Source organism: Pseudomonas sp. NFACC39-1 (genome assembly GCF_900110355.1).
In the GTDB taxonomy this organism is placed as follows: domain Bacteria; phylum Pseudomonadota; class Gammaproteobacteria; order Pseudomonadales; family Pseudomonadaceae; genus Aquipseudomonas; species Aquipseudomonas tehranensis.
Map to the genome: position 1 here is coordinate 1 of NZ_FODL01000009.1, position 57,671 is coordinate 57,671.

Below are 57,671 nucleotides of genomic sequence, written 5' to 3' on the forward strand. Positions count from 1 at the left end.
GATGTTGGATGTGCCTGCGTCATCGCGAGCAGGCTCGCTCCCACAGGTTTTGTGTCGTTTGCAGATGCTGTGAATGTTCGCAACCCCATGTGGGAGCGAGCCTGCTCGCGATAGCGGTGGTTCAGGCACACCTACCCCAAGCGCTTTTCCCCTTCAATCGCACTGGCCAGAAAACTCTCGATCAGCGAATCAAGTAACCCATCATCAAAAATCATGCTGCGATGGCGTAACGGGGAATACACCGAACATTGCAGCTCGCCGGTCAGGCTGTAGTCCTTGATCAAGGCTTCACAGAAGGCCAATTCCTCCGGGGTTTTTTCCGCCTGCGTCCACCAGCAGCTCGGGCGGACTCGTACCGGCTTGAAGGTGAATCCGTCAAACGCTTCCAGCAAACGATCATGCACCGAGAACGCCTGAGCGTTCATGACTTCATCCTTGATGCTCTGCACGGTCGCCAGCAAGTCGCCTCGCCCCGGCTCGATCTGGCTGGCGGCCCATTCATGGAATGCCTTGACCGTGCTCTCGGGGTGTTCACGCCGATAAGCCGCCGTGCGTTCCGTGAGGGTCGGAAACAGCAGATCGAAGTATTCGATGGCTTCAATCAGGTCTTGGGAGGCCGGGTCGGCTTTTTCCAGGCCTGGCAGATGCCGATGACGCGGCAACGCTGCGGGATACAGATGCTCTGGAACCGTGCTGTCCACCAGGCCGAGAAAACTCACGGTGTGGCCCTGGCTTTCCAGCGTCGCCGCGATGTCCAGCGCAATGGCGCCGCCCAACGACCAGCCCATCAGGTAATAGGGACCTTGCGGCTGGGCCTTGACGATTTCCTGGCTGTAATCGGCGATCATCTCGCGCCAGGCTTCAGGCCCGGCATGTGGCTCGCTGAAGCCGCGGTGCATGACACCAACGGTGCGCGCCCGCTGTTGGAGTTTGCGTGCCAGCGGCTGGTAACAGAACACGATGCCGCCGCTGGGGTGCAGGCAAAATAGCTGCGGTGCGCTGGCCGGTGCGTTGTTCAGTTCGACCAGGCATTGGGTCTGTTCCCGATGTTTTTGCGAAATGAACAGGGCCAGCTCGGCGACGCTCGGGTTGGCCAGCAACTCTTGCAGCCGCACGCTGATATTCAGGCGTGCCTTGAGGTTGGCAATCAGTTCGATCGCCAGGATCGAATGCCCGCCCAGTTCAAAGAAGCTGTCGTTGATACCCACGCGTTCAACCTTGAGGGACTGTTGCCAGAGCTGTGCCAGGGCTTCTTCCAGCTGAGTGCGAGGCGCCAGGTAATGGGAATGCCAAAGACCGGCGTCGGGTTCCGGCAAGGCCTTGCGGTCGAGCTTGCCATTGGCATTGAGCGGGAAGTGATCGATGAACAGCAGGTGGCTGGGCACCATGTAGTCCGGCAACTGCGCTTTGAGTGCGCTCAACATGCCTTCGCGTAACTCGGCCGTGGCCGGTTGCGCGGCAATCACGTAGGCGACCAGTTGCAGGCCGCCTGGGCCTTCATGCGTCAACACGACTCCATCTTGCACCGCCGGCAGCGTTTGCAGGCGCGCCTGGATTTCCCCCAGCTCGATGCGAAACCCGCGAATCTTGACCTGATGATCCAGGCGTCCGATGTACTCGATGCTGCCGTCGGTGCGGTAGCGGGCCAGGTCCCCGGTGCGATAGAGGCGGCCACCCGGCAGCGGGTCGAACGGGTCGGGGATGAAGCGGGTGGCGGTCAGGTCGGCACGTCGGTGATAGCCGCGGGCCAGGCCGGCACGGCCGACGTATAGCTCGCCGATGCAACCCTTGGGCACCGGGTTCAGATGAGCGTCGAGCAAATACCAGGACAGGTCGACGATGGGTTCGCCGATGGGGCTTGCGGCCTCGCTGTGCAAGTCACTCATCGACAACGGCCGCCAGGTGACATGCACGGTCGTTTCCGTGATGCCATACATATTGATCAGTTGCGGCGTCTGGTCGCCGAAGCGTTCGAACCAGGGGCGAAGACTCTGTACATCGATCGCTTCGCCGCCAAAAATCACTTGTCGTAGCCGGTGGGCAAGAGGCTGCCCAGGCTCGCAGGCGACCTGCAGCAACGCCTTGAACGCCGAAGGTGTCTGGTTGAGCACCGTGACGTTTTCCTGGCAAAGCAGGGCATGGAAATCCTGCGGCGAACGGCTCACGGCGTGGGGCACGATGACCAATCGGCCGCCGTGCAGCAGAGCGCCGAAGATCTCCCACACGGAAAAGTCAAAGGCATAGGAGTGAAACAGGCACCACACATCCTGATGATCGAAGCTGAACCAGTGGTCCGTGGCCTGGAACAATCGGCTGACGTTGTGGTGCGCCAGCAACGCGCCTTTGGGCCGGCCGGTCGAGCCTGAGGTGTAAATCACGTAGGCCAGGTTGTCCGGGTCCATCGGCACATTCGGATTGTGCTCGGGGTAGGCGCCATCGGCATCGACCGAATCCAGCAACAGACAGCTTATGCCAGCGGGCAGCGCCAGCGATTCTCGCAGATGAGCCTGGGTCAGGATCTGCGTGACGCCGCTGTCCGCAATCATGTAGGCCAGGCGGTCGGTCGGGTAGGCCGGGTCCAGCGGCACGTAGGCGCCCCCGGCCTTGAGAATCGCCAGCAGGCCGATGATCATCTGTGGCGTACGCTCGACGGCGATGCCGACCAGCACATCGGGCCCGACGCCTTGCTCGATCAGCCGATGGGCCAGTTGGTTGGCCTGTCGGTTGAGTTCGGCATAGCTCATGTGCTGCCCTTCAAAGGTCAGGGCGATGGCCTCACCCGTGGCGGCGGCATGGCTTTCGATCACCGGGTGCAGGCACTGTCCTCGGTGCAGCCGGGTTGGCTGGCGGTTCCAGTCGTTCAGGGTTTTCTGGTGTTCATCAGCGTTGAGCAATTGCAGTTCGCCGAGGGCGCGTTCAGGCGTCTCGATCAGGCTCTGCAACAGGTGTTGCCAGTGTTCGGCCATGCGCTCGATGGTTTGCGCGCGATAGAGATCACGGCTGTATTCGAAGGTCGCCCGTATCTGCTGCTGTGAATAATCGACATCCAGCGACAAGTCGAACTTGGCCTGGTTGTCACCGGTACTGAGAAACTCCAGCGTCAGTTGACCCAGGCTTGGCGCCGACGGTGAGGACGAGCCGGTGCGCCAGTTGAACAAGACCTGGAACAGCGCACTGGCGCCCTGTGCACCCGGACGTTGCAACTGATCAAGGATCAGTTCCAGGGGGTAGTCGGCATGTTCCAGCGCGGCGAGGGACTGCGCGCGCAGGTCCCGGAGGAAATCCAGCGCGCTGCGGGTCGAGTCGATCCGCGTCCGATACACCTGGCTGCTGACGAAAAATCCCACCAGCTCCTGGCTGTCATGGCTGTTGCGGTTGGCGTTCGGAACGCCGACGGTGAAGTCGTTCTGGTTGCTGTAGCGGCCCAGCAACAGTTGCCAGGCACCCAGCGCGACCACGAAAGGCGTAAGCCCCTGGCGTTGGCAGAACGCATCCAGGGCTTGGGCCAGCGCAGGTGCAAGCGCCACCTGCACGCGTCCGGCCACAGGTTGCTGGCCTGCGACGCGGGGCAAGTCTTGAGGAAGTTCCAGCGTGGGCAGGTCGTGGCCCAGGTACTGACGCCAGTATTCGCCACTGCGCTGGCAGGCCGTGCTTTGCACATACTCGTCTCGCTGGTGGGTCGCGTAATCGGCGTATTGCATGGGCAGCGGCGGCAGTGGCGACGAATCGCCGAGCACGGCCCGGGCATAGGCCTGGGTCATGTCGTGCATGAGGATTGTGTTGGACCAGGCGTCGGAGACGATGTGATGCATATTGAGCAACAGCACCTGTTCATCGCTGCCCAGCCTGAGAAGTGTTGCTCGCATCAGCGGCGCGCGGGTGAGGTCGAACGGATGTCGGGCGTGCTGCTCGATGCGTTGCGCGAGCGCCACGGCACGGGCCTGTTGGTCGAGCGCGCCGAGGTCCTCGCGGTGCAGGCTCAGGCAGGCGTTGCGCTCCACCACCTGGACCGCTGCACCGTCGAGGTCATTGAACGCGGTGCGCAGAATGTCGTGTCGGTCGATGACGCGATTGAGTGCCTGCTCCAGGGCGTCGGCATCAAGGTCGCCCGTCAGGCGCAGGGCGCGCGGCAGGTTATAGGCCGAGCGGCTCGGGTCGCGCTGTTGCTCCAGCCACAAGCGCTGCTGGGCGAAGGACAAAGGTGCGCGGTCCGGCCGGCTGCGGCTGGAGCGGGCTTGCATGTCGTCGGCGTCCTCCTCCAGCAGCAAAGTCAGCAGGTCATCATCTAGCAATGGGTTCATGGTGTTCTCGCGGCAAATAGCAGGGCGTCAGGCAGGTTCAGGCAAAGGCTGCGGGGGCTTTTTCACTTATGACCTGACCGGCCTGCATCCGGACCAGTTGATCGGCGATGTCGAAATAGCGGTCGTCGTGGGAAATGACGATGATGGTTTTGCCCAACGCCTTGAGCTCCGGCAGCAGTTCGGTATAGAAAACCCGTCGGAACACCGGGTCCTGGTCGGCGGCCCATTCATCGAACACCAGCACTGGGCGCTCCTCAAGCCAGGCGTTGAGCAACGCCAAGCGTTTGCGTTGGCCGGTGGACAGATCGGTGGTGCTGAAGACCCCGTCGTGAATGCTGACCTTATGGGCGATTTCCAAGCGTTGCAGGTAGCGGTTGGCGTCTTCAGGCACTTGTTGATCGCCTTGGACCAGTTCATCGAACAGGTAGTAGTCGGCGAAAATCGTCGTAAACAATTGGCGATAATCGTCGCGGCCTGCAGCCACTACCGGCTTGCCATCCAGGAGGATTTCGCCGCCTTGGGGCGAGTAAAGGCCCAGCAGCAGTTTGATCAGCGTGGTCTTGCCGCCACCGTTCTCGCCGACAATGAACACAATCTCGCCCTGGGCGATGGACAGGTTGACCGGTCCGAGGGCGAACGGTTGGCCGCCAGCGACCGCCGGGAAGGCGTAGTGCACGTCACGCAGTTCAAGCTGTTGGATCGTCGGCTTGGGGACGCTCTTGTCGTTGAGCAACAGGTGCGGCTCCGGCGAAGAAAATTGCTCGGCCAGTTCGGCGATGCGCTTGAAGGCGATGTTTGCCCGGCTGATCACCGGCAAGGTCATCACCAGATATTCCAGCGGCCCCTTCATGTACAACAACACCAGCACAAAACCGCTGAGCACCGCTTTGTCAGTGCCCAGCCACAGCGATTGCAGGGCCAGGACCAGGCCGATGACCACGAAAAACAGCATCGAGCCGAAGGTCTTGGCAATCACGAACGTGTTGACCGAGCGGATGTTGGTGTCGCAGATCTGGTCGGCGGTGGCTTCGATACGCTGGCTGAACATGCGCTGGCGGCGTGGGCGATGGATGCGCAATTCCTTGGCGCCGGCGGCGATTGCGCTGTAGTGCTTTTGCAAGGCGTCTTCGGCCTCGCGGGCCGCTTCGAAACCGCGGATACCGCGGGCCCGTGCCACGTATTGGATGACAGTGCCGATCACCAGCGCCACCAGCAACAGCGCAAACATCGGCAATGACAGGTAGGCCAAATAGCCCAGGCAACCGAGGGTGACGGTGAAGGCGATGGCCAGCGGTGCGAAGGAAAACGCAAAGTTGCTGACCATGTTGACGTCGTGGGTCAGTATCGGGATGAGCCGATGACTGCGAAAACGTTCGATCTGCTCGATGGGCGCCAGCAGGACTTTCTGGCCGAGGGATTTGCGCAGACTGGCGATGATGTTCTGGCCGACGTGGTTGGTGCCGATGTCCGACAGAATCGACGTCAGCAGCGCCGCCGCGCAAAGCCCGGCGAAGGTTGCGAGTACTTGGGGTGTGGGCCCGGCATCGGCGTTCAGTGCGTCGTTGATGGTTGCCAGCAGGGCAGTGATGCTCAGGCCGCCAAGCATGCCCAAGAGAATGGAGCCCACGACAATCAGCCGGAAGGGTTTGAGCAGGATGAACAGTTCATTGATCACCCCGCGTGTTGGTTGGCTCATGGAGGTTTCCCTGCTTGATGAAAAGGGCGAAGGCCATCGCGGGTGGTCGCCGGGAGGGCTTTAGGGCGCAGGCGCGCCTGTCTGTAAGACGGTTGATGTGGGAGGGGATTTAACGGCGAATGGCCTGAGGAACACCGTTTGTGGCGAGGGGATTTATCCCCGCTGGGCTGCGAAGCAGCCCCAATGAATATTGCCTGGGTATTCCTGACTGATCTGTGTTGCCTGTTTGGGGGCTGCTTCGCAGCCCAGCGGGGATAAATCCCCTCGCCACAAGGTATTTGGGTGGGCCTGCCGATTTACATATCCCGCGCCACCCGAAAGCCGATCCAGTCTCCACGCACACGGGGCACCAGCGCGTTGCGGTTGCCGGAGCGGGAGAAAACCGGGGCTTCACCCCAATCGTTGCCGCGGATGCGCTGGTACTCGCACTTGCCGGTCAGCCAGGCGCTGCCGTCACTGGGTGCGCCGGCGTAGTTTTCGTTGTAGCAATCGGCCGTCCACTCGTAGACGTTGCCGTGCATGTCGTACACCCCGAATGCATTGGGCGGATAAGTGCCGGCCGGTGCCGTGAAGTTGTAACCATCGGCCGCGCCGTAGGTGTTGGCGTGTTGGGCGATGCTGTATTGCTTGCCTTCATCGAACGGGAAGGGGAACGGCCCCGTGGTGCCGCCGCGTGCCGCGTATTCGCGCAGGGATTCACTGACCAGCCGGTATTGTTTGCCGGTTTTTTTCGACAGCCACGCCACGTAGGCGTTGGCCTCTTCGAAGTTCATGCACACCGCTGGATGCCGGTCGGTGTATTGCTTGCGCGGGTCGCTGCCTTGGTAATCAGGAATCCCGGCCTTGCACGCGCGACCAGGACGTTTATCGCCGTCGGGCATCTGATAGTCGGTGTCACGCAGGTAGGCGAACCATTCGCCCTTGAGCACCTGAAATCGACTGATCGCCAGCGGTTTGGCGAAGGTCACCGGGTGCATCGGGCCTTCGTCGGGCTCGCGTCCCACTTCATCTTCCGGGGTGCCCATCTGAAAGGTGCCGGTGGGCAGCACGACCATTTCCGGGCAGTCCTTGCAGTCGCGAAAGACCTGGCCCGGTTGCGACGCCTGGGCACCGGAGGGCAGCAGGGCGGCGAGGGCCAGTGCCGGGAATAGCTTCAAGGAAAAACTGTTCATCCATCTCTCTCGATAGTCAGGTTCAGAGTGTCTTGCCCAGCAAGCCCATGAAGTGATCGATCTCGGCTTCGGTGTTGAGCAGGCCCAGCGCGGTTCGAATGACAGGCCCGGCGTCGCGATGCACGGCGTCGGCAATCACCCGGTTCTGCATCAGGTAACTGGCGATCTCGTCGCTCTCGCGCCCCTTGACCCGGAAGAAGGTGAAACCGGCCGACACGTCCGGGCTCATGGGCGTGACCAGCTCGATCTGCGGCAACGCCAGCAGCTGTTTTTTCAAGTAGGTATTGAGCGCGTGAATGCGCGCCTGTACCTCGGCCTTGCCCAATTGCAAGTGCAGCTTGAACGCCTCGTCCGCCGCCCAGCGATGCTCGAAGGCGTGGTAGCCGCCGGGTGTCATGGTGGTGGAAAACGTCGTGGCTTCGGAAAAGGTCGGGATGATCGGCGTGACGTACTTGAGCTCTTCGCTGCGGCTGCACACCAGGCCGGTGCCCCGTGGGCCGAACATCCATTTGTGGGTGCCGGCGATGAAGAAGTCGCAATTCATCGCTGGGAAGCTCAGGTCTTCAACACCGAAGCCGTGCACGCCGTCCACCACGTAGATGATGCGTTGCGCATCGCTGCGGCCCCGATTGTGCTTGTCCACCAGCGCGCCGATCTTGTCGATCGGCAGCTTCACGCCGCTGCCCGAATGCACCCAGGTCATGCCCAGTACGCGGGTTTGCGGGCGGATGTTGCGGTCGATGGCGCTCAGGATTTCATCGTGGCTGGCGTTGTGGGCGTTCTCGAACAGTTTGATCTTGCGCACCCGGGTGCCATCCCGTTGGTTGCGCAAATCAAGGATGGTGTGGGTGGCGTAATGTTCGTGGGCGGTGCTGAGGATTTCCTGGTCGGCTGCCACATGAACGCCGCCGTAGATCATCGCCAGGCCCTCGGTGGTGCTGCCGGTGAGGGCTATCTGCGCAGGGTTTGCTTGCAGATAACGGCCGGCCCATGTCCGTACGTTTTCTTCGCGCTCCTCGGTGACACCCAGGTCCCAGTCCATCAGCAATCCCGGGTTTTTATCCAGGGCGGCGCGGTGTTTTTCGATGGCCTCGCGTACCGGGCGCGGGTGGGTGGTGACCAGGAAATTGGAGAAGTGCAGGTAGTCCGGGTCTTGGTTGAACAACGAGCGCAACTGCGCCCATTTGTCTCGGGGCAGCGGCGGCAGCGGATCGGCGATAGCGGTGCCAGGCAGGCTGGTGGCCAGCGGCAAGCCGGCGGCGAGGATCCCGGCCTGCTTCAGGAAGGTACGGCGTTCGTTCATGGTTGGCCGGCCTTCTGGTTCGAAGCTACGGCGGGACGAGCGGCTTGCTGGACCTGATCCCAGACCCGCAGAAAGTTGCCGCCCCACAGTTTGGCGATGTCCGCTTCGGAATAACCTCGGGTCAGCAGTTCGGCGGTGACGTTGCGAATATCGCCCACGTCCTCCCAGCCTTTGACGCCGCCGCCTTCGTTGAAGTCCGAACTGATGCCGACATGGTCGATGCCGATCTTGCGCACGGTGTAATCGATGGCGTCGCCCAGGTCCTTGAGGCTGGCCTTGGGTTCCTCCTCCAGAATACCGTAGAGCTGGCCGGCGTATTCACCGAATTTCTGTTCCGGCCACGCGGCGATGATCGGATCGCCCGGCATCAGCGCCATGGCGAGGTTGGGCAGCGGTGGCAGGTCGAAACGTTGGCGCAGGTCGTTGAGTTTGTCCTGGGTTTTTTGCGTCAGCGGGCGCAGGTATTGGGAGAAACCGACGACTTGCACCACGCCGCCGCTGGCCTTGATCAGCTGCATTTCCTTGTCGCTGAGGTTGCGCGGGATATCCACCATGGCCCGGGGTGCGGAATGGGAGGCTACCAAGGGCGTGCGGCTCAGTTGCGCAACTTGCTCCAGGGCCTGGGTCGACATCTGCGATACGTCGATGATCACGCCCAGGTCGTTCAGGCGCGTCACCGCTTGCTTGCCAATCTCCGACAGGCCGCCGAGGGCGTCAGGTGAATCGTTGAAGAACGGCAGTGGGCGCGAGGAGTCGGCCCAGTCGTTGTTGCCGATGTAGCTGAAGCCGAACATGCGCATGCCCCGCGCCGTCCACAGGTCCAGCAGGCTCAGGTCGTGGCCCAGGGGATAGGCGTTGAGCATGCTGATGAAAATCGCGAACTTGCCTTCGCCATGCAGGCGCCGAAAATCATCCGGGGTGTAGGCGATGGCGACCTGGTTGGGAAAGTCGCGGACCATGCCGGTGATGATCTTGTAGCGCACTTCCTGCTGATTGCGCGCTTCCTCGACGAAACCGGCGGTGGGCTTGTGCGGCGCATTGGGGCCGTTCCACAGCTCCGGCCAGCCGAAGATCGTCAGCGCCGCGCCGGACAGATGCCCGCGATTGGCTTTGACCAGGTCGAACTGGCCGCTGCCGTCCTTGTCGACTTCATTGCCGGCGGTGCCGAAATCCAGCGGTAGGCTGATGTGGCTGTCAAAGGAGAGCAGGCGCTCGTGCAGCTCGCGAGCTTCTTTCATCACCTTGACCGGGTAGCCGGGGTTGTCTCGCCACCAGTGGTCCCAGGCCGCGAGGCCGCCACCGACCATCAGTGCAAGGGCCAGGGGCACGCCGATGAAGAGAGCTTTTTTCGAACGTGGTGTTGTCATTGCCGATCTCAGTCAGGTTCGCTGCGGGGGGCTTTGCTATCTCGGAAGAACGAGTGATCGGGCAGGAAATTTAGGTGAGCCTGATGGCCCCATCGCGAGCAAGCTTTGCTCCCACAGTGGAATTCAGCGCGTTCCAGTGTGGGAGCGGGCTTGCTCGCGAAGGCGGCCTTGAACTCATTAAATTTTCATCGAATGTACGCACCTCTATTGTGGGAGCGAGCCTGCTCGCGATGACGCCCTCACAGCCTCTATAAATTTGTTGGCCCGCCCATCGTTCTAGCTTGGATAACGCCCGCCCCAGGGCCGAACACAGGTAAGGCAATGACGATTTCTCGACGATGGTTCATGGCGGGCCTGGCGCTGACCGGTGCCGCCGTGCCTGCGGTGTATTACGGGCATCGCGAACTGACCCGGCCGGACCCCACCATCACCCCCGGCGAGGCCTCATTCGATGTGGCCGACGTGGCAGGCCAGCGCCGGGCCGATACGCTGCGGGGGATCTGGACGATCCGTTTTTCAGGAAGCGACGCGGGCCTGGACGGTTTGCCCGGTGACGGTCTGCAAGTGTTCCTCGACATCGCCCACAAGGGCCGTGGCTTGGTGGGCTGCCTCGACACCGCTGAACGCCTGCGCGCCGGTGATGAACCGCGTTATCGAGTGCTGGGCGATTTGGCCGGAACCGATCCGAAACAACTGAGCTGGCGCCTGAGCGGTGCCCAGCATGGGGCACCGGACTACGAATTCATCATGACCCTGGACGAGGTCTGGGCCGGCTTCGGCAATGCCGGCACCGCCACCCTCAGCGGTCGCGTGTTGCGCCTGGATCGCCCGCTGACGCTGCCGGAACTCGACAATCAGTTCATCGCCCGCAAGCTGCCGTTCCCCGAAGCCCGGGAACGCACGCCGCTGAGCCCGCCGTTGCTGGCCTGGCTGGTGTCGCCGGAGCATCGGTTGTTCCATCAGCTTTGGCACGCCTCACGGGACAAATGGCACAGCCTGGACGAAGACAAGCGCAACGCCCTGCGCGGCATTGGCTGGCAGCCCGGTCCACGGGACCATGAACGTGACGCTCGCGGCAAGCGCAAGGATCGCAACGGCTCGGGCGTGGATTTCTTTTTCATGCACCGGCACATGCTCGGCACGGCCCGTTCGTTCCAGCCACTGCCGTCGTGGCCGCGCTTCCCGTTGCCGCAACCGGAGCTGGAGCGTGATCGGCTGGGCTTTGCCCGGTATTTCGATAACCACGATGGCACAGCTTTGCCGCCCACTTGGCTGGCCAGCGGCGACGAGCAGTACGCCCAATGGGTGAGTGATATCAAGACTGCCGAGACCTATCACAGCAATTTCCAGGTCTGGGAATCGCGCTACCGCGACCCGCGCTACCTGTCGAAACTGACCCTGGGTCAGTTCGGCTCGGAAGTGGAGCTGGGCCTGCACGACTGGCTGCACATGCGCTGGGCCTCGGTGCCCCGCGATCCTTCCAACGGCCACCCGGTGCCCTTCGCCCGCGACCCGGCCGACTTCGCCCAGCGCTGGTATGCGCCGGAAAACGACTTTCTGGGCGACCCGTTTTCCTCCCATGTGAACCCGGTGTTCTGGGCCTTCCATGGCTGGATCGACGACCGCCTCGAAGACTGGTTTCGGGCCCACGAACGTTTCCATCCGGGGGAAGTGAGCCGGCTTGAGGTCAACGGCGTGCCTTGGTTCGCCCCGGGCCGTTGGGTAGAAATCGCCGACCCCTGGCTGGGCCCGGACACCCACGGCTGCAGCACCACGCCGGGGTTGCAGCCCGGACGTTCGGTGGAGATGGACCCGGAAACCATGAAGCTGGCCCTGCGCATCACCTTCGGCAGCGACGACAAAAAACTCTCTGAACTGTTTCGTCGCGTGCCGCAACGGCCTTGGTATGCGCGTAATCTCAAGAGCAAGCCGGTGTAAAGCTTCGCTTCCCAAAGAAAACCAAAGCGAACGCAGTTGTGGCGAGGGAGCTTGCTCCCGCTGGGCTGCGAAGCAGTCCCAAAACCAGCCTCCTCAAAAACACCTGACCCACCGCGGTGCCGGCCATTGGGGCTGCTGCGCAGCCCAGCGGGAGCAAGCTCCCTCGCCACGGGTGTCACCCGGCTTGAGGATGTGCGTTTAACGCGGTGCGGCGATGTCCAGGGCGCGGTTTGCCAGCAGTTCTGCCAACTCGATCATTTGCTGGATGCCCAGCGCAAAATGGCGCCGCGAGCCTTCCAATTCAAAGGCTTGCTCGCTTGCCATGACGTTGACCGAAGCCAGGGTTTCGCTGAGGTTGGCCAGCAGGCATTCCATATCTGCTTCCTCCACTACGGTGAATAACTGACCGGGTGATGAGGTGGGTTTTGTGGGTTTCGGATCGAGATAGAAGGCGAGGGCGCGGTCGGCGGCTTCGTTGAGTTTTTTGGAATCGTTTTCGGGGGGATTGGGGGTGATCTTGAACATGGTGCAGCTCCTGATTATTCAAAGGGCGCTGCCAGACATCACTTGCAGATGATGGGTGGCAGCTATGCGCGGGTCTGCAAGACCGGGAAACCAGGAACCCGGCAGACCCGAAGGTCTCCCGCACACAGCCGCCATGAGTCGAACACAGATGTGTCGATTGGCTTGGGCTATGCGCCTGGTATTCGGCGGGCTTGCAGACCCGATCACTGATGAGCAGTGACGGGGAACAAGTTATCGGCAGGGGACCAAGCGCACAAGCCGACGGATTCTGGCGTAGTTGTAGGCAATGGCGCAAGGCGATGTAGCCTCGCTCGGACGTCCTACATTGCAGCCTCAACAGCACTGAAGCGAACGCAGTTGTGGCGAGGGAGCTTGCTCCCGCTGGGCTCTGTAGGAGCTGTCGAGTGCAACGAGGCTGCGATCTTTCCACTGCCAATTGAGTCCGAAGCCAAAGATCAAAAGATCGCAGCCTCGCTGCCGCTCGACAGCTCCTACAATTTAGCCTTACATCACCCGCCAACCCCCACCCAGCGCCTTGTACAACGCCACGCTCGCCTGCACCCGCGCCAATCGCAATTGCACGTTCATGTCCTGGGCGGCGTACAGCGTGCGTTGAGTTTCCAGCACGGTGAGCAGGTCTTCGGCACCGGCCTGATAACGGCGCTGGGCGATGTCGAATGCGCGCTGGGCCTGATGCAGTTCTTCGCTCTGCCACTGCCGCTGCTGGTCGAGCCCATGGATGCCGTTCAGGGCTTTTTCGACGTCGGCGAAGCCGTTGATGATGGCGGCGCGGTAGGTTTCCAGCAGCTCCTCCTGGCGGGCGGTGGCTTTGTCCCGTTCGGCCTTGAGGCGACCGTTGTTGAAGATCGGCGCGGTCAAACCTGCGGTGAGGTTGTAGACGTTGTTGCGCAGCAACTGCTCGGCGATGTCGGCGCCGGTCGCCAGACTCAGGCCCAGGGTCACGGAAGGCAGCATGGCCGCGCGGGCCACGCTGATGTCAGCCTGGGCGGCGGCGAGGCGCGCTTCGGCGGCGGCGATGTCCGGGCGGCGACTGAGCAGGTCGCTGGGCACCCCGGCGTCGATAGCGGGCCAGTGCAAACGGTCGAAATGTTCATCGTCGAGTGTGACCGACTGCACCGGTTGCCCCAGCAGCGCCGCCAGGGTGATCAAGGCTTCCCGGGCCTGCTGCTGCACTTGAGGCAACCTGCGTTGTTGCGCCGCCACCAGGCTTTTTTGCTGGGACAACTCCAGGGCCGTGGTACTGCCGGCGTCGTAGCGGGTCTGCACCAGGTCGAGTACACGTTGGGCGTTGTCCAGGTTCTGTTCGGCGATGCGCTGTTGCTCGCGCAGGGACAACGCCTGGGTGTAGCTGTTGGCGACGCCGCTGAGTAGGGTCAATTCCACGGTCGCCCGGTCGAACTGGCTGGCCGACAGGTTGCTCAGTGCGCTGTCCCGGGCCGCCCGTTTGCCGCCCCAGAAATCCAGTTCATAGGTGGCGCTGAGGTTGGCGTCGTAGTAGTCGATGGTGCGGTTGTTCCGGTCGACGTCCAGTTGGCTGTAGCCCTTGCCCCGCAACAATTCCTGGCGATTGCCATTGAGCCCGGCCTTGATTTCCGGCAGCAGCGGCGCGCCGGCGATCACCGCGCTGGCCTGGGCCTGACGAACCCGGGCCACGGCGGCTGCCAGATCGTGACTGTCCAGGCGCGCCTGTTCGATCAGTCGGTTCAACTGTGGGCTGCCGAACTGCGTCCACCATTGTTGGTTATCGGCGTGCGTGCTTGGCGTATTGAGGTTCTGCCAGGCCGGTGGCGGCTGGATGCCGCTGTCCGGCGCCGGCAGAGGGGTGCCGCAGGCCGCCAGTAACAGGCCGGCGGCGAAGAGGGTCAGGTGCGCTTTCATAGAGTGGCGTTCATTCACTGGTGAGGGCCGCGACCGGGTCGAGACGAGCCGCCTTGCGGGCCGGCATGAAACCGAAGACAACGCCGGTGACCAGGGCGCAGCCGAAGGCGCCGAACACCGCCAGCCATTCGAAGGCCACGGCGATCTGGCCCAGCAGCAACGCACCGCCCACCAATAAGGCCAGGCCGATGCCCGCCAGCCCGCCCACCACCGAGAGCATCACCGCTTCGGTGAGGAACTGGCGCAGGATGTCCCGCTGGCGGGCGCCGGTGGCCATGCGAATGCCGATCTCGCGGGTTCGCTCGCGCACGGTCATGAGCATGATGTTCATCACCCCAATGCCGCCCACCAGCAGCGAAATCGCCGCAATGGCCCCGAGCATCAGCGACAGCGTGCCTTGGGTACGCGCCTCGGCCTGGATCATCGCTGCGTTGTTGGTCAACTCGAAATCCTGCTTGCCGTCATGCAGGCGCAACAGGGTGCGGGAGATGGCTTGTTCGGCCTCCGTGACCTTGCCAGCGTCCCGGGCGGCGATCACCACGTACTCGGGATGCCGGCTGCCGAACAAGCGCACACTGGCGGCAGAGTAGGGCACGGCGATGCGGTTGTCGGCGTCCGAATCCCCGGAGCTGGCGCCTTTTTCCGCCAGCACGCCGACCACCTGAAACGGCACGTTCTCAATCAGGATGTAGCGGCCAATGGGGTCGTCGACCTCCTTGAGTAGCTTGTGCCGGACCTTGTGACCGATCACCGCCACTGCCGCGGCGCTGCGTTCATCGGCATCGGTGAAGTAGCTGCCCTGGGCCACCGGCCAATTGAAGATGGTCGGGAAATTCGTATCGTTGCCGCCCACGTAGCTGGTGTGGTCGAGGTTGCCGAAACGCACGCTGGCGTCGGCGCCGTTGACCGGCATGATCCGCTGCACCTCGGGCAGGGCGGCGAGGGCGGCCAGGTCATATTCACTGATGATGCCCTTGGCGGCGCGCGGGGTGGGCGCGGTGCCGTTGAGGTAGATGATGTTGGAGCCGAAGGCGCCCATTTGGGCCATGACCTGACGCTTGCTGCCTTCGCCCACCGCCAGCATCACCACCACCGAGGCCACGCCGATGATAATCCCCAGCAAGGTCAGGGCGGTGCGAAAACGGTTGATCCACATCACCCGCCACGCCGCTTGCACGGCGTCGAGCAGTTCGCCTTTCCAGGCGCCGTTGTGTTCGCTGCCGGCGCTCAGGCGCTGGCGCAGGTCCACCGCTTGCAACGCGTTCGGGTTGGCGTGGAGCGGCGTCGGATCGCCGCCGGCGCTGTCGCTGATGATCAGCCCGTCGCGAATCTCAATGATGCGCTTGGCCCGCGCCGCCACCTCGCGGTCGTGGGTGATCAGGATCACCACATGACCCTGGCTTGCCAGTTCGTCGAGCAACGCCATGACCTCGATGCCGCTCTGGCTGTCGAGGGCGCCGGTGGGTTCGTCGGCGAGGATGATGTGGCCGCCGTTCATCAAGGCCCGGGCAATCGACACCCGTTGCTGCTGGCCGCCGGACAGTTGATGAGGGCGGTTGCCGGTACGGCTGGCCAGACCCAGGCGTTCGAGCAGGGCGCTGGCCCGGGCGTGGCGCTCGGCGGCCGAGGTGCCGGCGTAGATCGCCGGCATCTCGACGTTTTCCTGGGCAGTGCCGGACGGGATCAGGTGATAGCCCTGGAACACGAAGCCGAAGGCTTCGCGCCGCAGCCAGGCCAGTTCGTCGCTGCCCAGGCCGGCGACGTCTTCGCCGGCAAACCGGTATTCGCCGCTGGTGGGGCGGTCGAGGCAACCGAGGATGTTCATCAGCGTTGATTTACCGGAGCCGGACGCCCCGACAATCGCCAGGAATTCCCCAGCGTGAATGGACAAATCGATGCCGCGCAGCACCTCCACCCGAGGGCTGTCACCACCGCCGTAGGCCTTGCGAATGTCCCGCAGTTCGATCAGGGGCGTGTCCATTCAGCCTCCGCTGCCGGCGGCCGGACCGATCAGCACCTGGTCGCCTTCGCTCAGGCCGTCGAGAATTTCGGTACGCAGCCGATCGCTGACGCCGGTACGCACGGTGCGCAGTTGGACATCGCCATTGTCGGCCACCACCTGCACTTGCCCGGCGTTGGCCTGCAACGCGGCGCTGGGAACGGTCAGTACATCGCGTGCCTGGGCGGCAACAAAAAACACCTGGGCGGTCATTTCCGTCATCAGGGCACGGTCGGCGTTATCCACATCCAGCAACACGGTATAGAGCACCACCCGTTCGCTGCCACTGCGCCCGCCCGTGAGGCTGCCGCCCTGGCTCGCCTCCAGCGGGCGCGGCGGCACCGGCAGAATCTGACGCACGGTGCTGCTCCAGTGACGGGCGCCGCCGGCCAGGGTGGTGAAGTAGGCGGTCATGCCTGGTTTGACGTGACCGATGTCCGCTTCCGAGACTTCGGCCCAGACGGTCATCGGCGACAGGCGGGCGATGCGCAGAATCAACGGAGTTTGCTGTTGGGCGTTGAGGGTCTGGCCTTCCCGGGCACCGACGGCGACCACGGTGCCGCTCATGGGCGCGAAAATGCGCGTGTAACCCAGCTCGGCCTCGTCACTGCGCAGGTTGGCCTGGGCCTGGCGGATCTGGGCCTGGAACATGTCGATGCGCGCCTGGGTCGCCCGCACTTCGGCCTGGGCGGTCTGCACGTCTTCCTCGCGGGTGGCGCCGCCGGCCTTGAGTTGTTGCTGACGACGGAATTTCTGCTGGGCCAGATCGTGCTGGGCTCGTTGTTCCTGGAGCTGGGCCTTGAGGTTTTCAATGGAGAAGCGTCCGGCGTCCAGCTTGGCCTTTTGTGTGGAGGGATCGATCTCAACCAGCAATTGGCCTTCGCGAACGTCGTCGCCGGCTTCTACATGAATCTTGCGGATCTGCCCGGACGCCTGAGCGCCGACGTCCACGTAACGCCGCGGTTGCAGGGTGCCCAGGGCGGTGACGCTGTTTTCGATATCGCCACGGGTGACGGGTGCGGTCATCAGCGATTCACGGCTCGGGGCCACCGCTTGCCAAGCGGCAAAGGCCACGGCTGGGAGCAGAGTGAAGGTTAGAAGCCAGGCGCGTCGGGTAGGGTGGGGACGTTTCATGCAGGGTTCCGGCCGGTGGTGTCGGGCCCGTCGCAGGCAGGGCAGGGACGGGAGGCTGTCTTGGTAAACGAGCGCTTGGGGCGGGAATTTACTGTGTGAAACACTTGGTAGCAGGTTGGAAAAATCAGTTGAAGCGCCACTGCTCCCCTGTGGCGAGGGCGCTTGCTCCCGTCGGGCTCTGTAGGAGCTGTCGAGCGAAGCGAGGCTGCGATCTTTCCACTGCCAATTGAGTTTGAAGCGAAAGATCAAAAGATCGCAGCCTCGTTGCACTCGACAGCTCCTACAGAATCCAGTGGGATCAAGCTCGCTCGCCACAAAAGCGGTGCTTGGCGGCTACTTATCTGAACGAATCAGCCTCAATGCAAACCAAAGCTTTAAATCTATATGAGAATTACTATAAATTACGCGATTGAATTTGCCACTATCGTGCCATTGCCTATCCAGGCACGCCGATTTGGCACAGAGATAGCTGGCGCAGCCATTGCGCACGGGAGTCATGTTGGAAAACTACTATCGCGAGCTGGTGTGTTTCCTGAACGCCAGGCTAGGCAACCGCCAGGCGGCCGAGGATGTGGTGCATGACGCCTATGTGCGGGTACTTGAGCGCGCCAGTGACACACCCATCGAGCAGCCTCGGGCGTTCCTGTACCGCACCGCGCTGAACCTGGTGATCGACGGACATCGGCGCAACACCCTGCGCCAGGTCGAATCCCTGGACGTGCTGGACAGCGAAGAGCGTTTTTTCACGCCATCTCCCCATACCAGCCTTGACCACGGTCAGCGCCTGGACCTGCTCCAGCGCGCGCTGGCCGAATTGCCGCCGCTGTGCCGCGAGAGTTTCCTGCTGCGCAAGCTCGAAGGCTTGTCCCACCCGCAAATCGCCGAACGCCTGGGCATTTCCCGAGCACTGGTGGAAAAACACATCGTCAACGCCATGAAACATTGCCGCATTCGCGTGCGGCAGTGGGACGCGCATTAATCCCTCCACGCCGGTCGCATCACGGTAAATTTTTTTTCACTGTCCTCGTTCCTCTCAACAGACGACTTGCCGGCTTGCCAAAGATCGGTCGGGTCACCCCAGGCTTTTCGCGCCCTGTTGAGGGGCTTCTCCAGAGGACACTGGACATGACACAGGCAATTGCTTCGCCCAACGTTCACGACTTGATCGGTATCGGCTTCGGCCCCTCGAACCTGGCGCTGGCTATCGCGCTGCAGGAGCGGGGCCCGGTCCAGGGCGAACTGGATGTGCTGTTCCTCGACAAGCAGGCCGACTACCGCTGGCATGGCAATACCCTGGTGACCCAGAGCGAGTTGCAGATTTCTTTCCTCAAGGACCTGGTGACCCTGCGTAACCCCACCAGCCCCTATTCGTTCGTCAATTACCTCAAGCATCACGGCCGGCTGGTGGACTTCATCAACCTCGGCACGTTCTACCCGTGTCGCATGGAGTACAACGACTACCTGCGCTGGGTGGCCGGGCAGTTCGCCGGGCAGAGTCGCTATGGCGAAGAAGTGCTGCGCATTGAACCGGTGCTGCACAACCAGCAGGTCGAAGCGTTGCAGGTGATTTCCCGCGACAGCCAGGGCGAAGAGCGGGTGCGCACTGCTCGCTCGGTGGTGGTCAGTGCCGGTGGTACACCGCGCATCCCCGAAGCGTTCAGCGTTTTCAAGGAGGACGCTCGGGTGTTCCACCATTCCCAGTACCTGGAACGCATGGCGACGCAGCCGTGCGTGAACGGCCAGCCGATGAACATCGCGATCATCGGCGGCGGACAGAGCGCCGCGGAAGCCTTCATCGACCTCAACGACAGCTTCCCTTCGGTGCAGGTCGACATGATCCTGCGCGGCTCGGCCCTCAAGCCGGCCGATGACAGCCCGTTCGTCAACGAGGTGTTCTCCCCGGAATTCACCGATCTGGTATTCCAGCAGCCCCACAGCGAACGCGAGCGGCTGGTCAACGAGTACCACAACACCAACTATTCAGTGGTGGACATCGACCTGATCGAACGGATCTACGGGATTTTCTATCGCCAGAAAGTCTCAGGCATCGCCCGTCATGCCTTCCGTACCCTCACCACGGTGGAGAAAGCCACGGCCACCGGTGCCGGCGTGGAGCTGGCGGTGCGCAACAACGCCACCGGAGAGCTGACCGTGCGCCGTTATGACGCGGTGGTGCTGGCCACCGGTTACGAACGGCAGATGCACCGCACATTGCTGGCGCCACTTGAGCAATACCTGGGGAATTTCGAGGTAGACCGCAACTACAAGTTGATCACCGACGAGCGCTGCAAAGCGGCGATCTACATGCAGGGCTTCTGCCAGGCCAGCCATGGCCTGAGCGATACCTTGTTGTCGATCCTGCCGGTGCGCGCCGATGAAATCGCCGGCTCGCTGTACGAGCACAGCATGCATCGCGGACAGAACCGTTCGGTGCGCGACCTGAAGCTGGCCACGGCATAACCCTGCCTACAACAATCGGCCTGCGGGCAATTTCTCAGAAACTTCCTACACTCACCTCACGTGTCCTGTCTTTCAGGCAGGGCGCGTTGACGGTTCGCTGTTCCCTCGCTTTGGCAGTCTGAACCCATCAGCCGGTCTCCCTGACTTGACGTGAAGTCGGTGGTGTTCCGGGCCGACTACGCCAAACGAAACAACCTGATCCAAATGACGCTGTTCTTACGCACAGGCCTGGTGGCGCTGTTGCTAGGCTTATCAAGTGTGACGCCGCAGGTTGGCGCGGCGCCTGAGTCGCTGCAAGTGCTCGGGCGTTCCAGTGTGAGCGACTATTCGGTGTCCCTGGGGGAGGCCGACAAGAACTGGCTACGCCGCAAGGGGACGTTGCTGTTAGGGGCCTCGGCGCCGGATTACGCACCTTTCGGTATCACCAGCAATGGCCGCGACTATGAGGGCCTTACGGCTGACTATGCCCAGTTGCTGGGGCAGATGTTGCACGTCGATGTGCGGGTGCAGCGCTACGCGTCACGGGAGGCATCGCTCCAGGCTTTGCGCAGTGGTGAGATCGACATGCTCGGAACGGCCAACGGCTTCGAAGCCAGCGACCCCGAGCTGGCGATGTCCCAGCCCTATGCCGATGACCTGCCCACCTTGGTGGCCCGGGTCGAGGATAGCCAGGATTTGCCCACGGACCTGGCGGGCATGCGCGTGGCGATGCTGTATCACTATCTGCCTACCGATACGGTCAAGGCGTTTTATCCGGATGCGGCCTTGCAGTTGTACCCCTCGACCTTGAGCGCGATCGGCGCCGTGGCGTTCGGGCAGGCCGACGTTTACCTGGGGGATTCGATCAGCTCCAATTACCTGATCAGCAAGAACTACCTGAACAACGTCCAACTGGCTGATTTCTCACGCATGGAAGTGCAGCCGTTCGCCTTTGCGGTCAGCCGCGAGAACGCACGCCTGCTGCGCATTATCAACGCCGCGCTACAAGCCATCCCCGCCAGTGAGCGCATGAGCATCCTGCGCCGCTGGAGCGCTGGCGGCGCGAGCATCCCCGGTCAGCAACCTCTGCATTTCAGTGTCAAGGAGCAGCGTTGGCTGGATGCACATCCGCGGATCACGGTGGCCGTCAACCAGAACTTCCCGCCACTCACGTTTATCGATGAAGGGCATTTGCGGGGTATCAGCGCTGATGTGCTGGCCAGGATCAGCCTGCGCACCGGCCTGAAGTTCGATATCCAGTGGGGTACCTCGCTTCATGATGTGATCGGGCGCGTCAGCAGCGGTCGGGCCGACGTACTGGCCGCCGCGCCACCCAGCACCGAGCTTGAGGGGACGTTGCGTTTTACCCGGCCTTATCTGAGCAATCCGTTCGTGCTGGTGGCGTCCGTCGGGGGCAATGTCCCGTTGACGTTGGACCAGATGGAGGGCAAACGCCTGGCGCTGATTCGTGGCAATGCGCTGCGTGAATATCTGCTGGAACAATTTCCCCGGGTGCACCTGGTGCCGGCTGAAAACTCAGCGGACGCGATGTCCATGGTCGCCGCCGGTACGGTGGACGGCGCGATCAATTCGCTGATCAGCGCCCGCTATATGATTTCTCGCCAATACCGCGGCAAACTGCACATCACCAGTACCGTGGGGACATTGCCGGCGCGCGTGGCCCTGGCAACTCATCGTGACGCGCCGGAGCTGCATTCGATCCTGGACAAGGCGCTGCTGAGTATTTCTCCCGAAGAAATGGACGAGCTGACCAATCGTTGGCGCAGTGAAGTGGTGATCGACGACAGCTACTGGTTGCGCAACCGCACCACCATCGTCCAGGGTTTCGCCATCGCCGCGCTGCTGTTGCTGCTGGCACTGGGGTGGGCCTTTTACCTGCGGCGTCTGCTGGAACAGCTGCGCGTGGCCAAGCAAAGCGCCGATGATGCCAATCGGGCCAAGACCACTTTTCTGGCGACCATGAGCCATGAAATCCGTACACCGATGAACGCGGTGATCGGCATGCTGGAACTGGCCCTGAAAAAAGCCGACCAGGGTGTCATGGACCGGCTCGCCATCGAGGTCGCGTCAGGCGCCGCCCGCGGCATGCTCGACTTGATCGGTGACATCCTCGACATCGCCCGCATCGAGTCAGGCAGGCTGTCGCTGACCCCGCAGCGGGCCAATCTGCGGGAGCTGATCGAATCGGTGGCGCGGATCTTTGAAGGCCTTGCCTGGCAGAAACAACTGCATTTGCAGCTTGAGCTCGACGCCGCGATCAACCGCGACGTGTTGATCGATCCGTTGCGTTTCAAACAAATCGTGTCGAATCTGCTGAGCAACGCCATCAAGTTCACCGAGCAGGGGCAGGTGCGCTTGAGTGTGCGAGCCGAACCGGGCGGCGACGCGCAGTGCCTGCCAATCCGCCTGCGTGTTGAAGACACCGGCTGTGGTATTTCGGCCGAGGATCAGCGCCGCTTGTTCAGCCCTTTTACCCAGGCCAGCAACAACACCCAGTCGGCCCGCAGCGGCTCCGGGTTGGGGCTGGTGATCAGCCGCACGCTCTGCGAAATGATGGGCGGCACCCTGACGTTGAGCAGCGTGCCGGGGGAGGGCACGCAGATTGAAGTTCTGCTGAGCTTGCCGGCGCTCGAGGCCTTGGCTCAGGCGCCGTCGGCGCAAGTCGAGGCGTTGGCACCGGTGCGGGCGCTGAACATTCTGGTGGTGGACGACTACCCGGCCAACCGTTTGCTGCTGTCCCAGCAACTGAGCTATCTGGGTCATCGTGTCCGGGAAGCCGACGAGGGTGTCCAGGGGTTGCGCGCCTGGCGGGCTGAACGCTTCGATGTCGTCATTACCGACTGCAACATGCCGTTGATGAGCGGCTACGAACTGGCCCGCGCCATTCGCGAGGCGGAGCGGGCCGAGGGTTTGTCGCCTGGGGTGATCCTGGGTTTCACGGCCAATGCCCAGCCCGAGGAAAAGGCCCGTTGTGTCGAAGCCGGCATGGACGATTGCCTGTTCAAACCCATCAGCCTCAAGGAGCTGAACAGCTGCCTGGCTTCGGTCACGCAGGATTGCGCCGCAGTGCCCGATGAACTGGCGCTTGCGTCGACCACCGGCGACATCGACTTGAGCAGCCTTGAACAATTGAGCGCAGGTGACACTGGTTCAATCAAAAAACTGCTAAAGGAACTGGTCAACAGCACTGCCCAGGACCAGGCGCAATTGATGCGTCTGCTCGCTCGCCAGGACCTGCCAGGGTTGGCTGACCTGGCGCACCGGGTCAAGGGCGGCGCGCTGATGATCAGGGCCCAGCGCCTGATTGCCGCCTGCGAAGCCCTGGAAAGTGCCTGCCGCGGAGGTGACCGGCCGTTGCTCGGCGCCGCCGTGGATGACGTGCGCCAAGCCATGGATGACCTGACTGAACGACTGGAGGCCTATGTGGCGGGGGAGCTTGCTTGCGCTGGGCCGCGAAGCGGTCCCCGCGGGTCTTCTCATGGCTAAGCGAGCCGCGTAGTCATCCCGAAGCTACATGCGAAGTACCTTTTTCCTCCCTTTTTTGGGATTCGTCCTACAGCGCCTATCAAAAGCTTCCTCTAGCCTGACGCCCCTTAACGATTGGGACGCCTGTCATGCCGAACAAAGCATTACGCATCATGATTGCCGACACGCAACATGCTCATCGAATGAGGCTTGAGCACCTGTTCAATCAACAGGGCTATTTTCGGATCGCCCCCGTGAGTGGCCTGCAGGAGCTGTTGACGCTGGTGGAATACGGCAGCGAGCCGTTCGACCTGGTCGTGGTCAATGCCGGCCTGGCGAAGGGCGCGCTGGACTTGCACGATTTCATCCTCGATAACCCACAGCTTCGTCACGCGCTGATTTACAACACCCCCCAGATCGGTCTGTCCTCGGCGGTTGTCGCGCGTCGGCCGAGCATGCACTTGAGCCCGGCCCAACTGCCTGACCTTGCATCATTGGCGAGTCTGATGCAACGGGTTGATCCCCAGGCCTGCGAGTTGACGCGACCCTGGCTTCGCCCCCTCAGGCAAGGTCACGCAGGGTGAAGCTGCACCGTTGGTCGGCACTGTCAGACCTGACAGGTGGCTTGGCCCGGCGCCTGTGCAACAGTCCGAAGCAGTCATGGCATCGGCGCCGTTTGCATTTACGTGGGGAGTTGCCTTGAAAGACGTATTGATCGTGGATGACCACCCTGTCATACGAGGGGCATTGCGGCTCATTTGCCAGAACGAGGGGTTTACCGGAGTCAGGGACGCGGGCGGTGTCGCCGACGCCAGGGCGTTGATCAAGGAAAAGGCGCCAGACCTGGTAATTCTGGACCTGGTGATGAACGGATTCGATGGCATGGATCTGTTGGTCTGGATCATGGCCCAGTTCCCTGGGTGCGGGGTGCTGGTGTTCACTTCCCAGGACGCGCAGCACTTTTGCAACCGCTGCATTTCCGCCGGAGCCAGGGGCTTCGTGACCAAGAGAAGCGACCTGAAAGAGCTGATCAAGGCCATTCATGCGCTGAAATCCGGCTACTCCTATTTCCCTCAAATGCCGGTCAGGCTGGATTTTCAACAACGCACTGAACAGCAGACCCTGGAAACGCTCTCCACCCGTGAGTTGTCCATTCTGCGAATGCTGGCCATGGGAATGCGCGGCAAGGACATCGCCGAGGCGTTGTTCCTGAGTCCGAAAACCGTCAGCACCTACAAGACCCGTCTGCTGGAAAAACTCGGACTCAAGACGCTGGTGGGCCTCTCGGATTTCGCCAAGCGCAATCACCTTTGAATAACACCAGAACTTGTGGGAGCGGGCTTGCTCGCGAATGCGGAGTGTCAGTGAAGTAAATGTTTGCTGACACACCGCATTCGCGAGCAAGCCCGCTCCCACAGGGGGACTGTGGTGACTTGCAGTTTTTCTAGGTCCTTCATTGTTCTCCAAATAGAACGCTAAGGCCGGTTTTTGCTGTCTAGTGCTTCAAGGGGGGCGGTTTTAAGCTATGTCCATCAAATCGCAGTCCCTGATTTTGGAGACACAGCATGAAAAACATCATCGGCGTCTACACCAGCCCCCGAGCCCATTGGGTCGGTGACGGCTTCCCGGTTCGTACGCTGTTTTCCTACGACAACCTGGGCAAGCACATCAGCCCGTTCCTGCTGCTGGACCACGCCGCCCCCACGCAATTCGAACCCACCGCCGAGCGTCGCGGTGTTGGCCAGCACCCTCATCGCGGTTTCGAAACCGTGACCATCGTCTACCAGGGCGAACTGGAACACCGGGACTCCACTGGCAGCGGCGGCAAGATCGGCCCTGGCGACGTGCAATGGATGACAGCCGCTTCCGGGATCATTCATGAAGAGTTCCACTCCGAAGACTTCGCCCGGCAAGGCGGGTTCATGGAGATGGTCCAGCTGTGGGTCAACCTGCCCGCCAAAGACAAAATGGCCCCGGCCGGCTACCAGACGCTCCTCAAGGGCGACATTCCGAGCATCGACCTGAAGGACAACGCTGGCAGCCTGCGCCTGATTGCCGGCCGCTTCGAGGGGCACCAAGGCCCGGCGAAAACCTTTACGCCCATCGATGTCTGGGACATGCGCTTGAATGCCGAAAAAAACCTGACCCTCGACGTACACGATGGCCGCAACACCGCACTGGTGGTGTTGCGTGGCACGGTTCAGGTCAACGGTCGCGAGCGGGTTGAGGCCGGGCAACTGGCGCTGTTCGACCGGGCCGGCGAGCAGTTGCACCTGCACGCCAATCAAGACGCGGTGGTGCTGCTGCTCAGCGGTGAGCCCATCGACGAACCCATCGTTGGCCATGGTCCGTTCGTGATGAACAGCGAGCAGGAGATTCACCAGGCTTTCAACGATTTCCACTCCGGTCGTTTTGGCGCGATGGACGACTGAGGCGAAACAACAGCCACCTCAAAGCAATGTGGGAGCGGGCTTGCTCGCGAACGCGGTGTATCAGGCACATAGACGTTGACTGACACGCTGCATTCGCGAGCAAGCCCGCTCCCACACTGGTTTGGGGTGATCTCTACAGCGTGTTCAATTTGTGCCAATCTTCGCCCCATGACTTTCCTGGAGCTGTCGCGATGCTGTCTTTGATCTCCGCTCACCCACTGCTGAGTGCCTTGGTGCTGCTGGTGCTCGACATTCTGTTGTGGCGGCTGGTCAGTGCTGATCGGACCTATTGGAAGATCGGCGGGCGGCTGCTGATTTTTTCGTTGTTCAGCGCGCTGCTGTTCAACGAAGGCCTCAACCCCCTGCAGCCGGCACAGTGGGTTGACGACGTGCCACGCCACTTGGCGTCCACCGGTTTACAAATTGCCTGGTGGCTGTTCGCTGCGCGGACCCTGACGGTGATGATCGGCGTGGTGATGATGCAGCGGGTGGGGCATACCGGGCGGCTCTTGCAGGATTTGATCGGCGCGGTGATCTTCCTGATCGCCGTCATCGCGGCCCTGGCGTATGTGCTGGACTTGCCGGTCAAGGGCGTCCTGGCAACGTCCGGGGCGATGGCGATCATCGTCGGCCTGGCGTTGCAGAGTACCCTCAGTGACGTGTTCTCCGGGATCGTGCTCAACACCACCAAGCCCTATCAAGTCGATGACTGGATTTCCATCGATGGCACCGAAGGCCGGGTCACCGATATCGACTGGCGCGCCACACGCTTGCAGACCGCCCAGGGCAGCATGGCGGTGATTCCCAACTCCTTGGCGGCCAAGGCCAAGATCGTCAACTTCAGCCGTCCCAGCGACGTCCACGGGTTATCCATCAGCATCCCGGTCAGCCCGCATGCACGGCCACAAACCGTGATCGATGCGCTGGAGCGGGCGATGATTGGCTGTCGTTCCCTGCTTGCCAGCCCGGCACCCTGCGTGACCCTCAAGAGCACCGGCAGCACCGGGGCGGAATATGAAATCAGCGGGTTCGTCGCGTCCATGGGCCAGAAGCGCGAGGTGCGCAATCAGTTGTTCGACCTGGCGTTCCGGCATTTGCAGGCTTCGGGCGTAAGCCTGTTGTCCACCAGCGAAAGCGCGTCCGCCAATGGCGTGTCGCGGCCCCGTGCGTTGCTGGAAAGCTCGAGCATTTTCTCCACCTTGCGCCAGGATGAGAAAGATACCTTCAGCCAGAACATGACCCTGCAGACCTTCCGCGCCGGCGACATGATCCTGCCGGCCGGGGAGGTCAGCGATCATTTGTTCATCATCGAGTCGGGGGTGGTCAGCGTCACCCTGTTTCGTAACGGCCAGCCGTTCGAGGCCGGACGCATGGGGCCGGGAGAGGTTATTGGCGAAGCCGGGATCGTTTCCGACCAGGCCGCGCTGGCGAACTTTTCCGCCAAGACCTTCTGCACCCTTTATCGCATCGAGAAGAGCTACCTCAAACCCTGCCTGGACGCTCGCCGCGACATCAACGATGCGATGAAGAACCTGCTGGACGTGCGCATGCACCTGGCCCAGAACCTGACCCGCGACGCCCCCAAACCGGTCGTCAAGAAGCGCTTCCTGCAATGGTTGCGCCGCCGGGCCCAGTAGGAACCGTGTAGGAGCTGTGTAGGAGCTGACGAGTGCAACGAGGCTGCGATCTTTCCCCAGCCACTTGAATCTCAAGCGAAAGATCAAAAAATCAAAAGATCGCAGGCTTCGCCAGCTCCTACAGGATAAATCCCCCCATTGGCCACCCGAACTTCCCAACAATTGGCTATTTGTACCGCGCCAGCGCAACGCTAACGTAGCGCCACACCCAATCGTTCTGGAGTTCACCATGCAACCGCGTATCGATTTCTACACCGCCTCCCCGGACGCTTTCAAAGCCATGCTGGCGTTCGAAACTGCTGCTTCGAAACTGGGCCTGGAAAAATCCCTGCTGGAACTGGTCAAGCTGCGTTCCTCGCAAATCAACGGCTGCGCCTTCTGCATCGACATGCACACCGCCGATGCCCGCAAGGACGGTGAGACGGAGCGTCGCCTGTATGCCGTGACCGCCTGGCGCGAAGCCCCGTTTTTCACCCCTCGTGAACGCGCCGCGCTGGCCTGGACCGAAGCGCTGACCCGCTTGAGCGACACCCATGCGCCAGACGCCGACTACGAACAGCTGAACCAGCATTTCACGCCCAAGGAAATGGTCGACCTGACCGTGGCAATCAACGCCATCAATGGCTGGAACCGCCTGGCGGTGGGCTTTCGCAAGATGCCTGAGGCGTGAGTTCACCGGCAATCAATCCAGATAGGTCCTCGGTGTACGACCGGTCATGTGCTTGAAGAAGGCGATGAAAGCGCTGTCACTGGCAAAGCCCAGTTCAAAGGCGCTGTAGCTCAGGCTGCGACCGGTGGCGAGCAGTTCAATGGCGCGCATCAGGCGCCATTGCTGGCGCCACTGTTGATAACCCATGCCGGTTTCCCGTTGAAAGATCCGTCCGATGGTCCTGCCGCTGGCACCGATCTGCTGCTCCAGCACCGCCAATGTTGGCGGCAGGTGATCCAGGGTTGTGAGCAAAGGCGCGAGGCGTTTGTCCTGAGGCAGCGGTAGTAGCATCGGCTGTTCTGCCGCCTCACGGATTTCGTTCAGGCACAACCCCAGCAAGTGCAGGTTGCGACTTTGGGTCCAGTCGCTGTCGAACGCCGCGTCTGTGATCGGCTCGAGTACGACGTGCAGCAGCGGCGAGACCTCAATGATGCAAACGCGTGAAGGCAGGTCCGCGCACAGCGTCGCCGTCAGGTAGATCGATCGGTAATCCACGCTCTGCTGCATCACCGCCCGATGGGGCGTCAGCGGTGGAATCCAGGCAGCTCGCGACGGGGGCAGCAGGCACAGCTGTTGCGCCAGCGTGATGCGTGCACAGCCCTGTCGCGTAAATAGCAGTTGCCCGCGTTGATGCTGGTGCAGGCCGGAGTCGTGGTGTCCCAGCGTCGCTGCGATGCCGATAACCGGCGCACTATGACTGTCGGGGTCAAATGGGGCGTGAGCGTCCAGCCAAGCCATAAGTTGTCCGATTTCAAGGATCAATTGTCAGACTTTGGATAATACGACAGTCCTGGCTTCGTAGACTGCTCGTCGTTTCCCTAACGAGCGTGCCCATGACTTCCCGTCCGTTCCTTGGCCTGGCGATTGCCTTGGTGATGTTTCCGCAAATTGCCCAGACCCTCTATAGCCCTGCATTGGCAGACATCAGTCTGACCTTTGCCGTCAGCGCCGAAATGGCGGCACAGATGTTGTCCGTATTTTTCCTGGGATTCGCCTTGGGCGTGGTGGTGTGGGGGCGCGTCTGTGACCGCATCGGCCGTAGGCCCGCCATGCTGGGTGGGTTGGCGTTGTATGCGCTAGGGACGGTCCTGGGCCTGAACGTCGACACCTTCGACGCATTGCTGGCCGTCCAGGCGCTGGCTGCGTTTGGCGCAGCGGTCGGTTCGGTGGTCACCCAGACGATTCTGCGTGATCGCTACCAGGGCGCGGAGCTGGGCAAGGTTTTTTCGGTGATTGGCATCGCCCTCGCGGCCAGCCCGGCGATCGGTTTGTCCAGCGGTGCCAGCCTGGTTCGCCTCTTTGGCTATCAAGGCGCACTCGGTGGCCTATTGATGCTGTCGCTGATGCTGCTGTTGTGGAGTGCGCGATCCTTGCCCGAGACGCTTGCGGTCCGTGTCCCGTCGCAACCCTTGTTGGCGACTCTGTGGCGCATGCTGAAGGACCCGGTTATCTGGCGCTCGTCGTTTTTGGTGGCGGCATTCAACGTCGCCCTGTTCAGCTACTACAACCTCGCTCCGTTCCAGTTCGAACGGCTCGGGTTGAGTCCTGAGCTGTTCGGCTACAGCGGGGTAATTCTGGCATTGGGTTCGGGTCTGGGGGCGTGGCTGAACAAGCTTCTGCTCGCGCGGGGTTTCGACGGCTGTCAGTTATCGGCTGTTGCAGCGATCGTGTTGCTGATGGGTGGGATAAGCGTTCAGGGCTTGCTCGACAGCGCTGGTTTTGTTGTGGCGATGCTGTTGATTGTCCTGGCGTTTGGCATGGCGATACCCAACGTGCTCGGTGCTGCGCTGGTTCGTTATGGCGACTGCCTGGGCACCGCCGGCGCGCTGTTTGGCCTGTTCTATTACTTGCTGATAGGAGGCGCGTTGATGCTCGCCGCGTGGTTCCAGGCGCTGGGTTGGACCTTGATACTGTGTGGCTCACTGGCGGTGTGCCTGACGGTTCACCTCGTGTGGGAGCGAGCTTGCTCGCGATGACGGTGTATCAGTCAACATCAATGTTTGAGGGTCAGTCCGCAATCGCGAGCAGGCTCGCTCCCACTGGGATTATCTTAAGTTTGAAAGCTTCGGACGACAGGCACTGCAATACGTTTGCTTCAGCTTAATAGGAAGCATTACTATTCACGCCCCGTCCCCACAGCGCAGTGCGATGACCCCCAAGCCGCCCCGCAGACCAGGCTTTTTCGAACATTACGAAGAGTTGATCGGCACCTGGACCCGTCGTCTGCGCAATCGCCAGGAGGCCGAGGACCTGGCCCACGATACTTTCGTGCGGGTGCTCGAGTCCGATTCGGCCGATGTCCAGCAGCCGCGGGCCTATTTGCACCAGACGGCACGCAACATTGCGGTGGATGGCTATCGGCGCGAAGATCGGCGGGGCGCCATGGAGGAGGCGGCGCTCGATCACAGCCAGTCGCTTTCGGGCGACCCGGAGCACTACATGCACGCGATCCAGTTGGCAGACTCCATCGAAAGGGCACTGGCCGAGCTGCCAGCCAATTGCCGTACGGTGTTTGTCTGGCAGAAGATCGAAGGCTTGACCCAGGCGGAAATCGCCGAGCGCCTGGGCTTGTCAAAAAACATGGTGGAAAAGTATATGATCCGCACCCTGCGGCATCTGCGCGATCGTCTGGACGGGCCTGGCCAATGACCCGTCGTTATCTTCCACCTGAGCCACAGGACCTTCCATGATGGATAACCGTGAATGCCCGTGCGGGCAGAACCGGGTGCGCGACGAGGCGGCGCAATGGTTCGTACGCTTGCAAGCCCCCGTCATGAGTGTCGATGAGCGCCAGCGTTACGAGGCCTGGCTGGACGAACATCCTAATCACCGTGATGAGATTCAACTGCTGCAGGGCATTTGGAGCGCCACGGATCTGTTGCCCAAGGAACGTCTGCAAGCGTTGTGCGAACCACCCGCCAAACGTCCCAAGCGTCGACCGCTGTTGCGCTTCGCCGTGGCCGCCGGGCTGTTGGCGATGGCGGTTGGGCTGGGGTTGTTCAGCGGCTTGGGGGCTTCCCGTGATTACAGCGCTGAATTTGCCACGGCCCTGGGCGAGCGCCGGCATATCGCGCTGCCGGACGGTTCGGTGATCGACCTCAACAGCCGCAGCCGCGTGCGTGTTCAGTTTGCCCACCATCAACGGCGCGTGGAGCTGGCCGAAGGCGAGGCGTTGTTTCGCGTCGAGCATGACGCCGGCCGGCCGTTTACGGTAGAGGCGGGTAACGGTCGGGTGACGGTGACCGGCACGCGTTTCGATGTGCGCCGCGATGCCGACTCAACCCGGGTGGCGGTGGAGCAGGGCAGTGTCAAGGTTCAGGGGCGCGACGCGTCGCAGGCCGAGTTCGTCAGCCTCACGGCCGGCCTTGGCACGCGTATCGATGCACAGGGCAAGGTCGCCCCACCTTATGGCATCAACGCCGATGAACTCACCGCCTGGCGCCACGGCAAACTGGTGTTCAACAACGCTCCCTTGAGCGAAGTCGCCCAGGAGGTGTCCCGTTATCGCGCTAAACCCCTGCGTATCGGCAGCGCGGCGGTGGGCAACCTGCGTCTGACCAGCGTGTTTCGCGCCGATAACCCCGAGGCGCTGCTCAAGGCTTTGCCGAACATTCTGCCGGTGGCCGTGCGCACCCTGGATGATGGCAGCCAGGAAATAATTGCGCGATAGATTCAGGTTTTTTTCGAGTTCTTCGTCTTCTTGTCCAACTGCAACTGGTTTGCATTAACAGACGCGTATTCTTGCGATTCAACAGGACAAGGTTCGACGTGAAAACCTCCCTCAAAAATAACAACCGCACCCCCGCCCGCTGGCTGCCACTGGCCCTGACCCTGGCCGTCAGTGCTGCGCTGCCCCAGGCCTTCGCCGATCAGGCCGCCACGGCCATTCACATCCAAGCGCAACCGCTGGCTCAGGCTTTGAGCCAGCTCGGCCAGCAGACCTCTTTGCAGGTGTTCTTCAGCCCGGAGCTGGTGGCCGGCAAGCAAGCCCCTGCGGTGGACGGCAACTTGTCCCCGGAAGCGGCCCTCGGCCGACTGCTGCAAGGCAGCGGCCTGCAATACCAGATCGATGAGGGTTCGGTGACCGTGCTGCCAGCACCTTCGGCGTCCACTGGTGGCCCGCTGGAACTGGGGGCCACCGCCATCCAGGTGGTCGGTGACTGGCTCGGCGATGCCAATGCCGAAGTGGTGCAGAACCATGCCGGCGCGCGTACGGTAATTCGCCGCGAAGCGATGGTGGAGCAGGGTGCGATGAACGTCGGCGATGTACTGCGGCGGGTGCCGGGTGTGCAGGTGCAAGATGCCAATGGCACCGGCGGCAGTGACATCTCGCTGAACGTCGGCGTGCGCGGTCTCACCTCGCGTCTGTCGCCCCGTTCCACGGTGCTGATCGATGGCGTGCCGGCAGCGTTCGCGCCTTACGGTCAGCCGCAACTGTCCATGGCGCCGATTTCTGCGGGCAACCTGGACAGCATCGATGTGGTGCGCGGCGCCGGGTCCGTGCGTTACGGACCGCAGAACGTCGGCGGGGTGATCAACTTCGTGACCCGCGCCATTCCGGAAAAAGCCACCGGTGAAATCGGCACCACCCTGGAAACCTCCCAGCGCGGCGGCTGGAAGCACATCGATAGCGCTTTTCTCGGCGGCACGGCCGATAACGGCATGGGCGTTGCGCTCCTGTATTCGGGGGTCAACGGCAATGGCTATCGCCGGAGCAACAACGACAATGACATCGACGACGTCATCCTCAAGACCCATTGGGCGCCCACCGAGGTGGACGACTTCTCGCTGAATTTCCATTACTACGACGCCAAGGCTGACATGCCCGGCGGCCTGACCCAGGCGCAATACGACGCGGACCCGTATCAGTCCGACCGTGACTGGGACAACTTCGCCGGCCGGCGCAAGGACGTGTCGTTCAAGTGGATCCGCGAGATCAGCGACCGTACCCAGGCCGAAGTGCTGACCTATTATTCCGACAGCTACCGGGGCAGCACCATCGCCAACCGGGACCAGCGCAACCTGGTGTCCTACCCGCGTACTTACTACACCTTCGGCATCGAGCCGCGGGTGTCCCACGTGTTTGACCTGGGCTCGACCACTCAGGAAGCTAGCGTCGGTTATCGCTACCTCAAGGAAGGCATGCACGAAGAGGCCAGCCGCCTGGCGCTGCGCGATAATCAGCCGGTGGTGCGGCCGGGGTCCGACGGCCATGTCTATCAGGACCGCACCGGCGGCACTGAAGCCCACGCGGTCTACATCGATGACAAGATCGACGTCGGCAAATGGACCATCACCCCGGGGATCCGTTTCGAACGCATCAGCACTGAGTGGCACGACCGCCCGGTACTCGACACCGCCGGCCGTCCGGTTGAGGAGAAACGCCGCAGCATCGACAGCAACGAACCGCTGCCGGCCCTGAGCGTGATGTATCACCTGTCCGATGCCTGGAAACTGTTCGCCAACTACGAAACCTCGTTTGGCAGCCTGCAGTATTTCCAGCTCGGCCAGGGCGGTAACGGCAACGACACCGCCAACGGCCTGAGCCCGGAAAAAGCCAAGACCTACGAGATCGGTACGCGCTACAACGATGACGTGTGGGGCGGGGAAGTGACGCTGTTCTACATCGACTTCGACGACGAGTTGCAGTACATCAGCAACGACGTGGGTTGGACCAACATGGGCGCGACCAAGCACCAGGGCCTGGAAGCCTCGGTGCACTACGACATGGCTGCGCTGGATCCACGCCTGGAAGGCCTGAGCGCCAATGCCGGTTTCACCTACACCCGTGCAACTTATGAAGGTGATATTCCAAGCTTCAAGGGCCGTGACCTGCCGTTCTACTCGCGTCAGGTGGCGAACATGGGGTTGCGTTATGAGATCAATCGCTGGACGTACAACCTCGATGCCTTTGCTCAGTCCAAACAACGTTCCCCCGGCAACAGCGTGAACCCCGACGGCAGCTTCAGCGACGACTACATCACCGACGGCAGCGCCGATGGACGCTACGGTGACATGCCCGGTTACGTGCTCTGGAACGTGCGCGCCGGCTACGATTTCGGTTCGCAGCTATCGAACCTGAAGGTCGGCGCTGGGGTGAAGAACCTGTTCGACCATCAGTACTACACCCGCTCCAGCGACAACAACTCGGGCATTTATGTTGGCGCACCACGGACGTTTTTCGTGCAGGCGAGTGTAGGTTTCTGATGAACAACCAGGGTTGACGCGTACTCCTGTGGCGAGGGGATTTATCCCCGCTGGGCTGCGCAGCAGACCCGAAGCGGCAGGCTCAATCTGCCTGACACACCGAGTGGGTGATTTTAGGGCTGCTTTGCAGCCCAGCGGGGATAAATCCCCTCGCCACAGATAAATCTCCTTTCCACAGAAAGCGTGGTGTAACGCTTCAAACCTTCAACACTTTCCCACTCAGCGCCACGGCCACCAACGACAGCGCAATCAACCCAAACGCAAAGCTCAGGCTGCTGCCATGGGCGACGAATCCGATCAGTGCCGGGCCGGCGAGGATGCCGGCGTAGCCGATGGTGGTGATGGCCGGTACGGCGATCGCTTCAGGCATCAGGGTCTGCTTGCCGACCGCGGTGTACAGCACTGGCACGATATTCGAACAACCTACCCCCACCAGCGCATACCCCAACAGCGCCGCCTGCCACATCGGCGCCAGGGTCGCTAACAGGAACCCGGTAGCGGCGATCGCGCCGCCATAGATAATCACGCGTTTGGCGCCCAGGCGATGCACCACCGAATCCCCCGTCAACCGGCCGACGGTCATGGTCAGCGCGAACGCGGCATAACCGAGCCCGGCATAGGCCGTATCCATATCACGCTCGGCGACCAGGAATACTGCGCTCCAGTCCAGCACCGCGCCTTCGGCCAGGAAAACGACGAAACACAGGATGCCGATAAACAGCACCACGCCGTGGGGAATGGCAAACGCCGGGCCCGAGCTTTCACTGCCATAGGGCAGCAGATGCGGCGCCGCCTTGAACAGCGCCACCAGCAACACTGCGTTAACCACCAGCGTCGCCCCCAGCGGCGACAGGCCCAGGCCGAGCAGTGCGCTCACACCGGCCGCGCCAATGATCCCGCCGAGGCTGAACATGCCGTGAAAACCCGACATCATGGTCTTGCCGCTGGCCCGCTCGACGATCACCGCCTGCAGGTTGACGGTCGAGTCCACGGTGCCGAGGCCGGCGCCAAACAAAAACAAGGCTGCCACCAGCCAGGGCAAAGACGTCATCGTTGCCAGCGCCGGCAAGGCCAGGCAGATCAGAACCGTCCCGCCACTGAGCACCCGACGGCAGCCAAACCGCGCCGCCAGTGCGCCGGCAATCGGCATCGCCAGAATCGACCCCACCCCAAGGCATAACAACAGCAACCCGAGAGTGCCTTCGTCCAGGTTCGCCCGCACCTTGGCGTACGGCACCAGCGGCGCCCAGGCCGCGATCCCGACGCCGGCGATGAGATAGGCAATGCGGGTGGACATCTGTTCCAGGCGTCCGGGGATGAAGGTGGGCGGTGGCGTAATGGCAGTCATGAAACGTCCTTGGTTTTGCGAGGCGATGGTGCGGGCGGGCCCTATGCTTGCACATCCACTGACCGCGCTGCGACCTCAAGGTGCCGAAGAGGTGCGTGGGTGGCAAGCACGCTTTGCCTGCACAGCCTTGGCCGGAATAAAGTACCGGCTTTCGCTGGCTGAATCCGGGTCTGGTCCATGACGCAGTTTTATGATGCACGGGGCAATATTTATGGGGTGGTCTCACCGCAGCAGGTCCGTGCCCAGGGCATTGACCTGCCGCCGACAGCCGCCCAGGCTGCACAGGCACGCCAAGCCTGGAGCCAAGCGGCAGTGCAGGCCTTCTGTAGTTGGGCGCCGGGCCAGGCGCCGCCGGATGCCAAGGCCCATCGCAGCGATGGTCTGCTGATTGGCCCGTTCCAGAGCGAGCCACCGTTTGACCTGTTGATCGTCAACACCGACGGCACCCTGGCCGAGCGCAGTGGCAATGGCCTGACGATTTTCTCCCAGGCCCTCAAAGCGCAAGGCCTGCTGCCGAGCGAGGGCGAGTGTGTGCTACAGGTTCATCACGACAAACGTGAAGGCGGGTCACCCCTGCAAACGGCGGTTCGCGTGGCGGAGTTCGAAGGTCTCTCAGGTTTCTGGCTGGACTTGGGAAAACCACTTTTCGGGCCCGGCGCTGTAGTTGCTCACGGTGTGCAAAGCGAGATCGTCAACCAGCGCGAGGTCAGCCGTGTGGCTGCGCTTCATGCTTTGAATCCGGCCTGGGGCAGCAGTCAGTTCGTGAACATTGGCAACCCGCACTGCGTGACCCTGGTGGACAGCGCCGAGACGTTGCCAAGTAACCCGCAGATGCGTGCCCCGGCGTTGGCGCAAAGCCTGACGCGCATTGCCTATGCGCCGCCCGCTGGGGCCGGTGTGCCCTGCCTGGCGGGGGTGAATCTGCAATGGGCCTGGCTCGAAGCCGAAGGGCGCGTGGTTGCCCGGGTGTTCGAGCGGGGTGAAGGCCCCACCGCCTCCTCGGGCACCAGCGCCAGTGCCGTGGCCAGCGCCGCGTGGCGGGTGGGTTGGGTGAAGGCGGGGGCGGTGAGTGTGGTGATGCCGGGTGGCACGGCGCCGATTCTGCTGGAAGAACAGGCGGGTGAGTTGATGCGGGTGAGGTTGTTTGGTGTAGCACGGGCTGTGTCATAGACGATCTGCGCCGCAGTCAATGACGCCATCGCGAGCAGGCTCGCTCCCACATTTGATCTTCAGCGGGCACAAAAATGTATGTGCGACAACGCCACTGTGGGAGCGAGCCTGCTCGCGATGACGCAGGCACATTCGCCATCAAAACAACTGAACCACCACTATCGCGATGACCTCAGCCTGGCTGAACCGCAAACTCCACCACCGGCATCTGCCGCTTCATCAGCACTTGGCCATTGCGAATGGAGTAGAGCGGTAGGCCCTGGCTGCGGATCACTTCGTAGTCACTGTCGGCCGAGAGGATCAGCAGGTTCGCCGGGCGCCCGGGTTCCAGGCCGTAGCGCTCGCCCAGGGCCATGGCCTTGGCGCTGTTGTCAGTGACCAGGTCCAGGGCGCTTTGCAGGTTGCGGTAACCCAGCATGTGGCAGATGTGCAGGCCGGCTTCCAGCACCCGCAGGATATTGCCGTTGCCCAGGGGGTACCACGGGTCGACGATGGAGTCCTGGCCGAAGCACACGTTCATCCCCGCTTCGAGCAGTTCATTGACTCGGGTGACGCCGCGGCGTTTAGGGAAGTTATCGAAGCGTCCTTGCAGGTGGATGCTTTCGGTGGGGCAGGAAACGAAGCTGATGCCCGAGTGCCCGAGCAGGCGAAACAGCTTGGCGCAGTAGGCATTGTCATAGGAGCCCATGGCCGTGGTGTGGCTGGCGGTGACGCGGGCGCCCATGTCGCGGCTGCGGGCTTCTTCGGCCAGCACTTCGAGAAAACGCGAGTGCGGGTCGTCGGTCTCGTCGCAATGCACGTCCACCAGGCAACCGGTGCGCTCGGCCAGGTCCATCAGGAATTTCACCGAGCTGACGCCTTGATCCCGGGTGTACTCGAAATGCGGAATGCCGCCCACCACGTCGGCACCCATTCGAATCGCTTCTTCCATCAGTTCGCGGCCGTTGCGGTAGGACTCGATGCCTTCCTGGGGAAACGCGACGATCTGCAGGTCGATCAGGTGACGACTTTCCTCACGCACTTCAAGCATGGCTTTGAGGGCGGTGAGGTCAGGATCGGTGACGTCGACATGGGTGCGTACATGCTGGATGCCATGGGCGGCCAAGGCCTGGATGGTTTTTTTGGCGCGGGTCTTGGTGTCTTCCTGGGTGATGGTGGCCTTGCGCTCGCCCCAGCACTCGATGCCCTCGAACAGCGTTCCGCTCATGTTCCAGCGGGGTTCGCCGGCGGTGAGGGTGGCATCCAGATGAATGTGCGGTTCGACGAAGGGCGGCACCACCAGATTACCGCCGGCGTCGAGGTCTTGCGGGCCAAGGCTCGGGGCTTCGGTCTGGCGAGCAATGCTGGCGATCAGGCCGTTTTCCAGGTGCAATTCATGCAAGCCTTCGCGGTTGCGCAGGCGGGCGTTGATGATGTGCATCAAGCGAGTCCTTCTCAAAGATCTTGTAGGGGGGTATCGGTGGCGCGAATTCCCAATAGGCCGATCAATATCACATACGTTAGCGCGCCGGTGGCGATTCCTACCAGTGGCGCAACCCAGGGCGACGTGAACGCCGCGAGGGTGCCTGCGCCGTATGCAAACAGCCCCGGCCAGTTGAATGCCGGTAGCTGCGCCTCAGCCAGGCGTGGATAGCGGCCGCGCCAGCGGAAGAAGAAATCGGCCATGATCACTCCGCCAATCGGCGGGATCACCGTGCCCAGCAAAATCAGGTAAGGCACCAGCAGATCGTACATGCCCAGCAGGGCCAGCAGTGTGCCGATCGCCGCGCCGCCCAGGGTCACGGTTTTGCGTCGACGGGTGCGCAGCAGGTTGCAGCCGGCCACGGCGAAGTTATAGATGGTGTTGTCCTGGGTGCTCCAGATGTTGAGCAGCAACATCGCCATCGCCGCCATGGCGAAGCCTTGCAACAGCAGCACTTCCACCACGTCCGGCTGCTGGTAGACGATGGCCCCGTAGGCGCCGATCAATACCATCAGGCCGTTGCCGATGAAAAAGCCGACCAGGCTCGCCAGCACCGCGATCTTCGCCGAGCGGGAAAACCGCGTCCAGTTGGTCGCCTGGGTGGCACCGCTGACGAACGTGCCGAACACCAGCGTGATGGCGGTGGACCAATCGAGGCTGCCTGTCGGCACCACCGCCAGCAACCCATCCAGACCTCCGACCTTTACCGTGGCGACCCACATCGACAACATCAGCAGCAACATCATGGCCGGCACGGCGATGTACGACAGGATCTCCAGCCCGCGATAACCGATGTAGGCGGTGACGCAGAACCCCAGGCCGAACAGCACCATCAGCCCCAGCACGGTGCCTTCGTTCAAATGAAAATACTTGCCCAGTACCACCGCCGCCGTCGCCGTGCCCCAGGCATACCAGCCGATCTGGGTGAAACCCAGGATCAAGTCGCTGAGCTTGCTGCCCACCTCACCGAAACAGAAGCGACCCATCAGCACCGAATTGAGCCCGCTCTTGAAGGCGATATAACCCAGGCCAGCGGCGTACAGGCCCAACAGCAGATTGCCGATCATGATGACCGTGAGCATTTCGGCAAAACCGAACGCTACCCCCAGCTTGCCACCGGCAAACATGGTGGCGGTGAAAAAGGTGAAGCCCAGCAGCACCATGGCCGTGGAGGCCAGGCCCTTGCGGGCATGCATCGGCACTTCGCTCAAGGGATAGTCGTTAGCCGGATCGTTTTGAGTCATGTGGAGGTCCTTGCGCAGGAGAGAGATGTCGCAAGCGTGCAGCGCCCGTGCCAAACGAGTGAGCGCGAGGTTATTTATAGACAATCTTTGGGGTTGGGTGGGCAAAGAGGGCGAAAGCGGTGCGGCGGTGATTCAAGTTGGAACACAGTGTCCACGGCCTATGCGGGTTTCCTTGTGGGAGCGGGCTTGCTCGCGAAGGCGGAGTGTCAGCCAGTGTATTGGTAACTGACACACCGCCTTCGCGAGCAAGCCCGCTCCCACAAAGTCATGCGGTTTCTTCAGGTGGGAGAGTGCAGCGCTAGGAACCGCAACAGCGTCGCAACGACGGCCTCCGGCGCGTCTTCCTGGACCAGATGCCCTGCGTTCGGGACAGGATGGAACTGCGCGCCGGGTATCAGTTTTTGTAGCGCCCGACCGCGCTCGATGGGAATCCACTGATCATCCTCACCCCAGAGAATTTGCGTTGGGCAGCGCACGCTTGCATACAACGGCTCGACCTCGCGGGTATAGCGCTCGTCCATCTGCGCGATCTGCCGATAGAGCGCGGCCTGGCCGGTCTCGCCAAGCCAGGGCTGCACGTACGGCGCCAGTTCCTCATCCGGGATCTGCCGTTTGATCGCCCCCCGAATATACGTCGGCACGATGGCCTGCTGAATGTAATCGGGCAGGCCGCTGAACGCCGCTTCATACTGGCGCACATGCTGGACAAAAGGTGAGCCCCAGGGCGACAGCGCCACCGGATCGATCAGGGTCAGGCTGCGGTAATGCTTGCCGTTGAGCAGGTGCGTGCGCAGGGCGGTTGCGCCACCAAAATCGTGGGCCACCACGTCCGGGCGATCCAGGCCCCAGTGTTCCAGCAGCTGTGCGAGCAACTGGTTTTGCACACCGAGGGAAACATCTGCGTCCGGCTGTGCGGATTGGCCGTAACCCAGCAGGTCAAAGTAATGCACCTTGTGAGTGGCGAAGAACAGCGGGGCGATTCGGTGCCACACGTAGGAAGAGAAAGGCGTGCCGTGGACAAACACCAGTGGCGGGCCGTCGCCGTGGACGGCGTAGCGGATGCGGTGCCCGTTGAAGTTGTATTCGTGATCCAGGGGCCAGTTGGTCATGATGGGAGCTTCACTGGAAATGGCTCAGGGATAGAGCATAGACCCGATTCACATGGGAAAAAACCGATTGTGGCGAGGGAGCTTGCTCCCGCTGGGCCGCGAAGCGGTCCTCAAACCAGAAGTTGCGGTGTATCAGGTTGAATAGAGTCGCTGCTTTTGGGCTGCTGCGCAGCCCAGCGGGAGCAAGCTCCCTCGCCACAGGAAGCTCCCTTGCCACAAGGAAAGTGGTTACTCGCCGCGGTAGATGCAACCGCTGGTGCAGGTCTCATGGATGCGGATGGCACAGAGCTCCGGCAACAATGGCTTCAACTGATTCCAGATCCACTTGGCCAGGACTTCGCTGGTGGGGTTCTCCAGGCCAGGGATGTCGTTGAGGTAGTTGTGGTCCAGGCGCTCGTAGAGCGGCTTGAAGATCGTCTTGATCTCCGAGAAGTCCCGAATCCAGCCGGTGTGCGAGTCGATGTCACCGCTCAGGTGTATGGCCACTTTGAACGAGTGGCCGTGCAGGCGGCCGCACTTGTGACCGTCCGGCACGTGGGGCAGGCGGTGGGCGGATTCGAAAGTAAATTCTTTGAAGATTTCCACAGGTTCAGGCTCTTTAAAGGTAGCGGTCGCGAGGCAGGCGGCGGAGTTTATCAGTTTGGTTCCGGCGTTGCGCGACCGTGCAGACTAAAGGGTCAGCAACCGCCCGCCCAGCCCCCCGTTGGCCGCCAGTTCAAGAAACTCGTCACCGAGCCGGCGGCTTTCGTCCATCGCCGTGCGCCAGTATTTGCGGCGGCTCGTGTCATCACCCATGAAACGCTTGAAGTCGTTCCGGTCTGGCAATTTGCCGAAGGGCAGGCGCGCGAGGTATTCACGGGACGGCGCCAGCAACAGCACGTCCTGCAGACGCTCGACGTTCCCCCGGCGCCATGGCAGGCCTTTGTCGAACCAGCCAGGAATGACCCGGTCGGTGAAGTGCGGATACAACACGATGTCCTCGCCGCTGTAGGGCAGGTCCAAGTGGTAGTCCAACAGGCCGCCGTCGCGGTAGGTGCCAGCACCGGCGCCCGGCAGGTCACGCACGCCCTCCATCACCATCGGAATCGAGCCGGATGCCAGCAGCGCCTGGCGCAGATTCCCGGCCTCCAGCGGGACGAAGCGTGACGGAAAGTCGTTCAACGGGTGCAACGGCGGCGCCCGGCGTGGGTCGTGGACGATCAGCCGTTCGAAATGCCGCGACAGGCGCGCTCGGCCTCGCAGGTTGTCGGCGATCACCGACGACAATCCCAGGCCGAGCCGCCCGCGATGATCCTGGGCCAGCCAGCCGTGACTTTTGACCACCATGATGTTGAGCCGGTAATGCAGGTTGTCGAGGATCGACGTGTCGCGACCCTGGAGCAGATCATCGAGCATGCGCTGCGAACTCTGGCTGACCCCGGCCATGGTCACGCCTTTGGCAAAGCTTTGCTCGTTGTACAGGGTGCCCAGGCGCCGGATCCCCTCGGCGGCATCCGGCAAGCAGGCGCTGGCGAAGCGCCAGGAGCCCACCGAGGCACCGATCAGCGAGCGCTCCCGGGGCGCGGCGGGCAGCCACTCGCCGAACAGCGCCAAGTCCAGCCCCTGAATGCCCAAGGCCTTGGGGCCACCGGCGGCACCCGGCAGAATGCCGACATCGGCAGCGTTCAGGCCAGCCTGGCGAATGCGTGCCAGAGCACGAGGGCCGGCCTTGAGGGTCAGGGCAGGGAACTTGATGTGGATGGCGGTCATATCGGTCTCGAAGGGTGCAGCGGATAATTTAACGACATCATCCCCTGTGGGAGCGAGCCTGCTCGCGGTACGTCAGTCTCATTCATGTTAACTGACCGACCGCTATGGTGAGCAGGCTTGCCAGATTGATCTGCGTTCAATGATGGCAATTCAGTTTCAGTTAAGTTCGTCCCGATACAGTTGCCGGTGAAGATTACAAAAAAGGAGATAATCCATGAACCGCCTGACTGCCTTTTCCATTGCGATCTTGATGGCCATCAGTGGCCTGGCCAGCGCACGAGACCTCACGGCTGAGGAAGCACAAAAGCTGCGGGACGCTGGTACCATTCTGTCCGTTGAAAAACTCAACGCCACTGTCTTGTCCGAACACCCTGGCGCCACCTTGACCGATACCGAGCTGGAACACGAGTACGGTAAGTACATCTATCAGGTGGACCTTCGCGATGCCCAGGGCGTTGACTGGGAACTTGAATTGGACGCGGTTGACGGCAAGGTGCTCAAGAATCATCAGGATCTGTAATGAAGCTTAATTTACGCCCCCGCAGCCGTTGGGCGCTGGCGCTGTTGGTATTTTGTTCACTGGCGGTTGCCCGGGACCTGGACCAGGATGAGGCCCTGCAATTACGGCAGCAGGGCGTGATCCTGCCTCTGGAACATCTGCTGCAACAGGCGCTGGATCGCCACCCTGGCGCCAAGCTGCTGGAGGCCGAGCTGGAAGAGAAACACGGCGTCTATATTTACGAGGTCGAATTGCTGGCTACCGACGGCGTCGTGCGCGAACTGGACCTGGAGGCCGCGACCGGCCGTTTACTCAAAGATGAGGAAGACTGATGCGCCTGCTTCTGGTGGAAGATCATGTTCCCCTGGCCGACGAAGTGATGGCCGGGCTGACGCGGCAGGGTTACGCCGTCGATTGGCTCGCTGATGGTCGCGACGCGGTTTATCAGGGCAGCAGTGAGCCTTATGACCTGATCATCCTCGATCTCGGCTTGCCCGGTGTGCCAGGGCTTGAAGTATTGGCCCAATGGCGCGCGGGCGGCCTGAGCACGCCTGTGCTGATCCTGACCGCCCGCGGTTCCTGGGCCGAGCGCATCGAAGGCCTCAAGGCCGGGGCCGACGATTACCTGACCAAACCCTTTCATCCCGAAGAGCTGCACCTGCGGATCCAGGCACTGCTGCGCCGCTCCCATGGCCAGGCCAACCAGCCGACGCTCCAGGCGGCCGGCCTGCATCTGGATGAGGGACGCCAGTGTGTGAGTCGCGATGGCACCGAAATCCAACTGACCGCAGCCGAGTTTCGCTTGTTGCGCTACTTCATGCTTCATCCCGAGCAGATCCTTTCCAAGAGCCATCTCGCCGAACACCTGTATGACGGTGAAACCGAGCGCGATTCCAATGTGCTGGAAGTCCATGTCAATCACTTGCGGCGCAAGCTGGGCCGCAGCGTGATCGAAACCCGTCGCGGCCAGGGTTACCTGTTCGGCGGGCAGGCGCAGTGAGATCGATCCAGCGGCGCCTGAGCCTTGGCCTGATCGGTGTAATGGTGGTGGTCGGTCTGGTTCTGGCGCAGACCAGTCTGTGGCTGTTCGAGCTGGGTTTGCAGCGGTATCTGGAGGCGGGGCTGCGCAACGACAGCGAGAACCTGCTGGTCGCCCTGGTGCGTGGTCCGCAAGGCCTGCAACTGGATGAGCGACGCTTGTCGCCGGCCTATCTGCGACCGTTTTCCGGGCATTATTTCCGCATTGATTTTGCCGATGAGCATTGGCGCTCCCGCTCCCTGTGGGACCAGGAGTTGCCCCGTCTCGACCATCCGGGGCTGCACAGCAACCTGCAATTGGGGCCTGAAGGTCAGAAGCTGCTGGTACTGCGTACCGACTATCGGCGTCTGGGCCAGGCGATTTCCATCAGCGTGGCCCAGGACTACACGCCCGTGCGGGACACTTTCCTGCGCATGCAGCAGATCGGCCTGGGACTTGGCTTGGCAGGGTTGCTGCTGATTCTGTTGTTGCAGCGCATCACGGTGCACCGCGCCTTGCGCCCGCTCGACAAAGCCCGGGAGCAGATCGCCCAGTTGCAGCGCGGGCAGCGTTCGCAACTTGATGAACAGGTGCCCCGGGAACTGGAACCGCTGGTGGCGCAGATCAACCATCTGTTGGCCCATACCGAAGACAGCCTCAAACGTTCACGCAACGCCCTGGGCAACCTGGGACATGCCCTGAAAACCCCGCTGGCGGTGCTGCAAAGCCTGGCTGCAAATGAAAAACTCGACCCTTACCCCGAGCTGCGCAAGCTGTTGCTCGAACAACTGGAGCAGGTCCGCCAGCGCCTGAACCGCGAACTCAACCGCGCTCGATTGTCCGGCGACGCCTTGCCTGGTGCCCATCTTGACTGCGACGCGGAACTGCCGGCGCTGCTGGCCACGCTGAACATGATCCATGGGGAGCACTTGCACTTGGCTTATGTCGCACCGCCCGGACTGCACCTGCCCTGGGATCGTGAAGACCTGCTCGAGCTGCTGGGCAACCTGCTGGACAACGCCTGCAAATGGGCCGACGCGCAAGTGCGCCTGACCGTGAGCGAGACAGCCGAGGGGTTCAGTCTGGTGGTGGAAGACGATGGACCAGGCATTCCTGCAGACCGCCGCGATCAGGTCTTCAGTCGGGGTGCGCGGCTCGATGAGCAGACTGACGGCCACGGCCTGGGGTTGGGCATCGTGCGGGACATCGTCGACACCTGGGGCGGGACGCTGGCGCTGGGCGACAGCGAATGGGGCGGGCTGAAGGTCACGATCGAATTGCCCAGACGCTGATCCCTCATTTGTCCTCGGCCCCTTGTGGGAGCGAGCCTGCTCGCGATAGCGCCGGTTCAGTCACATCAATACCGGCTGACAGATCGCCATCGCGAGCAGGCTCGCTCCCACATTGGTTTGGGGTTGGACTCAATATATCGGTGTACCCCACTCCCACAGGTGGATCGGCTGCGGATGTAAAACCCGCCGCATGACCCTTGCAGCTTCTCGCCGCTTCCTGCAAAGTCGCGACCTTTTTGTCCGGTGGCTCTCCATCGCTGTGCTTTGAGGTAATGATGATAAATGCAGTAATTGCCGCGGTTGGCGTGATGCTGGTGCTCAGTCTGTCCCGCGTGCATGTGGTGATCGCGCTGATTATCGGCGCTCTGGTGGGCGGCCTGACGGGTGGCCTGGGCATCGACGCCACGCTCAAGGCGTTCAATGCCGGCCTCGGGGGCGGGGCAACGGTGGCGTTGTCCTACGCTTTGCTGGGTGCTTTCGCCGTAGCGATTGCCAAGTCCGGCATGGCGCATGCGTTGGCCGACAAAGCCCTGGCCATGGTGGATCGCCAGGATGTCGCCGCAGGTTCGGCGGTCAAATGGGTCCTGATCGGCTTGCTGGGAACGGTCGCGGTCGCCTCGCAGAATATTCTGCCGATCCATATCGCCTTTATCCCGCTGTTGGTGCCGCCGCTTCTTTATGTACTGACCAAGCTGCAGCTGGACCGCCGGTTGATTGCCTGCGTCATGACCTTTGGCTTGATCACGCCCTACATGTTCCTGCCGGTGGGCTTTGGCAACATCTTCCTCAACGAGATCCTGCTGGCCAACGTCGCCCGCAGCGGCGTGGACGTCAGTGGCATCAACATCACCCACGCCATGGGCATTCCGGCACTGGGCATGGTGTTTGGCTTGGCCATGGCGTTTTTCACGTATCGCAAAAAGCGCGTGTACGACCTGAAAACAATTGCCAGGGCTGAGCAGGTCACCACACGCTACAACCCGTTGAGCCTGCTGGTGGCGGGGCTGGCGATCGCGGCGGCGTTCGTGATTCAGCTACTGCTGGATTCGATGATCATCGGTGCCCTGGCCGGGTTCCTGATTTTCTCGGTGTCGGGGGTGGTGCGCTGGCGCGAAACCGACGACCTGTTCACCGAAGGCATGAAGATGATGGCGATGATCGGTTTCATCATGATCGCCGCCTCGGGTTTTGCCGAAGTGATGAAGGCGACGGGTGAAGTCCAGAGCCTGGTGGAAACCTCGGCGGCCTGGATCGGCCATAACAAAGGCATCGGCGCCCTGTTGATGTTGCTGGTGGGATTGCTGGTGACCATGGGCATCGGCTCGTCGTTCTCCACGGTACCGATCCTGGCGACGATATTCGTGCCGCTGTGCTTGCAATTGGGTTTCAGCCCGCTGGCGATCGTTTGCATCGTCGGCACCGCCGGAGCCTTGGGTGATGCCGGTTCGCCCGCTTCGGACTCGACCCTGGGCCCGACCTCCGGCCTGAACATCGATGGTCAGCACCACCACATCTGGGACACCGTGGTCCCGACCTTCATCCATTACAACCTGCCGCTGCTGGTGTTTGGCTGGGTGGCGGCGATGGTGTTGTAACTCAAGACCCTGTCACCTTCATCGCGAGCAGGCTCGCTCCCACATTGGTCCGCTGTGGACACAACATTTGTGAACACCCCGATCCATTGTGGGAGCGAGCCTGCTCGCGATTGGCCTTCAGATTCAGCAAACCGGTCCGCTAGCGGCTCGCGATAGCTTCCCTCACCTTGTCCTACAGTTTTCCCACGTCGTGCCGTTAACACAGTTAACCACGCCATAAAACCGACAAGAGTGACCAGTATGCGCCTGAGCCTGAAGGCTAAAGTTCTGTCCTTGGCAATACTGCCTGTATTGCTATCCGCCGTTATCATCAGCCTGACCACGGCCTTTATTCTGAAGGAACAGGCCAGTAAAGAGGTCCAGCAAACCCGTGAACGCTTGCTCAGCGACGCCAAGGCCACGCTGCAGAATTACGTAGCGGTGGGGCTGACGGCCATCAAGCCGATATACGATGCGTCGGCGCCCGGGGACAACGCCGCGCGGGCCGAGGCGATCAAGCTGCTGTCGAACGTCGCCTACGGCAAGGACGGCTACTTCTTCGGTTACGACTCCGAAACTGTTCGCCTCTTCAAGGCCAACAGCCCCGACGGTGTGGGCAAAAACTTCAAGGACAACCGCGATCCCAACGGTGTCTATGTCAACCGTGACCTGGTGAAAGTCGCCAAGGACGGGACCCACTATCTGGAATATAGCTCCCCACTGCCCAACAGTAAGGAACTGGTGCCTAAGCTCGGTTACACCGAATACCTGCCCAAGTGGGACATGGCTGTCGGCAGCTCGGTCAACCTGGACGGCATCGAAGCCCAGGTAGCACTGGTGGAGGCCAAGGTTCACGAACGCCTGCAAGGCGTGGTCCTGAGCATCGTGGGTATCGCTGTGGTGGTATTGCTGGTGATTGCGGTGGTGGGCATGTTGCTGGCCAATGCCATCCTGCGTCCGCTGAATCTGATGAAAGACAACCTCGATGACATCGCGGCGGGCGAGGGCGACCTGACTCGCCGCCTGGCGATCACCAGCCAGGACGAACTCGGCCAACTGGCCGGCTCGTTCAACCGTTTTGTCGACAAGATCCACGGTCTGGTACGGCAGATCACCGAAATGACCTCGCAGCTGACTGGGCTGGTGGCGCAGGTTTCCGAGCAGGCGCAGCGCTCGGAGCAGGCCATGGAGCGTCAGCGTCACGAAACCGACCAGGTCGCCACGGCGATCAACGAGATGTCTTCGGCCGCCCAGGAAGTGGCTCGCAGTGCCCAGGGTGCCGCCGTCGCGGCCCAGCAGACCGACGAAGAAGGCCAGTCCGCCAAGCGTGTGGTGGCCGGCAGCATCCAGCAGATTCATGCACTGGTGAACGATATTCGCAGCAGTGGCCTGTCCCTGGACAGCTTGCAGCAGGACGTGGCTTCGATTGTCAGCGTGCTGGGAGTGATTCGCTCGATCGCCGAGCAGACCAACCTGTTGGCGCTGAACGCCGCCATCGAGGCCGCTCGTGCCGGGGAGGCGGGACGCGGTTTTGCCGTGGTGGCTGATGAAGTGCGGGCCCTGGCTAGCCGGACCCAGCAAAGTACCCAGGAAATCCAGGGCATGATTGATCGCCTGCAATCGGGCACCCACGCGGCGGTGGAAGCCATGCGCCGCTCCAGCGAAGCGGGCGATGGTACGTCGGTACAAGCCAACGAGGCCGGGGCGTCCCTGGACACCATGGCGCAGTTGATCGGCACCATCAACTCGATGAACGCCCAGATCGCCAGCGCCGCTGAAGAACAGACCGCTGTGGCCGAGGAAATCAACCGCAGCGTGCACCAGATCGCCGTGGCGGTGGACAGTGTTGCCGACGAAACCCAACTCGGTGCCCAGACCTCCCGCAGTCTGGCCGATCTGGGTCAGCGCCTGGGCAAATTGGTAGGGCAGTTCCGGATCTGACGTCCAGGAGCTGCCGAAGGCTGCGATCTTTTGCTCTCGATCCAGATGTTTTCACCTGGGCAACCGGGTCTTATCGAGAAAGAAGGATCGCAGCCTTCGGCAGTTCCTGCCGGACACAGGCAAGCACGGCCTTGTGGGAGCGAGCCTGCTCGCGATGGCGGTAGATCAGTCAATGACGATGTTGACTGTGAAGGCGCTATCGCGAGCAGGCTCGCTCCCACAGTTGTTTGGCGGTGCCTGTATTATTCGGGAACGTCTTTTGGAGCAGTGCAGGCGCTACGACCCACGCACATCGCGCATCAATAACCCAAACCGCAAATCCACCGCATCCGGAATCGGCACGTACACCACATGCCCGTCTCCCGGTGCCACGTCGATGCCCTGGCCTTTGACGTTCTGCAACTGATGCAGGTCGAAGTGAAAGTTGCCCTTGGGGGTCATCAATTCCATGTGATCGCCCAGGCCAAAGCGGTTCTTGACCCGGACTTCGGCCAGACGCTCGCGCCGCTGGCCGGTCAGTTCGCCGACGAACTGCTGGCGCTCTGCCACCGAGCTGCCGTTCTGGTAATTCTGGTACTCATCATGCACATGCCGGCGTAGAAAGCCCTCGGTGTAGCCGCGCTGGGCCAGGGATTCGAGATCGGTCATCAGGCTGCGGTCAAACTCCCGGCCGGCCACGGCGTCGTCGATTGCCCGGCGATAGACCTGGGTGGTGCGGGCGCAATAAAAGTGCGACTTGGTCCGACCTTCGATCTTCAAGGAATGCACGCCCATGCGGGCAAGCCGTTCCACGTGTTGCACGGCCCGCAGATCCTTGGCGTTCATGATGTAGGTGCCGTGCTCGTCCTCGAAGGCCGGCATCGATTCCTCCGGGCGGTTCGCTTCCTGAAGCAGGAACACCTGGTCGGTGGGCGCGCCGAGGCCCAGGGTCGGTTCGGCTGGCCAGGTTTGCACGATATCGCCGACCACGTTTTCCTGCGCCGGTTGCGCCGAATACTTCCAGCGACAGGCGTTGGTGCAACTGCCTTGGTTGGCGTCGCGCCGGTTCAGGTAGCCCGACAGCAGGCAGCGTCCGGAATAAGCCATGCACAGTGCCCCGTGGACGAACACCTCCAGTTCCATGGCCGGCACCTGCTCGCGGATTTCGGCGATTTCCTCCAGGGACAGCTCCCGGGACAGGATGATGCGGCTCAAGCCCTGCTGTTGCCAGAACTCGACGCTTGCCCAGTTCACTGTGTTGGCCTGCACCGACAGATGAATCGGGATCTGTGGGAAGTGTCGGCGCACCAGCATGATCAGCCCGGGGTCGGACATGATCAGCGCGTCCGGCGCCATGGCAATCACAGGTTCCAGATCTTTGAGAAAGGTACGCAGTTTGGCGTTGTGGGGCGCAATGTTCACCACCACATAGAAGCGTTTGCCCATGGCCTGGGCTTCGCCAATGCCCAAGGCCAGGTTGGCGTGGTCGAACTCGTTGTTGCGCACACGCAGGCTGTAGCGCGGTTGGCCGGCGTACACCGCGTCGGCGCCGTAGGCGAAGGCATAGCGCATGTTTTTCAGGGTGCCGGCGGGGGCGAGCAGTTCGGGGGCAACGAAGGGCATGGTGGCGTCTGGTCGCAAAAAGCGGCGAGGGTACGCCACCACCGGTCAAGCGCAATTGATCTGGATCAACTCAAGCGTGCAAAGGCGAAGGCACTCCGGCGAATCCTGGCTGACTAACGTTTATCGCGCCAAGGATATGGAAAACAAATGAACCGAAAGAGCTTGCAAGACAAATCCCAGATGCTGATGTTGATTCTGGTCACCATCGCTTTCATCTGGATCCTCCTGCCGTTTTACGGCGCGGTATTCTGGGCAGTGATCCTGGGGATCGTCTTTGCGCCGATGCAGCGCCGCCTGCAATTGAAACTCGGCTGGCAGCGCAACCTCACTTCGTTGCTGACATTGAGTATTTGCGTGGTGATCGCGATCTTGCCGGTGATCGTCATCAGTACGTTGCTGGTTCAGGAAGGAGCGGCGCTCTACAAGAGCCTGGAAAGCGGGGAGTTGGACATCGCCGATTATCTGGCCCGCTTCCGGGATGCCTTGCCGCCATACTTCCAGAATCTGCTCGACCGTTTCGGCCTGGGTAACCTGAACGGGCTGCGAGAGCGGATCGTCAAAGGTGCGATGCAAGGCAGCGAGTTTTTCGCCACTCAGGCGTTCAGCTTCGGCCAGGGCACGTTTCAGTTCCTGGTGAGCTTCTTCGTCATGATTTATCTGTTGTTCTTTTTTCTGCGTGATGGCCCTGAGCTGGTGCGCAAGGTCCGTACCGCCGTGCCCCTGGCGGAGTACCAGAAACGTCGCCTGCAGTTGAAGTTCAATCGGGTGGTGCGCGCAACCGTCAAGGGCAACCTGCTGGTGGCTATTACCCAGGGGGCGTTGGGTGGGCTGATTTTCTGGATCCTGGGGATTCCGACGGTCCTGCTCTGGGCGGTGCTGATGGCTTTCCTGTCGCTGCTGCCGGCCGTGGGCGCTGGTCTTGTCTGGGCGCCGGTGGCTTTGTACTTCCTGCTGTCAGGGGCCATTTGGCAGGGTGTGGTGCTGACGCTGTTCGGGATATTTGTGATTGGTCTGGTGGACAATTTCCTGCGTCCGATCCTGGTGGGCAAGGATACGAAGATGCCGGACTACATGGTGCTGGTCTCGACGTTGGGCGGGCTGGCCGTATTCGGGCTGAACGGATTCGTCATCGGCCCGCTGATTGCCGCGCTGTTCATGTCATGTTGGGCGCTGTTCGTCGAAAGCAAGCCGCGGGTGCGGTTGCCCTAGGCCGTCAGCAGATAAGGGCCGATACGTTGCGACAGGGCTTGGGCGGCGGGCAGAGAAGTCAGCGGACCGCTGATGGTGACGCCGTCCTGCACCAGATACCAGCAGGCCAACAGACCACGCTCCCTGAGCGGGGCGGGTACGGCGCTGCCAATGACAGACATGATTTGAACCTTGGGCATGGGAACCTCCATCAATCGATGGGGTTACCTTACGACTCAGCAGGGAGGAGTAAAAATCAACCGCTTCAATAGTAGGAATCGATGCTGCTCAATCGACCACCAGATCGAGCATATGCACCACTTCCTGCTCGTTGAGCAGGCCCTTGCGCACCAGGTGTTGCGTCAGCAGTGAAAGGAATTTGGCGCTGCGGTGGCCTTCCAAGTGCTTGAGTTCAGTCAGCGCGGTGTACACCTTGCTGGAGGTGCACAGATCATTGTTGCGGTGAGGGTTTTGCGTGGGCATGCCTTCGTCCTTGTTGTTATGGAGATGTTTGTTGGCGGACAACGCCAGTTTGCGACGTCCTCATGACGTGCACGTGACGGTCGGGCCTGGCAAACTCAAGCAGGATTCAGACCATGATGCCTGTTCTGGCCTGACTGATTGTTCCGCCAGCGACATCGGCAGGCCTTTTCAATCATCAGCCCTTTCTTTCGCCCACAAAAAAGCCCCTGAATCTTTCAATTCAGGGGCTTGATTTGCTGCTGTCTGGCTCCACGACCTGGACTCGAACCAGGGACCCAGTGATTAACAGTCACTTGCTCTACCAACTGAGCTATCGCGGAATGACGCGTATGTTACTGATTGGAAAAGAGAAGTCAAGCTTCTCTTGGCGGCCGGCGCATTCCTCAGGTCCGTTGGCGATTAATCGGTGATTGCGGTTACCGCAACGGCAGGAGAGGGCTACCATGGTCCCCCGGAAGTGGCTGCACGCGCTGCCGGCCATTCGCCAAACAAAGGTTTGCGCCATGAATCATCTGTTACCGCTTCACACAGACAGCCACACCGAGGTGTGCCTATGAGCACCGCCCTGATCAGCTTGCCCAAGGGCGTGGGACCGCACGCCGAGAAACTCTACGATGCCATCACCCAGGCCAGCACCGCTGACGAACTGAACCGTGCCGGTGGTAAGGCCGAGGGGTTTGTCCTGGGGCTGGAAAGCACCAAGGCCATCAAGAGTCAGATTGCCGAGTCGTTGTATGTGATCTACGACGATGCCGCGAGTCAGCGGGCGACCGAGCTCTAGCCTCGACAAAAGTGTTATGCCTGGCGCTTATGTGGCGAGGGGATTTATCCCCGCTGGGCTGCGTAGCAGCCCTGAAATCGTCTGGCGCGGTGGGGCACGTTGATTGAGTCGATCTGCTTGGGGGCTGCTTCGCAGCCCAGCGGGGATAAATCCCCTCGCCACAGGTTAGGGGTATGCCTGACTGATAGGCATGCTCAAAAAAACGGGAAACCCAATGGCTTCCCGTTTTTCATCCGGCGCCGAAGGTTCAGATCACCTGAACAATAGCCTTGGTCACCGCATCGATGTTGTTCTGGTTCAGCGCGGCCACGCAGATGCGGCCGGTGTCCAGGGCATAGATGCCGAACTCGTTGCGCAGGCGCGTCACTTGTTCAACGGTCAGGCCGGAGTAGGAGAACATCCCGCGCTGGCGTGCGACGAAGCTGAAATCCCGCTGCGGAGCGGCTTTAGCCAGCATGTCCACCATCTGGTTGCGCATGCCGCGAATCCGCAGGCGCATTTCTGCCAGTTCCGCTTCCCACTGGGCCCGCAGTTCCGGGCTGTTGAGCACGGCCGCGACAATGCTGGCGCCGTGGGTCGGCGGGTTGGAGTAGTTGGTGCGGATCACACGCTTGACCTGGGACAGTACCCGGGCACTTTCCTCTTTCGACTCGCTGACGATCGACAGGGCGCCAACGCGCTCGCCGTACAGCGAGAACGATTTGGAGAACGAGCTGGACGCGAAGAAGGTCAGGCCCGACTCAGCGAACAGGCGCACGGCGGCGGCGTCTTCGTCGATCCCGTCGCCAAAGCCCTGATAAGCCATGTCCAAAAATGGAACGTGGTTCTTGGCCTTGACCACGGCCAGCACGTTTTTCCAGTCCTCGGGGCTCAGGTCCACGCCGGTGGGGTTATGGCAGCAGGCGTGCAGCACGACGATCGAGCGGTCGGGCAGGGCGTTGAGGTCTTCCAGCAGGCCGCTGCGGTTCACGTCATGGGTGGCGGCGTCGTAGTAGCGGTAGTTCTGCACCGGGAACCCGGCGGTTTCGAACAGCGCACGGTGGTTTTCCCAGCTTGGATCGCTGATGGCCACGACGGCGTCAGGCAGCAGTTGCTTGAGGAAGTCGGCACCGATCTTCAGTGCGCCGGTGCCGCCCACGGCTTGGGTGGTGATGACGCGACCGGAGGCGATCAGTGGACTGTCTTTGCCGAACAACAAGGTCTGGACCGCCTGATCGTAGGCAGCAATGCCGTCGATTGGCAGGTAACCACGGGAAACGTGTTGGGCCACGCGGATCGTCTCGGCTTCGACAACGGCGCGCAGAAGTGGAATACGCCCCTCCTCGTTGCAGTAAACACCCACGCCCAGATTGACCTTATTGGTACGGGTGTCGGCGTTGAATGCTTCGTTGAGGCCCAGGATGGGGTCGCGTGGTGCCAATTCGACAGCGGAAAACAGGCTCATTATTGCGCGGCTCTGAATGGAGTGTGGGGGGACGTGTAGCGCTCCAGCCGAATGCACTAGAGCGGTGCACAAACGGGGAGCTAGTATAGAGGCCATCACCGGGCGCGGCGACAGGCGAATCGGTTTTTAAGGCAAGTATTTTCGTTTTTTTTCGACCGTTAGTCCCCTGGCGGCGTCAAAGACTTCAAGGCGTGTAGGACGTTCGTCTTGAAAGCGAAGGCATTCACCTCCACATTGTACGAATCCCAGTTTTTTCCTCGGGCGACATCAGTCGTTTCGGTCTTTCTCGTTCCTGTTGGCTGGCCGACAGGGGTGAACCCAGAGGTTTTGTTATGTCTGAATTCCAGCTAGTCACCCGATTTCAGCCCGCCGGCGACCAGCCGGAAGCCATTCGCCTGATGGTCGAAGGCATCGAGGCCGGGCTGGCGCACCAGACGCTGCTCGGTGTGACCGGCTCGGGCAAGACTTTCAGCATCGCCAACGTGATTGCCCAAGTGCAGCGCCCGACCCTGGTGCTGGCACCGAACAAGACCCTGGCGGCGCAGCTGTATGGCGAGTTCAAGGCGTTTTTCCCCAATAACGCGGTGGAGTACTTCGTCTCCTATTACGACTACTACCAACCCGAGGCCTACGTACCGTCCTCGGACACCTTCATCGAGAAGGATGCTTCGATCAATGATCACATCGAGCAGATGCGGCTCTCGGCCACCAAGGCATTGCTCGAGCGCAAAGACGCGATCATCGTCACCACGGTGTCGTGCATCTACGGTCTGGGTAGCCCGGAAACGTACCTGAAGATGGTCTTGCACGTTGATCGCGGCGACAAGCTCGACCAGCGAGCCTTGCTGCGCCGCCTGGCGGACCTGCAATACACCCGCAACGACATGGATTTCGCCCGGGCAACGTTCCGGGTCCGTGGCGACGTGATCGACATCTACCCGGCGGAATCGGACCTGGAGGCGATCCGCATCGAGCTGTTCGATGACGAAGTGGAGAGTCTTTCGGCGTTCGATCCGCTGACCGGAGAGGTGATCCGCAAGCTACCGCGCTTCACCTTCTACCCCAAGAGCCACTACGTGACGCCACGGGAAACCCTGCTGGACGCTATCGAGGGGATCAAGGTTGAATTGCAGGAGCGCCTGGAATACTTACGGTCGAACAACAAGCTGGTGGAAGCCCAGCGGCTGGAGCAGCGGACCCGATTCGACCTGGAGATGATCCTGGAGCTGGGTTACTGCAACGGCATCGAAAACTACTCGCGCTACCTGTCGGGTCGCCCGGCGGGCGCGCCACCGCCTACGTTGTATGACTATCTGCCGGCCGATGCCTTGCTGGTGATCGACGAATCCCACGTCAGCGTGCCCCAGGTCGGGGCCATGTACAAAGGCGACCGGTCCCGCAAGGAAACCCTGGTGGAATACGGTTTCCGCCTGCCCTCGGCGCTGGATAACCGGCCGATGCGCTTTGATGAATGGGAAAGTGTGAGTCCGCAGACGATTTTCGTCTCCGCCACCCCAGGCAACTACGAGGCCGAGCATGCCGGCCGGGTGGTCGAACAGGTGGTGCGGCCCACCGGGCTGGTCGATCCACAGGTTGAGGTGCGCCCGGCGCTGACTCAGGTCGATGATCTGCTCTCGGAAATCTCCAAACGAGTGGCAGTGGAGGAGCGGGTGCTGGTCACCACGCTGACCAAGCGCATGGCCGAAGACCTGACTGATTATCTGGCCGACCACGGTGTGCGGGTGCGTTACCTGCACTCGGACATCGACACGGTGGAGCGGGTCGAGATTATTCGCGACCTGCGCCTGGGTACGTTCGACGTGCTGGTGGGGATCAACCTGCTGCGCGAAGGCCTGGACATGCCGGAGGTGTCATTGGTGGCAATCCTGGACGCCGACAAGGAAGGTTTCCTGCGCTCCGAGCGTTCGTTGATCCAGACCATCGGTCGGGCGGCGCGTAACCTCAACGGCCGGGCGATTCTTTATGCCGATCGCATCACCGGTTCCATGGAGCGGGCCATCGGCGAGACCGAGCGTCGTCGCGATAAACAGATTGCCTTCAACCTGGCCAACGGCATCACGCCCAAAGGGGTATTCAAGGACGTCGCCGACATCATGGAAGGCGCCACCGTGCCCGGCTCGCGCAGCAAGAAGCGCAAGGGCATGGCCAAGGCCGCCGAAGAGAGCGCCCGTTACGAAGCCGAACTGCGCTCGCCGAGCGAAATCAGCAAGCGTATCCGTCAGTTGGAAGAGAAAATGTACCAACTGGCCCGGGACTTGGAGTTCGAAGCCGCGGCGCAGTTGCGTGACGAGATTGGCAAGCTGCGCGAGCGGTTGCTGACTGTCTGAGGTGTTGTGGCGACTGTAATGGCCTCATCGCGAGCAGGCTCGCTCCCACAACTGACCGAGTTGTCCAGGCCGGACGCGGTCCCTTGTGGGAGCGAGCCTGCTCGCGATTGAAGGTGAGTCGGTCTGACCGGTGCCACACAAATCCCCCTCTCACTGGAGCCCGCCCACCATCGCCTGTTACCATTCGCCCCCTGTTTCATCTTCGCTTTTATATTCTTTCCGAGACATGCCATGACCACCGTCCGCACCCGCATCGCGCCTTCGCCCACTGGCGATCCCCATGTCGGCACCGCTTACATCGCTTTGTTCAACTATTGCTTTGCCAAGCAGCACGGCGGTGAGTTCATCCTGCGGATCGAGGACACCGATCAGTTGCGTTCGACTCGCGAGTCCGAACAGCAGATTTTCGACGCCCTGCGCTGGCTCGGTATCGACTGGAGCGAAGGCCCTGACGTTGGCGGCCCCCATGGCCCATATCGCCAGAGCGAGCGCGGCGATATCTACAAGCAGTACTGCCAGCAGCTGGTGGACATGGGCCACGCCTTCCCGTGCTTCTGCACTGCCGAAGAGCTGGACCAGATGCGCGCCGAGCAGATGGCTCGCGGCGAAACCCCGCGCTACGACGGCCGCGCGCTGCTGTTGTCCAAGGAAGAAGTCGCCCGTCGCCTGGCCGCTGGCGAGCCCCATGTGATCCGTATGAAGGTGCCGACCGAAGGCGTCTGCGTGGTGCCGGACATGTTGCGTGGCTATGTCGAGATCCCGTGGGATCGCATGGACATGCAAGTGCTGATGAAGACCGATGGCCTGCCGACGTATTTCCTGGCGAACGTGGTCGACGATCACCTGATGGGCATCACCCACGTCCTGCGCGGTGAAGAGTGGCTGCCGTCGGCGCCGAAACTGATCCTGCTCTACGAATACTTCGGCTGGGAACAACCGCAGCTGTGCTACATGCCGTTGCTGCGTAACCCGGACAAGAGCAAGTTGTCCAAGCGCAAGAACCCGACTTCGGTGACCTTCTACGAGCGCATGGGCTTCATGCCTGAGGCGATGCTCAACTACCTGGGGCGCATGGGCTGGTCGATGCCGGATGAGCGCGAGAAGTTCTCGCTGCAGGAAATGGTCGAGCACTTCGACCTGTCGCGGGTGTCGCTGGGTGGTCCGATCTTCGATGT

The 57,671-nt window shown here is 61.7% G+C and carries 44 protein-coding genes, 1 tRNA gene and 1 pseudogene (1 of these 46 running past the window's edge); 25 read left to right on the forward strand and 21 right to left on the reverse strand.

From position 1 onward, the window contains the following. Positions 1-131: 131 nt before the first annotated feature. The 5 genes from BMY45_RS19210 to pvdM form a co-directional block, all read right to left on the reverse strand. On the reverse strand, positions 132-4,301 hold the full coding sequence (locus BMY45_RS19210; RefSeq protein WP_092400308.1) for a non-ribosomal peptide synthetase: 4,170 nt from the start codon (positions 4,299-4,301) through the stop codon (positions 132-134). 37 nt (positions 4,302-4,338) lie between these two features. After that, on the reverse strand, positions 4,339-5,997 hold the full coding sequence (locus BMY45_RS19215; protein ID WP_092400310.1) for a cyclic peptide export ABC transporter: 1,659 nt from the start codon (positions 5,995-5,997) through the stop codon (positions 4,339-4,341). 296 nt (positions 5,998-6,293) lie between these two features. Continuing rightward, on the reverse strand, positions 6,294-7,169 hold the full coding sequence (locus tag BMY45_RS19220) for a dihydropyoverdine dehydrogenase (RefSeq protein ID WP_092400312.1): 876 nt from the start codon (positions 7,167-7,169) through the stop codon (positions 6,294-6,296). 22 nt (positions 7,170-7,191) lie between these two features. Next, entirely contained in the window at positions 7,192-8,472 is a 1,281-nt protein-coding gene (locus BMY45_RS19225; RefSeq protein ID WP_092400314.1) for a pyoverdine-tailoring periplasmic protein PvdN, read from the reverse strand. Further along, positions 8,469-9,839 carry a pyoverdine-tailoring dipeptidase-like protein PvdM gene (pvdM, locus tag BMY45_RS19230; RefSeq protein WP_092400316.1) on the reverse strand — a complete coding sequence of 457 codons (1,371 nt, stop codon included), beginning with the start codon at positions 9,837-9,839 and terminating at the stop codon, positions 8,469-8,471. Before pvdM ends, BMY45_RS19225 begins: the two co-directional genes overlap by 4 nt. 321 nt (positions 9,840-10,160) lie before the next feature. On the opposite strand from pvdM, the gene BMY45_RS19235 reads away from it, so the two are divergent. Further along, the gene (locus tag BMY45_RS19235) at positions 10,161-11,777 is read left to right on the forward strand and encodes a pyoverdine maturation tyrosinase PvdP (protein ID WP_092400318.1); all 1,617 of its coding nucleotides are present in this window, start codon (positions 10,161-10,163) and stop codon (positions 11,775-11,777) included. Between the two features lie 198 nt (positions 11,778-11,975). Here BMY45_RS19235 and BMY45_RS19240 read toward each other — a convergent pair whose 3' ends face one another. From BMY45_RS19240 to BMY45_RS19255, 4 genes are all read right to left on the reverse strand, one after another. Continuing rightward, the gene (locus tag BMY45_RS19240; RefSeq protein ID WP_092400320.1) at positions 11,976-12,302 is read right to left on the reverse strand and encodes a DUF6124 family protein; all 327 of its coding nucleotides are present in this window, start codon (positions 12,300-12,302) and stop codon (positions 11,976-11,978) included. A 504-nt stretch (positions 12,303-12,806) separates the two neighbouring features. Next, a complete protein-coding gene (locus tag BMY45_RS19245; protein WP_092400322.1) occupies positions 12,807-14,201 on the reverse strand; it encodes an efflux transporter outer membrane subunit in 1,395 nt (464 codons plus the stop codon). A 10-nt stretch (positions 14,202-14,211) separates the two neighbouring features. Next, entirely contained in the window at positions 14,212-16,182 is a 1,971-nt protein-coding gene (locus BMY45_RS19250; protein WP_092400324.1) for a MacB family efflux pump subunit, read from the reverse strand. Continuing rightward, positions 16,183-17,334 (reverse strand): efflux RND transporter periplasmic adaptor subunit, encoded by a 1,152-nt coding sequence (locus BMY45_RS19255; RefSeq protein ID WP_092400326.1) that lies wholly within the window; start codon positions 17,332-17,334, stop codon positions 16,183-16,185. It lies immediately after the preceding gene. 496 nt (positions 17,335-17,830) lie between these two features. On the opposite strand from BMY45_RS19255, the gene BMY45_RS19260 reads away from it, so the two are divergent. The 8 genes from BMY45_RS19260 (at position 17,831) to BMY45_RS19295 (ending at position 27,998) form a co-directional block, all read left to right on the forward strand. Continuing rightward, positions 17,831-18,313 carry a sigma-70 family RNA polymerase sigma factor gene (locus BMY45_RS19260; protein WP_092400328.1) on the forward strand — a complete coding sequence of 161 codons (483 nt, stop codon included), beginning with the start codon at positions 17,831-17,833 and terminating at the stop codon, positions 18,311-18,313. Between the two features lie 146 nt (positions 18,314-18,459). Continuing rightward, the gene (locus BMY45_RS19265; protein WP_092400330.1) at positions 18,460-19,794 is read left to right on the forward strand and encodes a lysine N(6)-hydroxylase/L-ornithine N(5)-oxygenase family protein; all 1,335 of its coding nucleotides are present in this window, start codon (positions 18,460-18,462) and stop codon (positions 19,792-19,794) included. A gap of 204 nt (positions 19,795-19,998) precedes the next feature. Continuing rightward, positions 19,999-23,280, forward strand: a complete 3,282-nt coding sequence (locus tag BMY45_RS19270; RefSeq protein WP_092400687.1) for a transporter substrate-binding domain-containing protein — start codon at positions 19,999-20,001, stop codon at positions 23,278-23,280. A gap of 128 nt (positions 23,281-23,408) precedes the next feature. After that, the gene (locus BMY45_RS19275; RefSeq protein ID WP_092400332.1) at positions 23,409-23,843 is read left to right on the forward strand and encodes an ANTAR domain-containing protein; all 435 of its coding nucleotides are present in this window, start codon (positions 23,409-23,411) and stop codon (positions 23,841-23,843) included. Positions 23,844-23,958: 115 nt separating this feature from the next. Then, on the forward strand, positions 23,959-24,573 hold the full coding sequence (locus tag BMY45_RS19280) for a response regulator transcription factor (protein WP_092400334.1): 615 nt from the start codon (positions 23,959-23,961) through the stop codon (positions 24,571-24,573). Positions 24,574-24,824: 251 nt separating this feature from the next. Further along, positions 24,825-25,691, forward strand: a complete 867-nt coding sequence (locus tag BMY45_RS19285) for a pirin family protein (protein ID WP_092400336.1) — start codon at positions 24,825-24,827, stop codon at positions 25,689-25,691. A 191-nt stretch (positions 25,692-25,882) separates the two neighbouring features. Then, complete coding sequence (locus BMY45_RS19290; RefSeq protein ID WP_092400338.1) at positions 25,883-27,328, forward strand: mechanosensitive ion channel family protein; 1,446 nt, start codon at positions 25,883-25,885, stop codon at positions 27,326-27,328. Between the two features lie 229 nt (positions 27,329-27,557). Beyond that, on the forward strand, positions 27,558-27,998 hold the full coding sequence (locus BMY45_RS19295; protein ID WP_092400340.1) for a carboxymuconolactone decarboxylase family protein: 441 nt from the start codon (positions 27,558-27,560) through the stop codon (positions 27,996-27,998). Positions 27,999-28,010: 12 nt separating this feature from the next. Here BMY45_RS19295 and BMY45_RS19300 read toward each other — a convergent pair whose 3' ends face one another. Then, positions 28,011-28,775: an AraC family transcriptional regulator gene (locus BMY45_RS19300; protein WP_092400342.1), complete on the reverse strand. Its 765-nt coding sequence runs from the start codon at positions 28,773-28,775 to the stop codon at positions 28,011-28,013. A gap of 95 nt (positions 28,776-28,870) precedes the next feature. Between BMY45_RS19300 and BMY45_RS19305 the strand changes: the two genes are divergently transcribed. The 4 genes from BMY45_RS19305 (at position 28,871) to BMY45_RS19320 (ending at position 34,244) form a co-directional block, all read left to right on the forward strand. Further along, on the forward strand, positions 28,871-30,013 hold the full coding sequence (locus tag BMY45_RS19305) for an MFS transporter (RefSeq protein ID WP_092400344.1): 1,143 nt from the start codon (positions 28,871-28,873) through the stop codon (positions 30,011-30,013). A 172-nt stretch (positions 30,014-30,185) separates the two neighbouring features. Beyond that, on the forward strand, positions 30,186-30,686 hold the full coding sequence (locus BMY45_RS19310; protein WP_092400346.1) for a sigma-70 family RNA polymerase sigma factor: 501 nt from the start codon (positions 30,186-30,188) through the stop codon (positions 30,684-30,686). A gap of 37 nt (positions 30,687-30,723) precedes the next feature. Further along, positions 30,724-31,707 (forward strand): FecR family protein, encoded by a 984-nt coding sequence (locus tag BMY45_RS19315; RefSeq protein WP_092400348.1) that lies wholly within the window; start codon positions 30,724-30,726, stop codon positions 31,705-31,707. A gap of 98 nt (positions 31,708-31,805) precedes the next feature. Continuing rightward, on the forward strand, positions 31,806-34,244 hold the full coding sequence (locus BMY45_RS19320; RefSeq protein WP_092400350.1) for a TonB-dependent siderophore receptor: 2,439 nt from the start codon (positions 31,806-31,808) through the stop codon (positions 34,242-34,244). Positions 34,245-34,440: 196 nt separating this feature from the next. Here BMY45_RS19320 and BMY45_RS19325 read toward each other — a convergent pair whose 3' ends face one another. Further along, complete coding sequence (locus tag BMY45_RS19325; RefSeq protein WP_092400352.1) at positions 34,441-35,592, reverse strand: MFS transporter; 1,152 nt, start codon at positions 35,590-35,592, stop codon at positions 34,441-34,443. A 177-nt stretch (positions 35,593-35,769) separates the two neighbouring features. Here BMY45_RS19325 and BMY45_RS19330 point away from each other — a divergent pair, with 177 nt between their 5' ends. Next, positions 35,770-36,762, forward strand: a complete 993-nt coding sequence (locus tag BMY45_RS19330; protein WP_092400354.1) for a diaminopimelate epimerase — start codon at positions 35,770-35,772, stop codon at positions 36,760-36,762. A gap of 172 nt (positions 36,763-36,934) precedes the next feature. On the opposite strand, the gene codA is transcribed toward BMY45_RS19330, so the two are convergent. The 5 genes from codA to BMY45_RS19355 all read right to left on the reverse strand — a co-directional run bounded on the left by codA (position 36,935) and on the right by BMY45_RS19355 (position 42,326). Then, the gene (codA, locus tag BMY45_RS19335; protein WP_092400356.1) at positions 36,935-38,182 is read right to left on the reverse strand and encodes a cytosine deaminase; all 1,248 of its coding nucleotides are present in this window, start codon (positions 38,180-38,182) and stop codon (positions 36,935-36,937) included. A gap of 14 nt (positions 38,183-38,196) precedes the next feature. Continuing rightward, positions 38,197-39,468 carry a cytosine permease gene (codB, locus tag BMY45_RS19340; RefSeq protein ID WP_092400358.1) on the reverse strand — a complete coding sequence of 424 codons (1,272 nt, stop codon included), beginning with the start codon at positions 39,466-39,468 and terminating at the stop codon, positions 38,197-38,199. 278 nt (positions 39,469-39,746) lie between these two features. Beyond that, entirely contained in the window at positions 39,747-40,577 is an 831-nt protein-coding gene (locus BMY45_RS19345) for an alpha/beta fold hydrolase (RefSeq protein ID WP_092400360.1), read from the reverse strand. Between the two features lie 228 nt (positions 40,578-40,805). Continuing rightward, positions 40,806-41,162 (reverse strand): 6-carboxytetrahydropterin synthase QueD, encoded by a 357-nt coding sequence (gene queD / locus BMY45_RS19350; RefSeq protein ID WP_092400362.1) that lies wholly within the window; start codon positions 41,160-41,162, stop codon positions 40,806-40,808. 84 nt (positions 41,163-41,246) lie between these two features. Then, on the reverse strand, positions 41,247-42,326 hold the full coding sequence (locus BMY45_RS19355) for a patatin-like phospholipase domain-containing protein (protein WP_092400364.1): 1,080 nt from the start codon (positions 42,324-42,326) through the stop codon (positions 41,247-41,249). 214 nt (positions 42,327-42,540) lie between these two features. Between BMY45_RS19355 and BMY45_RS19360 the strand changes: the two genes are divergently transcribed. The 7 genes and pseudogenes from BMY45_RS19360 (at position 42,541) to BMY45_RS28685 (ending at position 48,650) form a co-directional block, all read left to right on the forward strand. Then, entirely contained in the window at positions 42,541-42,846 is a 306-nt protein-coding gene (locus BMY45_RS19360) for a PepSY domain-containing protein (protein WP_092400366.1), read from the forward strand. Next, positions 42,846-43,157, forward strand: coding sequence for a PepSY domain-containing protein (locus BMY45_RS19365; RefSeq protein WP_092400368.1), 312 nt, complete (start codon positions 42,846-42,848; stop codon positions 43,155-43,157). The genes BMY45_RS19360 and BMY45_RS19365 overlap by 1 nt, the downstream gene beginning before the upstream one ends. Beyond that, positions 43,157-43,825 carry a response regulator transcription factor gene (locus BMY45_RS19370; protein WP_047229265.1) on the forward strand — a complete coding sequence of 223 codons (669 nt, stop codon included), beginning with the start codon at positions 43,157-43,159 and terminating at the stop codon, positions 43,823-43,825. Before BMY45_RS19365 ends, BMY45_RS19370 begins: the two co-directional genes overlap by 1 nt. Next, positions 43,822-45,135 carry an ATP-binding protein gene (locus tag BMY45_RS19375; RefSeq protein ID WP_092400370.1) on the forward strand — a complete coding sequence of 438 codons (1,314 nt, stop codon included), beginning with the start codon at positions 43,822-43,824 and terminating at the stop codon, positions 45,133-45,135. Before BMY45_RS19370 ends, BMY45_RS19375 begins: the two co-directional genes overlap by 4 nt. Positions 45,136-45,413: 278 nt before the next feature. Next, positions 45,414-46,730 (forward strand): Na+/H+ antiporter family protein, encoded by a 1,317-nt coding sequence (locus BMY45_RS19380; RefSeq protein ID WP_177193375.1) that lies wholly within the window; start codon positions 45,414-45,416, stop codon positions 46,728-46,730. Between the two features lie 240 nt (positions 46,731-46,970). Continuing rightward, positions 46,971-47,792, forward strand: a pseudogene (locus BMY45_RS28680) (cache domain-containing protein); the annotation flags it as partial. A gap of 102 nt (positions 47,793-47,894) precedes the next feature. Then, positions 47,895-48,650 carry a methyl-accepting chemotaxis protein gene (locus tag BMY45_RS28685; protein WP_371264138.1) on the forward strand — a complete coding sequence of 252 codons (756 nt, stop codon included), beginning with the start codon at positions 47,895-47,897 and terminating at the stop codon, positions 48,648-48,650. Positions 48,651-48,926: 276 nt separating this feature from the next. Here the strand turns inward: BMY45_RS28685 and yegQ are convergent, their stop codons facing one another. Further along, positions 48,927-50,252, reverse strand: a complete 1,326-nt coding sequence (yegQ, locus tag BMY45_RS19390) for a prephenate-dependent tRNA uridine(34) hydroxylase TrhP (RefSeq protein WP_092400377.1) — start codon at positions 50,250-50,252, stop codon at positions 48,927-48,929. 147 nt (positions 50,253-50,399) lie between these two features. Between yegQ and BMY45_RS19395 the strand changes: the two genes are divergently transcribed. Next, positions 50,400-51,461, forward strand: coding sequence for an AI-2E family transporter (locus BMY45_RS19395; RefSeq protein WP_092400379.1), 1,062 nt, complete (start codon positions 50,400-50,402; stop codon positions 51,459-51,461). Here BMY45_RS19395 and BMY45_RS19400 read toward each other — a convergent pair. The 3 genes from BMY45_RS19400 to BMY45_RS19410 all read right to left on the reverse strand — a co-directional run bounded on the left by BMY45_RS19400 (position 51,458) and on the right by BMY45_RS19410 (position 52,243). Then, entirely contained in the window at positions 51,458-51,640 is a 183-nt protein-coding gene (locus BMY45_RS19400; protein ID WP_047229260.1) for a hypothetical protein, read from the reverse strand. The two genes, BMY45_RS19395 and BMY45_RS19400, sit on opposite strands and share 4 nt — an antisense overlap. Positions 51,641-51,728: 88 nt before the next feature. After that, on the reverse strand, positions 51,729-51,923 hold the full coding sequence (locus BMY45_RS19405) for a hypothetical protein (protein WP_092400689.1): 195 nt from the start codon (positions 51,921-51,923) through the stop codon (positions 51,729-51,731). A gap of 244 nt (positions 51,924-52,167) precedes the next feature. Further along, positions 52,168-52,243 (reverse strand) — tRNA-Asn (locus BMY45_RS19410). A gap of 233 nt (positions 52,244-52,476) precedes the next feature. Here BMY45_RS19410 and BMY45_RS19415 point away from each other — a divergent pair. Then, positions 52,477-52,704 carry a hypothetical protein gene (locus BMY45_RS19415; RefSeq protein ID WP_092400381.1) on the forward strand — a complete coding sequence of 76 codons (228 nt, stop codon included), beginning with the start codon at positions 52,477-52,479 and terminating at the stop codon, positions 52,702-52,704. Positions 52,705-52,951: 247 nt separating this feature from the next. Here the strand turns inward: BMY45_RS19415 and BMY45_RS19420 are convergent, their stop codons facing one another. After that, positions 52,952-54,148 (reverse strand): amino acid aminotransferase, encoded by a 1,197-nt coding sequence (locus BMY45_RS19420; protein ID WP_092400383.1) that lies wholly within the window; start codon positions 54,146-54,148, stop codon positions 52,952-52,954. Positions 54,149-54,480: 332 nt separating this feature from the next. Between BMY45_RS19420 and uvrB the strand changes: the two genes are divergently transcribed. Continuing rightward, positions 54,481-56,496: an excinuclease ABC subunit UvrB gene (uvrB, locus tag BMY45_RS19425; RefSeq protein WP_092400385.1), complete on the forward strand. Its 2,016-nt coding sequence runs from the start codon at positions 54,481-54,483 to the stop codon at positions 56,494-56,496. Positions 56,497-56,727: 231 nt separating this feature from the next. Continuing rightward, positions 56,728-57,671, forward strand: partial view of a glutamate--tRNA ligase gene (gene gltX, locus BMY45_RS19430; protein WP_092400387.1) — the 5' portion only. It continues 538 nt past the right edge of the window; 944 of the gene's 1,482 nt are visible here — the first part of the coding sequence; its start codon is at positions 56,728-56,730; its stop codon lies off the right edge, out of view.

Excerpts from the sequence above, each read along its gene's own strand:
- BMY45_RS19210 (WP_092400308.1), bottom strand. The coding sequence starts at position 4,301 with ATGAACCCATTGCTAGATGATGACCTGCTGACTTTGCTGCTGGAGGAG.
- BMY45_RS19215 (WP_092400310.1), bottom strand. The coding sequence starts at position 5,997 with ATGAGCCAACCAACACGCGGGGTGATCAATGAACTGTTCATCCTGCTC.
- BMY45_RS19220 (WP_092400312.1), bottom strand. The coding sequence starts at position 7,169 with ATGAACAGTTTTTCCTTGAAGCTATTCCCGGCACTGGCCCTCGCCGCC.
- BMY45_RS19225 (WP_092400314.1), bottom strand. The coding sequence starts at position 8,472 with ATGAACGAACGCCGTACCTTCCTGAAGCAGGCCGGGATCCTCGCCGCC.
- pvdM (WP_092400316.1), bottom strand. The coding sequence starts at position 9,839 with ATGACAACACCACGTTCGAAAAAAGCTCTCTTCATCGGCGTGCCCCTG.
- BMY45_RS19235 (WP_092400318.1), top strand. The coding sequence starts at position 10,161 with ATGACGATTTCTCGACGATGGTTCATGGCGGGCCTGGCGCTGACCGGT.
- BMY45_RS19240 (WP_092400320.1), bottom strand. The coding sequence starts at position 12,302 with ATGTTCAAGATCACCCCCAATCCCCCCGAAAACGATTCCAAAAAACTC.
- BMY45_RS19245 (WP_092400322.1), bottom strand. The coding sequence starts at position 14,201 with ATGAAAGCGCACCTGACCCTCTTCGCCGCCGGCCTGTTACTGGCGGCC.
- BMY45_RS19250 (WP_092400324.1), bottom strand. The coding sequence starts at position 16,182 with ATGGACACGCCCCTGATCGAACTGCGGGACATTCGCAAGGCCTACGGC.
- BMY45_RS19255 (WP_092400326.1), bottom strand. The coding sequence starts at position 17,334 with ATGAAACGTCCCCACCCTACCCGACGCGCCTGGCTTCTAACCTTCACT.
- BMY45_RS19260 (WP_092400328.1), top strand. The coding sequence starts at position 17,831 with ATGTTGGAAAACTACTATCGCGAGCTGGTGTGTTTCCTGAACGCCAGG.
- BMY45_RS19265 (WP_092400330.1), top strand. The coding sequence starts at position 18,460 with ATGACACAGGCAATTGCTTCGCCCAACGTTCACGACTTGATCGGTATC.
- BMY45_RS19270 (WP_092400687.1), top strand. The coding sequence starts at position 19,999 with ATGACGCTGTTCTTACGCACAGGCCTGGTGGCGCTGTTGCTAGGCTTA.
- BMY45_RS19275 (WP_092400332.1), top strand. The coding sequence starts at position 23,409 with ATGCCGAACAAAGCATTACGCATCATGATTGCCGACACGCAACATGCT.
- BMY45_RS19285 (WP_092400336.1), top strand. The coding sequence starts at position 24,825 with ATGAAAAACATCATCGGCGTCTACACCAGCCCCCGAGCCCATTGGGTC.
- BMY45_RS19290 (WP_092400338.1), top strand. The coding sequence starts at position 25,883 with ATGCTGTCTTTGATCTCCGCTCACCCACTGCTGAGTGCCTTGGTGCTG.
- BMY45_RS19295 (WP_092400340.1), top strand. The coding sequence starts at position 27,558 with ATGCAACCGCGTATCGATTTCTACACCGCCTCCCCGGACGCTTTCAAA.
- BMY45_RS19300 (WP_092400342.1), bottom strand. The coding sequence starts at position 28,775 with ATGGCTTGGCTGGACGCTCACGCCCCATTTGACCCCGACAGTCATAGT.
- BMY45_RS19305 (WP_092400344.1), top strand. The coding sequence starts at position 28,871 with ATGACTTCCCGTCCGTTCCTTGGCCTGGCGATTGCCTTGGTGATGTTT.
- BMY45_RS19310 (WP_092400346.1), top strand. The coding sequence starts at position 30,186 with ATGACCCCCAAGCCGCCCCGCAGACCAGGCTTTTTCGAACATTACGAA.
- BMY45_RS19315 (WP_092400348.1), top strand. The coding sequence starts at position 30,724 with ATGATGGATAACCGTGAATGCCCGTGCGGGCAGAACCGGGTGCGCGAC.
- BMY45_RS19325 (WP_092400352.1), bottom strand. The coding sequence starts at position 35,592 with ATGACTGCCATTACGCCACCGCCCACCTTCATCCCCGGACGCCTGGAA.
- BMY45_RS19330 (WP_092400354.1), top strand. The coding sequence starts at position 35,770 with ATGACGCAGTTTTATGATGCACGGGGCAATATTTATGGGGTGGTCTCA.
- codA (WP_092400356.1), bottom strand. The coding sequence starts at position 38,182 with ATGCACATCATCAACGCCCGCCTGCGCAACCGCGAAGGCTTGCATGAA.
- codB (WP_092400358.1), bottom strand. The coding sequence starts at position 39,468 with ATGACTCAAAACGATCCGGCTAACGACTATCCCTTGAGCGAAGTGCCG.
- BMY45_RS19345 (WP_092400360.1), bottom strand. The coding sequence starts at position 40,577 with ATGACCAACTGGCCCCTGGATCACGAATACAACTTCAACGGGCACCGC.
- BMY45_RS19355 (WP_092400364.1), bottom strand. The coding sequence starts at position 42,326 with ATGACCGCCATCCACATCAAGTTCCCTGCCCTGACCCTCAAGGCCGGC.
- BMY45_RS19360 (WP_092400366.1), top strand. The coding sequence starts at position 42,541 with ATGAACCGCCTGACTGCCTTTTCCATTGCGATCTTGATGGCCATCAGT.
- BMY45_RS19365 (WP_092400368.1), top strand. The coding sequence starts at position 42,846 with ATGAAGCTTAATTTACGCCCCCGCAGCCGTTGGGCGCTGGCGCTGTTG.
- BMY45_RS19370 (WP_047229265.1), top strand. The coding sequence starts at position 43,157 with ATGCGCCTGCTTCTGGTGGAAGATCATGTTCCCCTGGCCGACGAAGTG.
- BMY45_RS28685 (WP_371264138.1), top strand. The coding sequence starts at position 47,895 with ATGGAGCGTCAGCGTCACGAAACCGACCAGGTCGCCACGGCGATCAAC.
- yegQ (WP_092400377.1), bottom strand. The coding sequence starts at position 50,252 with ATGCCCTTCGTTGCCCCCGAACTGCTCGCCCCCGCCGGCACCCTGAAA.
- BMY45_RS19395 (WP_092400379.1), top strand. The coding sequence starts at position 50,400 with ATGAACCGAAAGAGCTTGCAAGACAAATCCCAGATGCTGATGTTGATT.
- BMY45_RS19400 (WP_047229260.1), bottom strand. The coding sequence starts at position 51,640 with ATGCCCAAGGTTCAAATCATGTCTGTCATTGGCAGCGCCGTACCCGCC.
- BMY45_RS19405 (WP_092400689.1), bottom strand. The coding sequence starts at position 51,923 with ATGCCCACGCAAAACCCTCACCGCAACAATGATCTGTGCACCTCCAGC.
- BMY45_RS19415 (WP_092400381.1), top strand. The coding sequence starts at position 52,477 with ATGAGCACCGCCCTGATCAGCTTGCCCAAGGGCGTGGGACCGCACGCC.
- BMY45_RS19420 (WP_092400383.1), bottom strand. The coding sequence starts at position 54,148 with ATGAGCCTGTTTTCCGCTGTCGAATTGGCACCACGCGACCCCATCCTG.
- uvrB (WP_092400385.1), top strand. The coding sequence starts at position 54,481 with ATGTCTGAATTCCAGCTAGTCACCCGATTTCAGCCCGCCGGCGACCAG.